Origin of the sequence: Allopusillimonas ginsengisoli (assembly GCF_004153455.1) — a bacterium.
Classification (GTDB): domain Bacteria; phylum Pseudomonadota; class Gammaproteobacteria; order Burkholderiales; family Burkholderiaceae_B; genus Allopusillimonas; species Allopusillimonas ginsengisoli.
On the sequence record NZ_SDQE01000010.1, the window covers coordinates 115,344 to 171,828 of the forward strand.

Sequence of the window (56,485 nt, forward strand, 5' to 3'; positions counted from 1 at the left end):
ACTCGCGCACGACGCCTCGGCGCAGCAAGGTGCGAATCCGCAGCACAAGCTCGGTGAAGGAAAACGGCTTGATCAGATAATCATCCGCACCCAGTTGCAGACCACGGATGCGGTCATCGACCTGATCACGCGCCGTCAAGAATATGACGGGCACATCGCACTCGCGCCGCAACTCGCTCATCACTTGCCAGCCATCCTTGCCGGGCAGCATTACATCCAGAATCAAGAGGTCGTAATCCTGCTCACGAGCCATGTGAAGACCATCCACCCCGTTGCGGGCGAGATCCACCGCATACCCCGACTCCGACAAACCTTTCTTGAGGTAGTCGCCCGTTTTCTGATCATCTTCTACGACAAGAATGCTCACGCTGATTCCCTTTGCAATGGACAACACATCTTATCAACTTACACCCGATTATTCATGACAAAACTGTCATTGGAATGCCATTCAGTTGACACGAGGGGACACCTACGATGTCACAACCTGGCGCGCGTTCAGCTTATGCACAGGCCCCATTTTCATTCTTCCATTTCTGGAGCAAGCACATGCAGATCAAGAAGTCCAGCCTGTTTCACCACGCCTCGCGACAGCTAGGTGTCATCCTGTTCCTTTGTCTGGCGGGCGCATCCGCCAATGCTCACCAAGGCCATCAGCACGGACAGGCCGCCTCCGACGCAAGCCCGCCACCTGTTTTTGTGGCCAGCACCTCAAAGTCATTTGCAGCATTGATGGACGACGCGATGGCCGTGATGGACGACGGCATGCTGCGCGCACCGATGAACGGCCAAGCCAATCATGACTTCATCACCATGATGCTGCCACATCACCAGGGCGCGGTCGACATGGCCAAAGCCGTGCTGCTCTATACCGAGGATCCCGAAATCCGAAATCTTGCCCTGGGCATCATCGCCGAACAGCAAACCGACATTCAGGTCATGCAGGCATGGCTGAATCATCACGCAGACAAATCAGATAAATCAGATAAATCAGCCAAATAGGCTGCGTCCCTCTTTTTCAACCCGTAGCGCAGTCTGTCGGCTGCACTGCTTTGCCCTCCGGCGGGAACGCCGGAGCTTCTCGGAGCATCAAGATGAAAAAAACCACTGCTTTCTATGCAATCGCGGCAACCACGCTATGCGTCAATAGCGCCTGGGCATTGCCATCTTCTCACGATCGCGTCTACACCGCCGATCAGAACAGCAACACGGTATCTGTGGTAGACCCGGTATCCAATACGCTATTGGGGCAGATCAAGCTCGGCAACCAACGGCCCGACTTGCTCTCGCCGCTCTATAAGGGGCAAATCAACGTGCATGGCATGGGGTTCTCTCCAGACCACAAGACCTTGCTGGTCGTCTCGAATGGTTCGAACTCCGCCACCTTCATCGATACCGCCACCAACGAGGTGAAAGGTACGACTTATCTCGGACGCTCTCCTCACGAGGGCTTTTTTACCGCTGATGGCAAGGAAGTGTGGGTGGTTGTGCGCGGCGAAGACTATATTTCGGTGATCGATCCGAACACCTACAAGGAGACCAGCCGCATCCAGACCAACCTGGGCCCCGGCATGGTGATCTTTCATCCCGACGGCAAACTGGCCTTTGTTGTATCCAGCTTCACGCCCAAGGTCGACGTGATTGATGTCAAAACCCACAAGATCATCAAGAAGATCGATGTGGTGAGTCCGTTCTCGCCCTTCTTGCAGATCACGCCTGACAACAGCGAGATCTGGATGACGCATAAGGATGTGGGCAAGATCACGCGCATCGACACGAAAACCCTGGAAGTCGTGGGCGTGATGGATGTTGGCTTCATCACCAATCATATTTCCTTCGCCACCGTCGGCGGAAAAACCTATGCCTACGTCACGGTGGGCGGTGAAAATTCGGTGAAGGTCTACACCACAGACAAGACCGCAAAACTGGTCGAAACCATTCCGGTCGGCGCACTGCCGCATGGCATATGGACCTCTGACGACAGCAGCCGGGTCTACGTAGGCCTGGAAAACGGCGATGCGCTCGATGTCATCGACACTGCCTCGAATAAAGTCGTGGCGCGGGTTCCCGTTGGCCAGGCACCCCAGGCGCTGGCATTTTTATCGAATGCAGTCCCCGAAGGTAAAGGCGATGCAAATCTGGTTCCCCGCGTCAACGTAGATCCAGTCAATATTTCGCTCAAGCCAGTCAAAGCAGATGGCCGTGGTTTTGTCGTCCTGCGCAACCTGGGTGTAGTCGATGCGCTTGAAGTAAACCTGTTCAAGCTGAAACCTGACACTGTCTACACCGTATACCTGAATGGCGTGGAGGCGCCGGCGGCCAGCTTCAAGACCGACCCGACCGGCAAGGCGGCCGGTACGATGATCGCTCCCTTGCGTCAGCCAGCAAAGCCCGACGCAAAAACGGAAGCCGTCAGCAACAACATCATCGTCATGGAAGGCGATACACCGGTTAACGCCAAGCAGGCGGCGTTGGCCAGCGTGTAAGGCTTGTTGAAAAAGCGTGCCGACCAAAAAACTCTTGGTCAGCACGCTTTTTTTTGTTTCAAGAATGATTTGTATGCGATCACACTTGCTTTAGCGTTAGCCTTTGCCTGCCAGCCCCCCTTCCAGGCGGCGCTGCGTTGTCAGGCAACATGACTGATTACCCACGGGTGTGACTGCGATGACGAAGCCGATAGAAGAGCCGTATGAGCAGCAATACCGCCAGTATGCCCCCGTACACGTATGGTTCAAGAAAATCGTTCTTGCCTGACCTTACAAGCCAGAAATGCAAAACAGACAATGCAGCAATAACGTAAACGCTGCGATGCAGCGTCTGCCAGCCGCGCCCGAGACGCCGCATCCAACCTTGGGTCGATGTCAGCGCCAAGGCCAGCATGGGTACGAAGGCCAGCATCCCGACCGTAATGAACGTACGTTGAACGACATCTTCCCACATGAGTGCGAATGAGCCGCTGCGTTCCCAGAAGGCCCAGCCCAGCAAATGCAAAAAGGTGTAGAAGAAGGCGAACAAGCCGAGCATGCGGCGTAGCCGCACCAAGGCGGGTTGCGCGATCAAGCGACGCAGCGGTGTTACGGCCAGCGTGACACCCAGGGCCACCAGAGCCCAGATACCGGACGATCTGATGAGAAACTCCGGTGGATTGGCGCCAAGCCCATCCGAGAACCCCAGCCATATCCAGCGCAACAGCGGGTACAGCCCCAATAGAAACACTAGCGGCTTGGCCCGCGCGACATCCTGCGCCGTCCAGTTGCGCCGACTTGCCATCTGCTTCGCTGCCGAGAACATGCTAATAGTTCCTTCGTAAATCCATGCCCGCGTAGAGGCTGGCCACCTGCTCGCCATAGCCGTTGTACATGAGCGTATCGACACGCGGCGCAAAAAAACCATCTCCTATCCTGCGCTCTGTCGCCTGGCTCCAGCGCGGGTGAGGCACGGCAGGATTCACGTTAGCATAGAAGCCATATTCGTTAGGCGCGATTTTCACCCAGCTTGTCTCTGGCAAGTTTTCCAGCAAACGAATCTTGACAATCGACTTTCCCGACTTGAAGCCATATTTCCAGGGCACGGCCACACGCATAGGCGCGCCATTCTGATTTGGCAACAGCTTGCCGTACACGCCAAATACCAGCATCACCAAAGGATGCATGGCCTCGTCCATGCGCAATGCTTCCACATAAGGCCAGTCTATGATGCGCGACCTGAGCCCGGGCATGTTATCTGGTTGCGTGGCAGACACAAACTGGACGTACTTTGCCTTGCTGGTCGGTTGAACCTGCTTGAGCAATGTGGAGAGCGAATACCCGCTCCAGGGAATGACCATGGACCAGGCCTCAACGCAGCGCAGGCGGTACACGCGCTCTTCAATGCTGGCCAGTTTCAGCAGATCGTCAATATCGAAACTGCGAGGTTTTTCGACTTCGCCTTCGATCTCCACCACCCATGGTCGCGTCCGCATTTTGTGTGCGTACCCGACAGGATCGGTTTTACCGGTTCCGAACTCATAAAAATTATTGTAGCCGCTCACATCCTCTTCGGAGGTCAGTTTATTCTTTAGCCAATAGTCGGGGTTGGGTGTGCCCGCCAGACGGCCTGAGGGCTGAGCGCTCATCGCTGCGCCGCCGCTCAATAGACTGCCGCCCAGCATGCCGCCGGCGCCAAGGGTAAGGGCGCCGGCGCCGGCCCGCCGTAACCAAGTGCGCCGTGATTGCCAGACAGCTTCGGCGGTGATTTCGGATGGTGGAATGTAAGGCTGTTTTATGCGTGCCATGTTCTGAGACTCCTGTATGGGAAGCGACGCTTTGCAAACGGGAGGTAAGCGGTTGGCGGCGATCGCCAGCCCAGCTAGCCAAGTATCCACTTTAAGGATAGCGGTCTGACAGCTTGGTGACGAAAGGATGACAAATTTGTCGTTAAACCGCCATCCAGCCTATGGCACTCAGTCAATGCATTAAATCAAGCCGGCACGAGGATGATTAATGGCCAGAAAATGGCGAACAAGGGGTTTTTCGCTACCTTCATGGAAATGTAGCGCCTCGTTCTGAATATCAGCATCTGCCCGCGAAACACGGCGGTGCTGGCGAAGATGCTCGGCCCACGACTCAACCGTAAACCATTCGAGCAGCATATCGGGGTTGGCAGCGTCTTCAGAGACCCCCCAACTGTAGGCGCCATCGCGACGTCGCTCTTCAGAGAGCTTTGCCAGTATCTTCAGGAACGCGGCACGGTTTACGGGCAGCACACGGTACTCAACCAAGATCATGACGGGTCCACGGTCATGTTCGATCGGCGTGGTTGTGAGCGGCTCGGGCCAATGATTGGATGGCACGAGGTCGGCCTCGCCCCGCGGCAGCTTGAGACGATGGCTGATCAGCCCAACCACGACAAGCCCGCCAGCACCCGCCAGCAGGGTGAAGGGCACGCCTATCAGTTCGGCGATGGCGCCCCAGGTCAGGCTGCCTGCTGTCATGGCGCCATTGAAGACGGTCAGATAGACCGCCAATGAGCGGCCACGAACCCAGTTGGGCAAGATAGACTGCGCGACGCCGTTCAATGTCGTCAATGCTGTGATCCAGGAAGCGCCCAGGAACAACAGCGCGATAACCGCCGCCCACTGCGGCGGGGCAAAGGAAAGAAACGCCATGACCGCAGCGGACAGCAATGCAGCCCCCAGCAACAGACCATCCGCGCTCAGCGTCTCGCGTAGTCGAGGCAGAAGAATCGCCCCCACGATCGCCCCCAGGCCAACCGACCCGAGCAATATCCCGTAAAAGCCTGCCCCGCCGCCGAGCACATTGCGTGCAACCAATGGCAGCAGCGCCCACACCGAACTGGCCAATGCAAAAAAGAGAAACGCGCGCACCAGTACAACATGCAGTTCACGGCTGGCACGCGCGTACCGCAAACCTGCGCGGAAGGCACCCAGAAAGCGCTCTGACAGCGCATCTTCGGTGGTTGCCGGCCGCCGCCACCAGAGCAGCGCGCAAATCACGAACACATAGCTGATGACATCGACACCATAGGTGACTGATGCCCCTAGGCTGGCCAGAATCAGGCCGCCAAGCGCGGGACCAATGGCGCGTGCAATATTGACCCCCAATGAGTTGAGCGCAACCGCGTTCTTGAGATCCTGTTTCTCGACCAGTTCGGGCACAATGGCCTGCCAGGTTGGGCCCATCAGCGCTGCGCCTATGCCGCCAAAGAACGTGAGCGCGATAAGCGAGGTAACGGACTGCAATCCTGTTGCCGAAAGCAGCATCAGGCAGATGCTGACCGTGCCCAACAGCAACTGGATGCCAATCAAGAACTTGCGGCGATCAAGGATATCGGACAGCACACCCGCGGGAATGGCCAGCAGAAAAATAGGTAAGGTTGCGGCTGCCTGAACCAGTGCCACAGCGGTGGGCGAAGTGGAGAGGTCAGTCATCAGCCAGGCGCTGGCCACATCACGAATGAAGCTGCCGGTATTGCCAACAATGGTGGCGACCCACAGAACCGCGAACAATGTTTGCCGCAACGGCGCAAAACCACTTGATGGGGTGCTTGCTGCAGGAGCTTGTTCCGTCATGCCCGTTTCCCTTGTAGGTCTAACCATGCGATCAACAGAAAACCGCCAACCAAACCGAGATGCTCAAAAAATGCGTTGGCGGCCAAAAAGCGTTCCTGCCCACCGGGCAGTTCCCAGAATCGAAGCGCAATGAAGTTAGCTGCCATTGTAAATCCCGCCAACGCCAACGCGCCGAGCCATCGGCCACGACCCAAAAGTATCATCAGGGAAGCGGACAGCTCAAGCGCGATGGTGAGTACGGCAAAGAGTGGTGCAGGCGACAGTCCAAAGTGCTGCATTTCAGCGATGGCGCCAGGAAAATCGGTGAGTTTGACCAGCCCCCCTTGCAAGTATGCGGCGCAAAGCCCGAGGTAAGCGACCCAGCGAATCACTGGCGTGCCGAACCACCGCCTGGCCAGCGGCGCCTGGCGCCGCTCAACAGAACATCTCGTGATCATTGTGCAAACTATCCTAGACTGCCCAGCACGAGCAGCCCAGGGCGCCAAAGAATCCCTTGAAATCCTGCACCGGCACATTGGCGCCCCACGCACGCGCGTGATGGTGCCCATGCAGACTGCACGCATGCGCGCAGCCGCACGCAGCAACCGCATTGAGGCTCAGCGACTGCTTGCCTGCGCCTTCTGGCTCGCCCCATGCCGCATACCCCTTGAAACTGCGGGCTGGCGACCAGTCTGGCATGGCGGGGGGCACAGGGTTGTCGTCAAATGGCGCAAAATCGCCCGCCCCATAAACCACGCGTCCGCCTACCACTGTCAGGTCCGAGGTAAGAAAGGAGATTTCGTCTTCGGCACAGGCAAAATAATCTTTGCTTGGCACGATAAAGTCAGCAAACTGGCCTTTTTCAATGCGGCCACGCTCATTCTCCTGATTGGAGAACCAGGCCACTTTTTCTGTCCACATGCGTAATGCAGTTTCGCGATCCAGACAATTGCGCTGCGGATAAATGCGCAATCCGCCTACCGTCTTGCCGGTGATCATCCACGCCAGCGACACCCAAGGGTTATAGGACGCCACGCGCGTGGCATCGGTGCCGGCAGACACCTTGACGCCTTTATCAAGCATGCGTGCAATGGGCGGCGTGGCCTCCGCGGCCGCCACGCCATAACGTTCAACAAAGTACTCTCCCTGGTAAGCCATGCGGTGCTGTACCGCGATACCTCCACCCAACGCGGCAATGCGGTCAATGGACCTATCTGAAATGGTTTCCGCGTGATCAAAGAACCAGTTCAGGCCTTCCAGGGGAATATCCTGATTCACCTTCTCAAAGACATCCAGCGCACGTGAAATGGTTTCGTCATAGGTTGCATGCAGCCGCCAGGGCCATCGGTTCTGTGCGAGTATGCGAACCACCTCTTCCAGCTCGCCCTCCATTTCCGGGGGCATATCTGGCCGCGGCTGCCGGAAATCCTCGAAGTCTGCGGCTGAAAACACCAGCATTTCCCCTGCCCCGTTGTGCCGAAAATAATCCGTACCCTGCTTGTATTTCACCGAGGACGTCCATTTCAGGAAGTCTTCCTTTTCTTCTTTGGGTTTCTGAGTGAAAAGGTTATAGGCCAGACGAACCGTCATCTGGCCTTCGTCCGCCAGTTGCCGCACGACGGCATAATCTTCCGGATAGTTCTGAAAACCGCCTCCGGCATCAATCACGCCCGTAACACCCAAGCGATTCAGTTCACGCATAAAGTGCCGCGTGGAGTTGATCTGGTATTCCAATGGCAGCTTGGGCCCTTTGGCCAGCGTTGCGTACAGAATCATCGCATTAGGCTTCGCAAGCAGCAGGCCAGTTGGATTGCCCTGTCCGTCGCGCGTGATCTCGCCCCCCGGCGGTTCGGGGGTTTCTTTGGTGTATCCCACTGCGCGCAAAGCCGCGCGATTCAACAACGCCCTATCGTATAAATGCAGCAGGAACACGGGCGTGTCGGGTGCCACGGCGTTGATCTCATCGATGGTGGGCAAGCGCTTTTCGGTGAACTGATGTTCAGTAAAGCCGCCAACGACGCGCACCCACTGCGGCGCAGGAGTCACCGCCACCTGGCGCTTGAGCATGTCCATCGCGTCGGCCAGAGACCTGACCCCATCCCAACGCAGTTCCAGGTTGTAGTTGAGCCCGCCTCGCACCACGTGCGTGTGATTGTCGAACAGCCCGGGAAGAGCGCTCCTGCGACATAGATCAATGGTTCTGGTATCTGATCCAGCAAGCGCCAGTATCTCCTGATCCGCACCAACAGCAACAAACTTGCCATCCTTGATGGCTACGGCCGTAGCCTGTGGATTTGACGGATCCAGCGTGGTTATCTGACCATTGAAAAAAATAACATCAGGCAATGATGCGGCCATGGCAGTTGCTCCTTTCTGGTTGGTATCGATGTGGGCAGCCCATTGTGCTAACTATGGTCTTTCTTGACCACTTTGGACGCAACAGTTCGCCCGGGAAGCTCACCAAACACATGACTGACCGCATGCTCCTGATCGCACGCGGCAACAAACGCGGTGCCTTTCAACAATTGCTTGCCAACGGGGATAACTTGCTCGCCAATGAGCATGCCAAGCAAGCCAATCAAGGCGATGACGGGCGGGGCTGGAGAACGCACATGGATCAAACTATATATGACACCAACCAGCAAGCCCGCCGCCAATGAAAACAGATAGGGTTTCATTGGCGTATTCCCTTAGCCTTCGTGGGCATTGAACATAGACTTGGCGTACACCAGACCAAGTCCGTAGCCACCGCCCAGCTTTTTGGCGATGCCTGTCGTCAACTCGTAGGTATCGGTGCGTGCCCAGTCGCGCTGCAGTTCCAGCAAGTACTGAAGCGACGTCATGGGCCGCGCGCCTGCCTGAATCATCCGCTCCATCGCGCGCTCGTGCGCTTCGTGGGAGACATCGCCGCAGGCATCCGCAATCACATAGACCTCAAAACCTTGTGACAGCGCAGACAGTGCAGGGCCAACAATGCACACACTGGTCCACAGCCCGCCAAACACGACGCGCTGCTTACCGATCTGGTTGATCTCGTCGATCACCGCCGCATCTTCCCACGTGTTCATGGACGTGCGATCCAGCAAAGCCTGCCCCGGAAAGGGCGAAGTAACCTCTTCAAACATCGGGCCCGAAAAACTCTTTTCGGCCACCGTCGTTAATATGGTTGACACGCCAAATCCAGCAGCGGCGCTGGCGATCAGCCCAGCGTTGTTGCGCAAGGTGGGAATATCGATGGAGTGCGTCGCAAAAGCCATCTGGGACTGATAATCGATCAGAATCAGCGTGTGATCGCTGGGGGTCAGCAACGCGGGGCTAGGGGTGGGGCTTGCTTGAGTTGTCATGGCAACTTTCTCCTGGGAGTCGGTGAACAGATAAAAGCGTCGGGGCGGCCCGCCGGGCCGTGAAGGACGTCAAGGCTGTCTTTCACAACCCGGCTAGGCCGAGGCATCGACCAAGACCAGTTCGGAATCCTCGCTGGCGGTGACACGAATAACTTCTTGATCACGGATTGCTCCGCCATCGCGTGCGTTCAGTTCCACCCCATCAACCGTGACACGGCCGGTGGCTGGCACGAGGTAGCCGAAGCGGTGCTTGTCCGAAAAACGGTACTCCACCGTTTCACCTTTTTTCAGAGTGGCGCCCAGAACGCGGGCATCCGCGCGGATGGGCAGCGCATCACCGTCGCCCTCCATCCCGCTGGCCAGGGCGATGAACTGCCCCGACCGATCAGACTTGGGAAACGGCTTCGCACCCCAAGCGGGAAGATCTCCACGGCTGTCCGGGATGATCCAGATCTGAAAAATGCGCGTTATGCCCGGCTCCATGTTGTATTCAGAATGACGTATGCCCGTACCTGCGCTCATCACCTGAACATCGCCCGCCTGCGTGCGGCCGCTGTTGCCCTGGTCGTCCTTGTGCGTAATCGCTCCCTCGCGCACATAGGTGATAATCTCCATATCTGCATGCGGATGAGGCGGAAACCCTGTGCCTGCGGCAATCGTGTCATCATTCCATACGCGCAAGGATCCCCAGTTCAGGCGCGCCGGGTCGTGATACCCGGCAAACGAGAAGTGATGCTTGGCATCAAGCCAACCGTGGTTCGCTCCGCCAAGGCTGGCAAAGGGGCGGCGTTCGATCATGCTGCTCTCCATGTTCATCGGTTGAAAAAACACTGTATAAAGAGTCTAGATCGCTTCATGAGCGATAGAAATAGAAGAAATGGAATTGGATACTTTCCATTCCTGATGTCTGGATTAGACTGGAGGCTGCGCACGGCAATGGCATACTTCGAATCAATGCAGCCAAGAAACTGACAAGAACATGAAGAAACTACCTGACCTGGAGGCATGGGCAATCTTTGCCAAGGTGGCTGAAACGGGCTCTTTCGCCCGCGCGGCGACAGAGTTATCCTTGTCTCAAGCGACCGTGTCCAAGGCCATCAGCCGGCTTGAGGCACGCACCAAAACCATGCTGTTTCACCGAACGTCACGGCGCATCTCGCTGACTGAAAGCGGACGGTCCTCGCTTGAACGCGCCACGCGCATTCTCGAAGAAGGCGAAGCGATCGAAGCTGAGGTCGTTGAACAGGCCACCAGCCTGCGAGGGCCCATACGTCTGGCCGCACCGATGTCTTTTGGGCTATCGCATCTGGCTCCCATGTTGCCGGAGTTCATGCAGCGTCATCCCGACGTCACGCTCGAGGTGGACTACAACGATGAGCTGCTGGACCTGGTAACCAGCCGGTTCGATCTTTCCCTGCGCATCTCCGACCTGGTGGATTCGAGCCTGCTGGCACGATGCCTATGCACTGTAAAGCTCATGCTGGTGGGTTCACCCGAATACTTCCAGCGACATGGCCATCCGCACCATCCGCGCGAGCTGACCAACCACCGCATACTGCAGTACGTCTACTCAAGGAGTGGTCCGAGCTGGCGCTTCAAACACGAAAGGCATGGTGATTTTTCACAAGTGGTGCCAGCCATCATGAAGGTCAACAATGCCGAAGCACTCGGGCCCGCCCTGCGCGCCGGACTCGGGATGGCGTTGCAGCCAGAGTTTCTTGTCTGGCAGGACCTGCAGGATGGGATACTCGAAACGGCCATGAGCGACTGGAGCATTTCTCCCATATCCCTGCATATCGTCACGCCGCCAGGACGACGACGCCCTGTTCGCGTAAGGACGCTGATCGAGTTTCTGACTGAGCGCTTTCGGCGCGAACCGTGGGCGCAAACACCACCGCTTTGGTAACACACTAGCTCGACAGCTAACAACCGCTCTAACAGAGCGATTGATCGAGACACGGCATCTCCGGTGGCACGCCTTGCTGTCTCAAGCCTCGCGCCGAACTATCGCGAGTTCATTTTCCGAAAGGCGGCGGGGGTCATGCCGACGCGCTTTTTGAAAGCCGTCGAAAAATTGGCGCCGTCCGAAAAGCCGACCTCATAAGCGATCTCAGAGATGCGCAAAGAGGTTTTAGCCAACAGGAACTGTGCCTTTATCAAACGCTCTATTCTGATGAACTGGGAGTACGAGATGCCCAGACATCGCCTGAGCGCCTGCAGAAGCCGCCTTTCAGCAATGCCCAAACTGTCGGCAAGTTCTTCAACCGTCGGAGGATCTGCCAGACTGCTTCCGAGCGCGGCCCGTGCAGACCTGACCAAAGACTCATCCTCTGAAATATCAAACTCCTGAGGCTCTTCCAGCTGCGCCAGTTTACTCAGACGACTTAACTGCAAGTGAATTCGGATACGCTCTATGACTTCTTCAATGGCGAAAGGCTGTGAAATATAATCGACAGCGCCTGCCTTTAATCCTGACAGCCTGTCCTGAGGCGAGGCCGAAAACGAAATCAAGAACACAGGCATATAACTTGTCAAAGGATGGGACTTCAGCATGCGCACCATGGCGTGCCCATCAACATTGCAGCCATCGGTCTGGAGCAAGGCCAGATCCGGCGAGGTTGCGAGCGCTCTGTTGTACCCCTGAGTTCCATCACGGACAATGCTCAGCCTGAAACCCTTGTTGGTCAAGGTTTCTATCAAGATGCGCATCTCCGCTGGATTGCGACTCACTATCAGGATGTAGGGCGTGGGCGCCTCGATATTCGACCTCATACATCCGCCTCCCGTTTGCGTTCATCTGTACAGGCTCAGGCACGTTGAGCCACCCGTTGCCGCAGGGGCGTAACCGCCACGATAGGTATGGCACGAACCGATGATTGGGTGCCAGGCATTTCGACTGCGGCAATCGTCCCTCCTTCATCGTGATGAATAACCATAACCTGATCGGCCGATGCGTCCGACATCTGATACGCAAACGCCCCAAAGGTGCGCGCCATGTCATCCCGCAGCAAAGGCATGGCTGCGCGCCGACGCTGCCTGCCACGGAATCGCCACAAGTTGTAGCTCGCCCACGTCATCAACAACAAGCCGTTGGCCAAGGCAATCATCAAATAAATCAACAAGGTATCACTCAACAGCAAAAAGTGTTCCCCGATGAAAGCGTCATGGCTGAAATACGCTGCCGCACTGGATACAAGCAAGTAAAGAAACGCCCCCCAGGCAATGCAGCTGATCGCCATATCAAACATGGCAAATGTCTTGGACGTGCGGGTCTTGATAATGAGTGTCATGGTTTTCTCTCTTTTACTTGATGCCTCGGTCGGGACTCGTCCAGCGCGCACGCTTGCGGCGCACCTTGAGCATGACCTTCGGGAAACTGCACAATGTGGTGGCGACGCCCATCATCCAGTACGCGATCGGATACCAGATCACCCAGAACAGCGTGCCTCCCAATCCTTTCTCGTATCGACGATCAATGAATACACTTACCCCGAACTGGAGCAGGCATACTGCCGTCAACAATAATCCGGTGAACGAAGCCATGGACAGTGTCTCCGCATGCAGCACAGCGGGCAGCTTGACATAGTGGCCCAATCCCCACAGCACAGTCGTTAACAGCAGCGCAAACGCCCATGCGGTAGACAGGGCATACTCGATCACCAGCGGCCACATCCGGCGATGCTCCCACGCCCAAATGGAGCCTACGTTCTTCAGGAACACTTCTGCGCCCCCCTGCGCCCACCTCAATCGCTGCTTCCACAGCCCCTTCAGTGTCTCAGGCATCAGAATCCAGCACAGTGCGCGGGGCTCATAGAATATCGACCAATGATCGCGTTGCAGTTGCCAGGTGATGTCGATGTCTTCCGTCGCCATATCGATGTCCCAATAGCCCACGCGATGCAAGGCGACACGCCGGAAGGCTGCGATGACGCCCGATACCGTGAATACCTGTCCGTAGGCGCGTTGAGTCCGCTTGATCAAGCCGATAATGGAAGAGAACTCTCCCACCTGGATGCGACCCACCAGCGTGGATCGCGTCCTGACGCGCGGGTTTCCGGTTACCGCCCCAACCCTGGGATGTTCCAGCATCGGCGCCACGAGATAACTGACCGCATTCGGATCCAGCAAGGCATCGCCATCAATGCAGACCAGGTAATCGCTGCGCGCCGCCAGCGCGCCCATGCGAAGGGCCATGGCTTTTCCCTGGTTGGCAGCAAGGTGCACGATGCGCAGCTGCTCATGCTGCGCCGCCAACCGGTTCAGCAGGCTGGCCGTGTCATCGCTGGATCCGTCATTGATGGCGATCACCTCAATATTCGTGTGGTTCTGATTCAGCGCAGCCAATAGTGTTGACTCCGCATTGTCAATTTCGTTGAAGCAAGGAACCAGAACGGAAACGAGAGGATTGCCGGACAGGGGCGGAGCCGGCTTGCCGGCTTCCCACGGCCAATGGCGCTCCCAGTGCATCCAGAAATAAATGCCTCCGAATATCCATAGGCTGGACATGAACAGCGGATAGAAGAATACAAAGCTCAACACGAGCTCCATCGTCCAGAGGCTCGCCACACCGAAAGGCGCACCAAGGACGACGCTGAGCAGAAACAGGGCGACAAGACGATCAATCATTTTTGTAGGGATACCATGACCCGGAGATGGCAGGCCGTATGGCATCCAGTTCCGGTTGATTGTTACTGAAGTCATCGGGGTAGTAGCCAAAACTGCGCGCGCCGTGCAGGCGCAGTTTCTCTATCCACTTGGTGAGTATGGCGCCATCTATGGGCGGCGCCCCAGGTTTGCTCCAGTCGCGGCTTTGCAACTCGAACACGGTCTTGTCCATAGCGCCGGAACGTTGGGCAACCGTATCGACCAACTTGCCCAGCCACGGCAAGGACTGCGCCAGAGGCACGTTCTCCATCAAAGGCATCGCCATAGGCGCTGTCCAGTCATACGTAGACAGAAAATCATCCAGATTCTGAGCAAACCATGCCTCGCTTGCGGGATTCAACACAGGTTCCGCAAAAATGTTTCGCGCCGTCTTGATCTGCGGCCCGCTGATCGCCCGTACATGCTGCGTGAGCAATTTCGTAAAGTCGATCAAGTACTGACTCTTGAATCGTGTCCATGCCTGCATGACGTCCGGGTTGGCCCTCAGCTCGGGAATGGTGCCTGGCAAACCAGCTGCCCGATAGGCAGCAAGAGCATGCGGCCCGGCATCCTCGAAATCACTCAGCAGCGCATCATCGTGATAGAGAATGCCATCGAAGGTGCCATAGCGCGCGAGATCCTCATACAGTCCAACAATCAAGTCCCTGGCCTTGGGGTCAAAGGGCGAAAGGCGACGATACTGCCGCGGATCCACGGTGGCCGCCTGATTCGACTGCTGTGGATCCCATCGTTTCACGCGATCAACCGACGCATCCGCCTCATAACTGAGTACCGGCATCCAGGCATACACCCTGACGCCCGCCCGCGACTTCAACTGCCACGCCACGCGGTTGAACAGATCGGCACGCATCGGCAGCCATCGATTCGGAAAATAGACATCGCGCACCAAGCCATCCCCTTCCGGATCCGCGAAGGCCTGCAGGAAAACTGTTGATACCTTCATCGTTGCAATACGTTCCACCAACACACCAAGATTTCGTTCAACCTGCACGGGGTCGGGATCGTAGACATAATCGAGATCAACGTGAACCACCTGGATAGGGCTCTTGGCCTCGGCGGATCTGACGGCATTCGCATAGCCAGACACAGCCGGATCATCCGAGACAAGCACCCTGGGGAAACTCATCAGCTGGTCAACGGTTCCCAGACCGTCTTCCAGCGTAAGTGCCATCGAATATCCGTCTTCCGAAATAATCCGAATGGCCGAGCCGCTTGCTGCGCCATACGGCCAAACCCAAACCCGTGGCGGCTTGCCAGTTGCTGCGGCGATCTTCGCGGAAATCAGCTGCGCATCGTTACGGATGCGCGCATCAAAGGCTGCTTCGGATTCGTATGTTCCGGTTTTCGGGTCAAAGCGACGGGTGGCCTCAGCAGGCTCAGAATTGCCCTGGGGATTGGCCAGTATTCCCTTGTGCTGGTCATAGGTATGAGATGCAATCTCCACCAACCCGGACCGAGACATCTCCCCGATCTCGTCCCAGTTCAGAAAATGCGCGCGCGGCTCAATGGCGTCGCCATACTTTACGGGCTCACCAAGCGGCGTGCTCACCCAGGCGCCCACCGGCGCAAGAATCGCCGGCCAACGGTAGGCCTTAAGAATCGGATAAACGCGCGTGTAGAAGCTGCTGTACCCGTCGTCAAACGTCAATAGAACAGCCTTGGGCGGCAAAGGCTTGCCCCCATTTTTTGCTTCTAGGATCTGGTCCACCGAGACCGCTTCATAGCCACTGTGGCGCAACCATGCCAGCTGTTCGATCAGCTTGTCGGTACGCACGGCCAGATAGGTCTGATCAGGATCGCGGTCCGCGACGTCGTGATAGGCAATTGTCAACACGTGCGACTCCCGCCACGCCTGATCAACAGCCGGCTGTGGCCTTTGATCAGGCGGCACGAAAGCGGGTATATCCTTGGCACAGGCACATAACAGCAAGGCAATGCAGCCAGTGGCAAACAGTGCACGAAAACGCATGAGTCGAAACAGCATAGTGCGCCCCCTTCCTTAAAACCGGTAGTTCATATCAAAGGACACGCGAACCTCTCTATCCCGATCTCCGTCATACGGCCGTGATATACCCGTCACTTGAACACCTGCATCGAACACCTTTCTCAGTCGTAGTCGCTGACCATAAGTAAGCACGTAGACCGCGCCATTTCCGTATCCGTGCTGGCTGTACATACCGGCCCCTACCGACGCGTTCTGACTCCATACGGTGTCGTAGCGTCGATAGATGACGTGATTCATATCCAGAGACGGAACGATTGCCAGATCACGCTCCGGGTTGAAGTAATACGTGCCAGCTTCGGTATTGCGCGAAGCGGAAATCTCCATCCGGGCATCCGCATAGAAATGCGGCAAGGTGTAGAGACGCTGCTTGCCGGTCAAGCCGATTTCATAGCGATCATTGCCGTCACTGAAATGCGTGGTGTTCGCAGCAAGCCGCCACTCGCGGCGCTCGTCTCCACGCCACTGAACATAAGTGCCCGCCGTATTGGATTTGACGTCCTGGTTCAATGCGCGCAAAGGGGTACTCCGGGTCTGCCATCCGGCCGTTCCGCCCACCTGCCAGTGATCATCGACGTCATAGGCAACAGACATGTCCAGCCCTGGCTTTGTGCCATGACCAAATCGGTTCGCGGAGACTTCCAGGCTGCTGGTGAAATCCCGCGCACGCCACTCAACACCCGCCAAATTCCAGGTATAGGACGCGTCGCCCTCTTCGTAGCTGGCATCTGCGTGGCCTATGCCGGCATACAGGCGCCAGTTATATCCCAACGGCGGAGAATAAGCCGTCATCTCCACGCCGCGCTCTTTCCCGCCCACTGCGACGTTCTGGGATGAATGACTTCGATAGGCGCTGATTTTGACTTCTGCCTTGTTATGAATGGCCAAGTCCTGTGCAAACTCCTGAGCAGCATTATCGTCAGGGAATCGCCCGATCGTATCTTTGCTCAACAGCGTTGCCTGTTCCCATTCGTTCAAGTCCAACGCAACTGACCCCTGGGCCAGTTCAACGGACAGAGAACGGGGCTCGTCCGTTTCCGCAATTTTCAGTTCCCGTTCGGCGGCGCGCGGCAAGCCCCTGGCCTCATACACAGACGCCTTCGCCATCCGCAGGCTGGTGCTTTTGGGCGCACTGGCCACCATCTGGTCAACGGTCCGCTGCGCTTCAGGCAGATCATCGCGATAGAGAAGCAGCATCGCCCGGGCTAGGCTGGTGTCCAGCTTGCGGTCATTGGGCAAGCGGCGCTTGTTACCCGGCGCATAGCGCCAGATGGGCTGCGCCTCGTCGGCCTTTGTGATGACGTCGCCAGCCTCGTCGAATGACTCCAGCGACACCAGTGCGTAGAAAAGGCCCATGCTGTATCCCAGCTTGTCGGCAGAGTCCTCCCTGCCAGGCTCTTCCTTCAGCTTTCTGAACAATTCCGCCGCCTTCCGAGGCTGCCTTAACTCCAGGTAAGACCAGGCGGCATCCTCCATGCCATAGCCGGGCACCGTAACACCATCGGCGAGCAGTTTTTCATACTCCGTCACAACGTCATTCAGGCGCTTACGCACATACAAGGCATGCAAACGATCTATCCTGGCGCGCGTTATATCCTTTTTGGCGCTTTCTCCCTGTTTCGACCAGCTCGAAATAAGCGCGTCATACTCTGCAAGCGCGCGATCGGCGATCATGAAGCGTTCCGATTCGCTGCGGGCCCCAATCTGCGCTTCTCTGGTCAGTTGCGCTGCGGCGTCGCCTTGCAGTATCCGCAAGTCGGACGCGCTGACCGTATCCGGCGATTCCTTGGCCAACTCGAGCGCTACATCCGCGATGCCAGCATTCTGAAGCGCAACGATGTATTCCCGCTTCACATACGTCTTGTCCGGATTCAACGCGTATGCTTTGGTGACCTCGTTAAGCGCGGCATACGGCTCCCCCTTCTTCCTGTAGGCGTAGGCCAGCGCCAGATGGCCATCAAGATAGCCAGGCTTTTCGCCGACCAGCACTTCCCCGCTTTTAATCGCATCGTCCGTTCGCCCAGCATCCACCAGCGTCATCACATATCCGGTCCGGAAGGCCAGCTCCGCGGGATAGCGGCGATTGCCCTCGGAAAAAACATGCAAAGCCCGATCCCATTGCCTGGCGTCACGATAGGCGTGCCCGACGACGACCAGCGCACCGGCAGGGAGATCCTGCGGAGATCCGCTGGCCTCATAGGCGCCCGTCACTGGACTCACATCTCCGGCCCAACTCGATATCAAGGCAAAATCAGACAGCGCCCGGGCGTCGCCCGGATCCTGACGCAGGCGATGTCTCAGCATGTTCAGAGCCGGCTGGTAATCGCCCGTGCGGGCCCTGATGATCAACGCATCGTACTGGCTCGTCGCCACCGCAGCATGAGCAGGAGCGGTGAGCTGCACACAGGCACATGCAACCGCCGTGACGATCCCCAGTGTTATTCCGCGGGCCTTCTCCTTGAACACGCTTGCCTGGTCATGGCTCATGGGAAATATATTGTTCAAAGTCAGTATCCTTATTTCTTATTGGGTATAGGCCATAACCTATGCATTCAGCGAGATTGCCTGACCAATCCATCAACAGCGGGTCGTTCTGTTCTCCCATGACGCAATTGCGACCGTGCGCCTTGGCCAGGTACAGCACGGCGTCCGCACGCATCGTCACTGCGTGAAGCGACTCGCACGGAACCAGCTCCACGACACCAAAGCTCGCGGTAACGCAAGCGGGCAAGGCCTTGTCGTTATGGACAAACACACTGCACGCCAGACGCCCTCGCAACCCTCTGGCAAAGTCCAGCGCTTCTTCCCTGGTCCTGCCAGGCAACAAAAGAATGAACTCGTCGCCGCCGAATCTGCCTACGATGTCGCACTTGCGCGAATATCCTTTGAGTATTTCCGCGAATTTTTTCAGCACCGCATCGCCCGCGAGATGGCCATAGCTATCATTGATAGACTTGAAGTTGTCGACATCACACATCACCAAACAGGCTGGAGCGCTGTGCTTTAACGACGAAACACATCTGGCGAACAGGCGCCCGAACCCGCGGCGGTTGTGCAACTGCGTAAGGTCGTCCACGGCATCGTTGCGCAACCATGCAAAAGCAATCTGTTGAAACACCGTAATGACCAGCAGAAAGGGCAACAGTACAAATATCAACACTTCGCCAGCCAGTGTCAGCGCTGTATAAATCCTGAGCAGCAAGGAATTTTCACCTTCGATGGCCAGGGCATTCCTGCTAAAGCCAAGCATTGCAGCCATATAAATAATGATCAGCAGCACCAGACAGGAAACCAATACCGTGCCTTTGAACCCTTTCCCCTCCCCTGGACGGCGGATGCGTATACGTGTGCATAAAAGCAGGCCTGCGCTCCTCAAACCAAGTGCTAGAGCGCCAACAGACTGCCAGCACGCCTTAAGTATGCTTTCTATCATTGCTTTTTCTCGTCCCAAAAAAGCGCATATATTCAGAATTACTATTTCGCTTTATTCGTTCTAGATACGGTCGCTCACGTTTCAAAGCGCCGTCGGTCTTGTAATGTTGAATCTGACCGTTCCATCAATATCTCGCAAATCGCAGCCCGGATATTTTGATTCCTGCCATTTAGATTTTCCGCTTCAGTAACTTTTGGCTTGTAGATGTACCAATTGATGATTAGGTCGGGAAATCCCGCCCCGATCGGTCAGGCGCCGATCGTCCAGTCAGTATTGATGTTGCAAAAATTAGAACAAAAAGAGCTATGTAGTGCCCTTTCTCGTGCTCTGACGCACAGGTACCGTTCTTTCTGGCGTGTCATCACTACAGGTAAAAGAATGAAACTGACGGACGAAATCATTGACGATATGAAGGGCTGGCGGCATCACTTGCATGCGCATCCTGAACTCGCATTCGAGGAGTTTTCAACAGCGAAGATGGTTGCAACAGTGCTCAGGTCCTATGGCATACAGGTATACGAAGCGGTAGGCCGAACAGGGGTGGTCGGCACTCTGACGCGCGGCAAAGGGCGCTGCATTGGCCTGCGCGCCGACATGGATGCGCTTCCCATGGATGAGCGCAATCAGTTTGCGCACAAGTCAGTTCATCCAGGAAAAATGCACGGCTGCGGGCACGACGGCCATACGGCCATGCTGTTGGGTGCGGCTGCGACGCTAAGCCGCAGCGAGGATTGGCAAGGTACAGTGAACTTCATCTTTCAACCCGCTGAAGAGGCCGAGGGTGGCGGGCGAGCGATGATAGAAGATGACTTGTTCGAGCGATTTCCCTGCGACATGGTGTTCGGGATGCATAACTGGCCTGGGCTGCCGTTGGGGCAGTTTGCGATCAACGCCGGGCCAATGATGGCATCTTTTGACACCTTTGAAATCGATTTGCGCGGCAAGGGAGGACACGCTGCCATGCCGGAAACCGCGCAAGACATATTGCTTTGTGCAAGCAATCTTGTGGTTGCGCTACAGGCGATCGTGAGTCGCAGAATCAGTCCGCTCGGAACGGCTGTGCTCAGTGTCACGCAGATTCACGGCGGGGCATCCTGGAACGTTCTGCCCGATCAGGCCGTTGTACGCGGCACTGTCCGCTGCTATTCCCCTGAGACACAAAACCATATCCGCAATCTCCTGCAGGAGATCAGCCAGAGCGTCGCGATCACCTATGGTGCGACTGCGCACGTGGACTACCGTCTTGGCTACCCTGCCACCATCAACGCCCCCGATGCCACGGCGATCGCCGCCAAAGCGGCTGCGCGTGTCGTCGGCAACGACAATGTGCAGACCGATTGCAGACCATCCATGGCGTCGGAAGATTTCGCCTTCATGTTGAATGCCCGGCCCGGCGCCTATATCTGGCTCGGCGTGGATGCGGGCGCCACCGTGCCTCTGCACAATCCGCACTATGACTTCAACGACAAGGCGCTGGCAATCGGTACCCAGTATTGGGTCGCCCTGGTCCACGCTTTGCAGTCAGATGGCGCGTAGACAGGTCAGGCCTGACGACATGTATTGCATCATGCGGTTGGCCGCCATGGAAAGCTTACGTCCTGTGCGCGTAATCAGATGTACCTCGGCGGCCTGAAGAACGGGATGATTAACCGGAATCGACACCAGCTCGCCAGTCTGCAATTCAGTATGCGCAACGAAATCGGGCAAGAAGGTGATGCCCAACCCCTGACTGACGAACGCTCGCAGCCCGTAGAAAGAATTGGTGGTCAACTTGGGCTGCAAGCGTACGTGCTCGGTTTGCTCCACCAGATGCAGAAGCTGTCTCATGCCATAGGTATCATGGTTAAGCGCGACAGGGAACTTCAGGCATTCCGCGAAAGCAATGGGGTTGGATCGACCCAATAGCGGAAACGCGGGCCCCACAATCGCATTGACAGGCTGTCGGCTTGACGCGCGAGAAACTACCTTGGCGTCCGGCGGCGGATTGAACACCAGGCCGATATCGGATTCATCCTCGGTGATGCGGCGCATGACCTCATTCGTGCCGCCCACGTCCAGCATCACCGATATCCCGGGAAATTCCGACGCATACCTGTGCATCGGGCCCGTCATCAAATCGGCAATGAACCCTTCTCCCAGCGCAATCCGCACGGTACCACGGTGCAGGCCACGCATCTCCTGCAATTGCATGAGCAAATCTCTCTTGTGCGCAAGCTGTTCGCGGAAGTAACTCAGTACAAGTTGCCCCGCCTCGGTCGCTTTGACGCCTCGGGTATGCCGCTCGATCAGCGGCAGCGCGAGCTCGCGCTCCAGCAGCGCAATCTGCCGGCTCACCGCGGACGGCGCAACATTGAGCGCATCGGCCGCCGCGCGCATGGTGCCCCGCTGTATGGATTCGAAAAGGTAAATCAGCCTGGTTTCCTGAATATCTTCTGGCATTGAACGGACTCCGTATTCGTGACCAGGAACATGATTCGCTGCGGTCCTGTAATACGGATTGTATTGCCACGCCGTCGCCAACCAAGTGTTGCGCAAATTAGAACGAAAGTACGCATCCTATGTTATTGGCAGGCAGTCCGCCGGCATGCATCATTGTTCTTCGGCGCACGGCTACACCGTGCAAACAGAAAAACATCCCCTCAGGGTGACGGAGGCAGAACAATGAAGGAAGCGCATCTGCGCGACATGGTCGCGCACGTACGTTCGGGCGGGTTGTCCCGCCGGACTTTCATACAGAGAATGGGTGCGCTGGGCCTTGCCGCGCCCATCGCGGGACAGTTGCTATCCTGGCACGGCGTTTCCATGGCGGCGCCATCGACTCCGCCACTGCCTCCGGATGCGGTTCGCGGCGGCGCATTGCGCCTGCTGTTCTGGCAAGGCCCCACATTGCTCAATCCGCATTTTGCGGTAGGCACCAAAGACCAGGAGGGTTCACGGGTTTTCTATGAACCTCTGGCCGGCTGGGATCCCGAGGGTCGCCTGATGCCCGTGCTGGCCGCGGAAGTGCCCTCAGTTGAAAACGGTGGCGTCTCGCCAGATGCCAAGTCAGTGACCTGGAAGCTCAAGCCAGGCGTCAAGTGGCATGACGGCAAGCCATTTACTGCCGACGACGTGCTGTTCAACTGGCAGTATGCGTCGGATCCGGCATCCGCGACGGTGACTATCGGGTCATACAAAGATGCGCATGTCGAGAAGGTAGACGACCTGACGATTCGGGTGACCTTCGATCAACCGACCCCGTTCTGGGCCGATGCTTTCGTGGGCGTCGTGGGCATGATCATCCCCAAACATCATTTTGAGCACTATGTGGGCGCAAAATCGCGGGAGGCGCCGGCCAACCTCAAACCCGTCGGCACGGGTCCGTACCGGTATGTGGATTTTCGCCCGGGCGACATCCTCAAGGCCGAGCGCAACCCCGATTACCACCTGCCCGGTCGCCCTTACTTCGACACGCTCGAGATCAAAGGCGGCGGAGACGCCGTCTCAGCGGCGCGTGCGGTTCTGCAGACTGGCGAATACGACTATGCCTGGAACACGCTGGTCGAAGATGTGCTGCTCAAGCGCATGGAAGCCGCGGGCCGGGGCGTACTGGAAATCACATACGGCGGCAATATCGAGTTCATTCAGCTCAACCCAACCGATCCGAACAAAGAAGTGGACGGGGAGCGCTCCAGTATCAAGACCGAGCACCCGCTGTTCAGCGACCCGGCCGTTCGCGAAGCCGTGAGCATTCTGATAGACCGCAAGTCAATCCAGCAACACATTTATGGCCGGCTGGGCAAGCCGGTGCGCAACTTCATCAATGCGCCCGACCGTTTCGTCTCCCCTCATACCTCTTATGAATACAGTGTCGAGAAGGCCAATGACATTCTCGATCAGGCAGGCTGGAAGCGTGGTGCAGACAACGTGCGCGCGAAAGACGGGAAGCGCCTTTCGATGATCTTTCAGACCTCCATCAATGCGCCGCGCCAGAAAACACAGGCTATCGTCAAGCAGGCCTGTCGCGAGGCGGGTATCGAGCTCGAACTCAAGTCCGTCAATGCCTCGGTGTACTTTTCCGCAGACCTGGCCAACCCCGAAAGCAACACCAAGTTCTATGCCGACATGCAGATGTATACCCAGAGCATGACAGAGCCCGATCCGCAGAAGTTCATGACGCAGTTCGTGTCTTGGGAAGTGGCAAGCAAAGCCAATGGCTGGCAGGGGCGCAACGTGCTGCGCTGGCGCAATGAGGAATTTGACACGCTGTTCAAAGTCGCCGCCGAGGAAACCGACCCTGTCAAACGCGCGGAGATCTACATCAAGATGAACGATCTGATCGTGGGCGGCAACAATCTGCAGCCCTTGCTGCATCGCGCAGTTGTCGCTGCACGCAGCAAAAAGCTCACGCCCTTTCTGAGCGGCTGGGACAGCACATTGTGGCGGCTGCCCGACTGGTATCGCACCGCCTGACGCATCTGCCGTCTTCATCCTTGTTCAGGACAGGAACACTTCATCAATGGTTTCATACTTACTTCGGCGATTGCTGATCGCCCTGCCCAGCCTGCTGGCAATCAGTCTCATCTTGTTCGCGGTACTCGCCCTGGCGCCCGGCGATCCATTCGGCGAGCTTGCGCAAAATCCCGTCATACCGCCCGAGGTACGGGCTGCGCTGCGCGCCCAGTTCGGGCTCGATGATCCGCTGCTGGTACGCTACTTTCACTGGCTAAGCGCCATGGCACAAGGCGATTGGGGGTTCTCGTTCGCCAACCGCATCAATGTCGACGAACTCATTCTGCAACGTCTGCCCACTACACTGTATGTCATCGGCTCAGCGCAAGTCCTTGCACTGCTGGTCGCCCTGCCCGTCGGCATTCTGGCCGCCATCCGGCCATACTCCATCTTCGATCAACTGGCCAACACCTTCGCCTTCGTCGGATTCTCCCTGCCGACGTTTTTTACCGGCCTGTTGCTCATTATGGTGTTCTCCATCAATCTGGACTGGCTGCCTTTCGTGTATCGATCGGACCTCTCGTCAACGGGCTGGCAGTGGGCCTGGGATCAGTTCAAGCAGAGCATCATGCCCATTGCCGTGCTGGGGCTGTTCCAGGGAGCCTCGTATACACGGTACGTACGCTCGGCCATGTTGGACGTAGTAGGTCTGGATTACGTGACCACGGCAAGAGCCAAGGGCTTGCACGAGCGTACCGTGATCATCGGTCACGCGGCGCGCAACGCAATGATTCCGGTGGTGACCATGGTCGCGCTGCAGATGCCCATGGTATTCGGCGGCGCCATCGTCACCGAGGAAATCTTCCGCGTACCAGGCATCGGGTCCTTGCTGATCAACGCCATTCTTGCCAGCGACACGCCTGTTGTCATGGCCATCACGTTCGTGTTTGCCTGCCTCGTCATTTTCTTCAACCTCATTGCAGACTTACTCTATGGCTTCCTCGATCCCCGCATCAGTTTCAGTTGAAACACCCCCGCCCCTGGACACCACGGCGCCGGTATCCGCTGCGCGGGATCTGGCCCGGCGTTTCACACAACACAAGCTGGCGACACTGAGCGTCGGTATTCTGCTGCTGCTGGTGCTGAGCGTTGTGATCGGGCCCTGGTTCTGGCCTATCAGCATCAGCGATATCGACCTGGCAGCCAGCCTGCAACCGCCCTCCTGGCAACACCCCCTGGGCACGGATGACCTGGGGCAGGACCTGCTGGCGCGCATGATGTACGGCGGCCGTATTTCGTTGGCAGTGGGCGTGACGGCCATGCTGGTGTCGGCAGTGATAGGCATTCTGGTGGGTGCGGTATCCGGCATTTCGCGAGGCCGAACCGGGCCGTTCCTGATGTGGGTAACCGACGTCTTTCTGTCCCTGCCCCAGCTACCGCTGCTGCTGCTGATTCTTTACCTGTTTCGCGACAATCTCAAGCAGATGTTCGGCGTGGAAGGCGGTGTGTTCGTGCTTGTGGTGGTGGTCATTGGCGGACTGCGCTGGATGCCGATCGCCCGTCTCGTACGCGCTCAGTTTCTGTCATTGCGCGAAAAAGAGTTCGTGGAGGCCGCCCAGGCCGCAGGCGCTACGCGCTGGCGTCAGATCTGGCGACACATCCTGCCGAATGCCCTCGGGCCGGTCATCGTAGCCAGCACCATCGAGGTGTCGGTAGCCATCATTGCAGAGTCGACGCTCTCTTTTCTTGGGCTTGGGTTCCCTCCCGATGTCCCTACCTGGGGTCGCCTGCTGTTCGACGCCAAGGATTATCTGAGCATCGTACCTTATGCGGCGATGATTCCGGGCGCGGCCATTTTCCTTACCGTGCTGTCCATCAACTTCATCGGCGATGGATTGCGCGATGCGCTCGATCCTCGTCGTGTTTTCTGACCACAGGCCTTTCGCATGCGTATTCAACCTGTTCTTTCTGTCGATAATCTGATCACCGAACTGTACGCAGACGGGCAATGGCGGCCTGTTGTTTCAGGCGTTTCTTTCGAGCTGGCGCCACGCGACACCGTAGCGCTGGTGGGCGAATCCGGATCAGGCAAAAGTATGACTGCCCTCTCCCTGATGGGGCTTGCGCCCCGCCGGATCAGCCGGGTAAAAGGAAGCGCTCGCCTGCAGGACGTGGAATTACTGTCGTTATCGGCACCTCAGTATGCCCAGCACCGCGGTAACGACATGGCCATGATCTTCCAGGAGCCGATGACCAGCCTGAACCCCGTGCTGAAGATAGGTTTCCAGATATCAGAAGCCTTGTGCCGGCATCGTGGATTGTCACGCGCAGCGGCCCGCGCCGAGGCCATCCGGCTACTCGACCGCGTACAGATCCCCGCCGCGGCATCACGCGTCGATGAGTATCCCCATAAGTTTTCCGGCGGTATGCGGCAGCGGGTCATGATCGCAATGGCGCTCGCCTGCCAGCCCAAACTGCTCATTGCCGACGAGCCAACCACTGCGCTGGACGTGACCATCCAGGCTCAAATCCTTGAACTCATCCGCACCATTCAGCAGGAAGACGGCATGGCAGTGCTGTTCATCACTCATGACATGGGCGTGGTGGCAGAGATCGCGGATCGCACGCTGGTCATGTACCACGGCAAGGTCGTAGAACAAGGCGCCACATCGGAAATTTTTTGTCGTCCCACACATCCTTATACACGCATGTTGCTGGCTTCCGTTCCACGTTTGGGTTCCATGGTGGGCAGCCGGCATCCACGCCCTTTTACCATCGCGAGCGTGGACGGCGTGGCCGGCCAGGATCCTGAAGAACATGTCACCGTACAGGCGGCCGCCTCCCCGGTACTGGAGGTCAAGGGGCTCACGACGCGCTTTGACATTCGCGCCGGCATGTTCAAGGCGCTCAAGGGCCGCGTGCATGCCGTCGAAAACATCAGCTTTACGCTGCAGCCCGGAGAAACCCTATCGCTGGTCGGAGAATCCGGATCGGGAAAATCAACCACCGGCCGGTCCATTCTTCGCCTTAACGAGCCCACCACAGGTTCCATAAAACTGTGCGGCGAAGACCTTATGCAACTGGATGCCAATGCGCTGCGCGAGCGCCGCAGCCGGATTCAGATGATTTTCCAGGATCCCTTTGCCAGTCTGAACCCACGCATGCAGGTAGGCGCGTCGATTGCGGAACCACTGCTCATCAATGGCACGGTGCCGCGCGAACAAATACGCGACACCGTCGCCAGGCTGCTGAAGCGCGTGGGGCTGTCGCCCAATGCCGCGCACCGCTATCCACACGAATTTTCGGGCGGTCAGCGACAGCGCATCTGCATCGCGCGCGCGCTGTCGGTGAACCCGCACGTTATCGTGGCTGACGAAGCCGTGTCTGCGCTGGATGTCTCCATCAAGGCGCAAGTGGTGAACCTGCTCATGGAGTTGCAGGCTGAGCATGGCATCGCCTATCTTTTCATTTCGCATGATATGGCTGTCGTGGAAAGGGTAAGCCATCGCGTGGCGGTGATGTATCTGGGCGAAATCGTGGAAATCGGCCCCCGGGAATCCATATTTCGCAACCCGCAGCACCCCTATACCAAGCGCCTGATCGACGCTGTGCCCATAGCCGATCCGTCCCAGCGAGGTCGGGCGCGCAGCGTTTCAGGCCAGGAGCCCGCAAGTGCGATACGCGGCCTGGATTTCATTCCTCAACAGCGCATCATGCGCAAAGTAGACGAAGGTCATTATGTCCATAGCTGATCCCTTTGACACCGGCTGGCTCGACGTTGGCGATGGCCATCGCCTGTACTATGAACAATCCGGCAACCCCGAAGGCATTCCTGCCGTACTGCTTCATGGCGGCCCGGGAGACGGATCACGCCCTGGCAATCGCCGCTTCTTTGACAAAGACGTATACAGACTGGTGATGTTTGACCAGCGCGGCGCTGGGCAATCTACACCCGCAGCCGGCCTGAGCGCCAACACGACACAGCATCTGCTGGACGATATCGAGCGTCTGCGCGCACACTTGGGCGTGTCGCGATGGCTGGTCAGCGGCGGCTCATGGGGCAGCTTCCTTGCCATGGCATATGCCATTGCCTGTCCACAGCATGTGCGCGGTCTGGTGCTGCGCGGCATTGTCCTGGGCGGACAGGATCAGGTGGACTGGTGGTTTAATGGTCGCGACATCATGTTTCCCGACCTGCATGAGCGGCTGCGCACCTATGTACCGCAAGAGGAGCAAGACGATCTCCTGCACGCCTATTACCAACGGCTGACAAACCCCGATCCAGCGATTCATATGCCTGCGGCCATGCGGCTGCGCGAATACATGGCGCCGATGACGCGGCTTGTTCCCGACGAAACAGCAGCGCCTGTGATCGACCCACAACATGCACTCAAGATAGGGCGGCTTTGGACACACTACTGCGTAAATCGCTTTTTCATGCCCGACAACCACATACTGGACCACATCGGAACACTGCAGCGCATACCGGCCATTATTGTTCAGGGCCGCTATGATGTGGTCACACCCTTTCGCGCCGCGCATCGGCTAAGCCAGGCCTGGCCACAGGCACAGCTGATGGGCATACAGCAAGGAGGCCATTCCGCCGACGATCCGGCAATCTCGGCAGCCTTGGTGGCGGCACACAGCAGCATCGCTGCGATGCTGCTGCCCTGAACCGAGCCTAGGCCGACGCCTGCACCGGCGTATCCTCAACGCTCGCCGTTCGCATCGATTTCGCCATGGCGCTGAACCCGCGCTCCAGATCTGCGATGAGGTCCGCCGTATCTTCCAGACCGATATGGATGCGTACACCCGGGCCGGCATAAGGCCATTGCGTGCTGGTGCGTCCGGCAGGCACGAAAGGCAATGCCAGGCTTTCGTAGCCGCCCCATGACACACCCAGGCCAAACATCTCGAGGTTATCGATAAACGCATGCAGGGCGTGCTCGGGCACCGGCTTGAGTGCTATGGCAAACAAACCGCAGGCGCCCAGAAAATCGCGTTTCCACAAGGCATGGCCAGGATGGCTGGGCAGTGCAGGGTGCAGCACTTTTTCAACCTCGGGCCGTGCTTCGAGCCATTGAGCAATCTGCAGGCCCGATACCCAATGCTGCCGCAAGCGAACACCCATCGTACGCAAGCCACGCAGCGCGAGAAATGCATCGTCGGGACTGCAGGTTTGCCCCAGGCTCTGCGACGTTTTGCTTACCGCGCCCCATGTCTGCTCGTTGCAACTTGCAATGCCCAGCATGGCGTCCGAATGCCCAACAATATATTTTGTGGCTGCCTGAACCGAGACGTCCACCCCATGCTCAAAGGCCTTGAAGTACAGCGGCGTGCCCCAGGTGTTGTCCATGACCACATAGGCGCCCTGCGCATGGGCCGCAGCGGCGATGGCGGGAATGTCCTGGATTTCAAAAGTCTCGGATCCAGGCGACTCTACAAATACAACCTTGGTGTTGGGCTGAATAAACTCGGCAATGTTCGCGCCCAACCTGGGATCGTAACGGGTCACTTGTACGCCAAACCTGCCCAGCGTGTTATTGATGAACTCCGATGTCCAGTGATAGCCGCTGTCCGTGAGCAATATATGATCGCCAGCGGAAACCAATGCTGTCAGCACACTGGAGATGGCCGCCAGCCCCGACGGATACAGCTGCGCGCGATAACCGCCACCAATTTCAATAATGGCTTCCTGCAAGGCATGATGTGTCGCCGTGCCAAAACGGCCATACGTGCTGACGCCAAACTCATCGACCCCCTGCCTCTGCTTTCTGTCCAACCAGTGGGCCATGTTTGGACTCACCAGAGTAGAACCGCGCACAACAGGTGTATTGACTGCGCCTTGAAAGCGCTCAGGATGGCGGCCCGCGCATACGAGCCGGGAGTCTTCTCTCATTATTGGTACCCTGTATGATTTTTCGCCGCGAACCCGGCGTGTGTGTAAGATGAGTATAGAAGGAGTACCGTATAAGAAATTATCAATTTTCCCGGGTTTAACAGCGCAAAAGAGAATATTTTTCTATCAGACCATGCACGCCGAAGATCTCGAACTTCTTGTTTCCCGCACCATGCCTTTCGGCAAATACAAAGGCAGGCTGATTGCCGATCTGCCCGGCCACTATCTGAACTGGTTTGCACGCACTGGTTTTCCAAAAGGCGAGATCGGACGCCTCCTCGCATTGATGCAGGAATTGGATCACAATGGATTGAAACCGCTGCTGGCTCCCTTACGCAAGGACTGAACATGCCACTTCCGTTCTTTACGATCGGGCATTCAAATCGTAGCCTGGACGCGTTTGCTGATCTGCTGAAAGAGGCCGGCATCGAAGTACTGGTGGATATCAGAACCGTGCCGCGCTCACGCGCAAACCCACAATTCAATCAGGACACCCTGCCGCAATCCCTCCTGCTGTTTGACATCGCCTATGAGCGTATCGCCGAACTTGGCGGCTTGCGCGGCAAATCAAAATCCGTGCCCCGAGACGTTAACGGTTTCTGGGAGAACGACAGCTTTCACAACTATGCGGACTATGCGCTGTCCGATCAGTTTCGGCTGGGCTTGGATCAACTGATTGCGCTAGGGCACACACGACGCAGCGCCATCATGTGCTCAGAAGCAGTGTGGTGGCGCTGCCATCGACGCATCGTCACCGATTACCTTCTCGCGCGCCACGAAGAAGTACGTCACATTATGGGAAATGGCCGCCTTGAGCTGGCCAAACTGACGACGGGCGCGGTTATTCAGCCGGATGGAACGGTACGCTACCCAGGCGCTTGAGGATCGAGAATGGCGTTCCGCCGTACCCATCTCGCAGGATGACCCGACTGATCGGTTCAAAATCTGCGATCAGGGCATGTCATCAAAATGAATGAAACATGTCATATTTGTCACGCTGCCGTCACGCAACGGTCAGCGCGCAGGCAATAAAGTGGAGTCCTGGCCAGCAAGCCTGGCATCAAGCTCACGCATAGCGACAACGCTACGTGAACATTTTTCTCAAAAGGAAACCATTATGTCTGTTCGTTCCAAAACACTGTTCGCCCTCTTCGCCCTTGCCGTAGCGGCGCCCGTTACCAGCTTCGCTCAATGGGTTCCCGACAACACTGAACAAGGCGGCACCGAAGTCTACGATTGGCCCAGCGTAAAGACTCGTGCGCAGGTGCTTGAAGAGCTTGAGCAGGCCAAGGCGGACCCGGCGTGGGCGACCCGACAGGGAGAGGCCACCGGCCGTTTGCCTCAGGAAGCCACCGAGTCGCAACTGACAAGAGCGCAAGTCAAACAGGAACTCGAGACACAAACAGCTAAGGAAGTAGCGTATCTGGAAAGTTTGTATACCGGCGCGTGAAGCTGACTAACTGATTTAAAAATACTCGCTCAAACCGCATTGACGTACACTTGTCGGTAAACGACCTTGAATCGATATGCATGAGCACATCCAAATCAGTCAAAACGCGGCGCCGAGGCGCTGAACTTGAACAGGCGATCATCGAAGTCGCCTGGTCCTTGCTGCTCAAGCACGGCTACAGCGGACTGACCATGGAAGCTGTTGCGAGTGCTGCGCATACCAGCCGTTCGGTGCTTGCCCGACGGTGGCGCAATAAAGCCGACTTGGCCGTTGCTGCGATTCAGCAGCAACTGGTCAAGCATTCGGTCGAACCCGCCGATCGCGGCGACGTCCGGGCGGAGCTTCTGGATTACCTCGATCATCTCGGCTCGTACGCGCCTACCCTCCTCACGGTGTTCTCTTTGCTTTCGAGCGACGCGTTCCGTGAAACGTACGCCTCCGCAAACGATTTGCGCCGGGCGCTCACAACAGGTAAAACGAGCCAGCTGGCATTGATTCTACGCCGCGCCGTGGATCGCCAGGAAATAGATCCCGCCAAACTCGTTGCTCCGGTTGACACGCTGCTGATCGATTTGATTCGGCATCATGTCTTGATGAACAGAAAAGCGCCACCCAAAAAGCTGTGCGCGGCCTGGGTCGATACGATTTTCCTGCCGCTTGTCAGACAGCATTAAGGTTGGCGAACCTTCACGACCGATTGCGTGGAAAGCCCCCGGCCACCGCTAATAGCCATTAATCAAAAGGTATAGGCAACCCCTAGAATGCCGCTTACCTGCGTTTTCCGCTTGACCAGCGGACTGTCTACCGCATCGCCCACCAGGCGGCTGGCGCCGACTGCACCGACGACGCTCCAATGCTTGGACACATTGTAATTAGCGGCAACACGCAGCGAAAAGTCCTTGAATCCTGCCGAGGGACTGTATCGCGCCAAGCCGGAGTTGGCGGATTGCTCCGCACTGATGCCGAAGTAGCTGTCCATGTATTTGTCGCTGGCCCAATTCGCAGCCACGCTGGGGATGATTTTCAAACGTTCATTGACTGAATAAGGATAAGACACCCGCAGATTGGCAAGCAGGCCTCGCTCACTCTTGGTAATCGCCTGCGTTGCGGAAAGCGTGATGATCGAACCCGCGAGTCTGGTTGACACAAACAGGCGGCCTCCCAGCGCATTCGACAGCTTGCCGATACCGTCGGGAACGTCGCTGTCATCATAGCCTTTCATCCAATTGACGCCCGCGCCCACCGTGAAACGAGGCGTTTCAATAATATTCACACCCAGGCCATCGCCGGAACTGGCGAAAAAGCGGCCCTTACGCACATCCACCACAGGCGCAGGTTCCACGTGATTCTCATCGGAGCCCTGGTAGCGAGGACTGACTACCGCACCTACCCCGATTTTCACATGATCGTTTTCTGCGGCATGTACAGTACCTAACGGGGCTAGACATAACACGGCAAGGGCAAGGCCCCGTGGCAAATACCACCCTGAACGATCGAGGGCGGGGACAAGTTGATTCATACAAGGCTCCAGAATATTTAAGATACGTTACCGTATCTTAAAGTCTGTTTCAGTTCGCCGTCAAGATACATTTATGTATCTTGTTTGTGACAGTTATATAGGGATTGAAAGCGAGTCCGTGCCGCGATTCAGCACGCTTTCGGTTTCTTGCTCACACTGCCGGGCCCGGCGAGTTTCCGGGGCCCCGCTCAATATTCGTGAGCGTCTGAACGTTGTGGGCTATCATGTTTTTCTACGGTACGGTCGCTGACGATCAACGCCCGGTTCTGGCGATTCCTCAACAGAAAAAACGCATGTTGTGTTGACATGCGCGCAACATCCCACGGCCAGTATCGTCTACAAGAGCGAGACGGATTCCGTTCTCTCCTGCTCTTAATCCTGCCATTTCCTAGGAGACCGCTTTGAACAGAACGCTCAAAACGCAAGACGAAACAACCCTATCCGCCTACCATGCCGGCGACGCGGACGCACCTCGTGCGCTGGTCGTACTCCAGGAAATATTTGGCGTAAACGGTCACATCCGTGAAGTATGTGATCGTTTTGCGGCGGAAGGATACGAAGTGATCGCGCCCGCGCTATTCGACCGGATCGCGCCCAACATAGAACTGGGCTATGGGCCGGATGACATTCAGGAGGGGCGGGCGCTGCGTAATAAACTAGCCCTGGAAGCATCGCTTTCAGATATCCAGGCGGCGATCGACGCGCTAGGCGACAAACCCATCGGGATCATCGGCTATTGCTGGGGTGGGGCCCTGGCATGGCAAGCGGCGTGCAAGCTGGATAAGCTCAAAGCGGCGGTCTGCTGGTACGGCGGCGGCATTGCCGACGCTCGCTCCCTGACACCCAAGGTCCCTGTGCAAATGCACTTTGGTGATCAAGACAAGTCCATTCCGATGAGCGACGTCAACGCCATCAAAACCGCGCAACCTGATGTGCAAATCATCGTCTACGAAGGCGCTGATCACGGCTTCGGCTGCGACCATCGCGGCAGTTACGATGAAGCCGCTTACATGCTGGCGCAGGAACGCTCACTCGCGTTTTTTGATCGCTATTTGAGATAAGGGTAAAGGCCGCTTTCGTTGTCACGGCGCGGCAATATCAGGCACGCTGCGCAACGGGCAGCGTGCCCAGCTGAATGCGGCGGCCCCCGCGTTTCTGGACGCTATTCGAACTGTGGCAAAAGAGTACCGGAATCAGAAGGGGTTGCCCATGCCCAACTCCTCCACCCGTTGCAACAAAAGCGCCCGGAACCTGCGCACCTGAGGCGGGGGTGTCAATACGCTATTCCAGACCATGACAACTGGCTCCACGTAGCTGTTCAATTCAAAATCTAGCGTTTTCGCGATTTTGGCCCTCTCTAGCTGCTTTGCCACCTGCTCGGGGCATACTGTCAAGAACTGCCCCGCTTGCATGAGGTTTGACAAGTACGCCATGTCCGCAATACATATCCCCGACAAGGGCGGTGCCGATCCCAGCGCGTGAAAGGCCGCATGCAACAAATACAACATACGTGATCCTGCCGGGGGAATACACCATTGCAATAGCGCCAATTGCTGGGCGCTAAAGCTGTGAGCAGTATGTATAGGATGACCAACGCTCGCCACGATGACAACCCTTTGCGCGGCAAGTACTGATGCCCTCTCAAACTCGGGCCCCGACAATCGCGGATCATCATAGGCAAACAGCAAGTCCAACAACCCCGATCGCAGATTCTCCAACATCTCGTTGATCGCGCCATCAAGCATGCTGATCTGAACGAGTGGATGATCTCGATAAAAATCACTGGTGACTTGTGCAAGAAGCCATTGAACTGATGCGGTTCGCGAGGCGATACGAAGCTTTCCTTTGTTTCCCTCTCGCACGGCTTGCAGCGAATCTGCCAGCCTGCTCAGCTGTGCAAGCAGCACACTGGCATGCTCGATCAGATCGCGTCCCGCTTCTGTAGGCAGCAACCCACGTGCACCCCTTTCGAAAAGCGGCATCCCAACGATGCCTTCGATCTCTGCCAGCGTCTTGGAAATGGCTGCAGGGCTCACATGAAAGCGCGACGCCACGGCCACAGCAGTACCCATCTCATGCAGAGCAAGTACGACGCGCAGGTGTCGCAGCTTCAGGCGATTAAGCAAGGCTTGAGAGGAATTAAACGTTGGCATCAAAAGCCTCTTCTCCAGACAATTCAATCTCAAGTTAACCAGTTTCTCAACCCATGACAACATTAATTCGCTTGTTCCCGCGCCGTAGCTTTCTTATATTCATGGAAGCCAAACAAACATTAGATAGATGAGCCCGCCGGGAAAATTCGAAGCTGCTCATGGAATTGGTCACCAGAACCGTAGCACGGAACACAAGCGTGAGCTTGGAATCCGACAGAAGGAGGCATCAATGCGTTTTGTCATTGCGCAAATGAGACATGAAACGAATACGTTCTCTCCGCGCCCCACCCCGCTCTCTGCCTTCAATCGTGCAAGCAAGACCGACGAGCCGCTGCAAGGCGAGGAAGCCATCAAGGTATGCCTTGGCTCCAAGAGTGCGGCGGCGGCATTCATCGATATTGCAACCGCACAGGGCGACGAGGTGGTGATGCCGTTACTGGCCAGCGCCGTACCTAGCGGAATCGTCACTGCGGCAGCGTTCGAGAAAATGGCCACGACCATTGTCGACGCGGTTCGCGCCGGCTGCGATGCCGTGATGCTTGATCTTCACGGCGCCATGGTGACAGAAGACTATGTTGACGCAGAAGGTGAATTGCTGACTCGTATCCGGCTTGCTGCACCAGGTATCCCAATTGCCGTCGCGCTGGATTTTCACGCGAACTTCAGTCGCTCACTGATTGATCACGCGACAGTGATCACCGGGTATCGCACCTATCCGCATATTGATGTGTATGAAACCGGCGTCAGGGCAGCCAATACTTTGATGAAAACGCTGCAGGGGACGACCCAACCGGTAATTTACTGGCGCACCCTGCCCATGCTCACCCATATGTTGCGACAAACACCGAGTGCGCAGCCGATGAAGGACATTATGGATCTCGCCATCGCCGCCGAACGTTCCGGCGCCGTGCTGAACGCCTCGGTATTCGGTGGGTTTCCTCTGTCCGATATCCCTGATGCGGGACTGACTGTGGTGATCGTTGCCGATAACCTGCAAGGACCGGCAGCACAGCAGTTGCTCAGGGAACTTTGCCAAATGGCATGGGCGAGGCGCGCAGATTTCGTTTTCCCTGTCGAACCGTTGGCAGTGTCCGTCTCCCGCGCCAAACATGCCACGAACGGGCCGGTTCTGCTGGTGGATCACGGCGACAACTGCGGGGCCGGTGGAACGACAGACGACATGACCGTGCTGTCAGAAGTGCTGCAACAAAAGTTGCAGAACCTTGTCGCCGGCCCTTTCTGGGATCCTCACGCCGTTGCCGTCCTGATTTCAGCTGGCATCGGGGAAACCGTTACCGTCGATGTAGGAGGAAAGACGGATATACCCGCACTAGGCATGAAAGGCCGCCCATTAACCCTGACAGGCTGTGTGCGATGCATCACTGACGGGAATTACCAAGTCAGAGGACCCATGTATACGGGCATGATGTTGAGCCTGGGCAGGACGGTGGTGTTTGATGTTCAAGGAGCATTAATCGTTATCTGCGAGAAACCACAAGAACCTTTCGATACGGGCGTGTTTACACACGCTGGCATTGACCCCTCGCATCATGACTACATCCTGATCAAATCCCGCCAGCATTTTCGTGCAGGATTCGAGCCCATCGTCAACGAAGTCATACTGGTTGCCGGCCCAGGCGTATGTAGCTCCGACTATAGTCAGTTTCCGTTTCAGAGCCTGAAACGCCCCATCTACCCCCTTGATACCCACACGGCTTTTGCCAATACCTGAACAAAACCGTCAGAACAATCATTAAGGAGACGACATGATTAAACGAAACCGTACACGCCTGCTGATACCTCTTCTCGCGCTAGCGCTCGGTACCAGCGCAATCTCACCAACGGCAACCGCGGCAAGTTCCAACGCACCAATGCGCATCGTCATCGGCTTCGCGCCGGGCGGCGCGCTCGACATCCTCGCTCGCACACTGGCAGAAAAGTTGCGAATATCACTGGGGAAGACCGTCATTGTTGAGAACCGGCCTGGCGCATCATCGCGGGTTGCACTGGAGCATGTCGTACGTGCGCCTGCTGACGGCAACACTGTGCTTATCTCATCATCGTCGCCATTAATTATCTTCCCCTTGACCTATAAGCGGCTTTCGTACGATGCTGATGCGGATCTTCAGCCGATTGCCCGGATTGCCAATGTTCCGGCGGTTGCGTCTGCCGGTGTGCAGCAACCATACCGCACCATGGAAGAGTATCTGGCATGGGTTAAGCAGAATCCCAGCCAGGGCAGCGTGGGGCTTTCCGCACTCGGAGGCGTGCTCCATTTCGGGCTGCTTACGCTCAGCGAGGCCATTGACATCCCATTGGTCCCCATCCCCTATCGAGGGGCAGCCATGATGCTCACCGATGAAATAGGCGGAACGCTACCGCTCGGTATCGATGCTGTCGCCGGCCAGGTCGAGCTATACCGCTCAGGGAAGATCCGCTTTCTCGGAGTGACGGGCACGGAGCGCTCGACACTGCTTCCGGAGGTACCCACTTTTCAAGAAGCCGGCGCTCCCGGATTTGAGGCAGCCTCGGGCTGGTATGGCGCCTTCGTTCCCAAAGGTGTCCCTGCGGCGACTGTTGCCAAGATCGAAAAGGCGCTGCTGGATGCGGCAGCGGACCCCGAGGTTGTCGAGAAAATCGCGCCATTAGGCCTTGAGATGAGTGGCAAGCCCGGCGCGGAGCTGCGTCAACAAATATTGGAAGAGCGCGCCAAATGGAAGCCGATCGTCGAGGCTTCCGGATTTACCGCCGATAGCTGATCGCGCCTCAGACGCGCTATCTCCCAGTGCCCCCGCGCAGAACAGCTTGGATAACCCTCTCCCAGGCACCAGATACAGGAGTTACCAATGAGTCATCCCACCACGGTGTTCGTGGCCCGAAGAATCATCACCATGAACCCCATGCAGCCGACCGCTACCCATGTTGCCGTTCGTGACGGAAAAGTGCTTGCCGTGGGCGATGCGGCTTCTGTGGCGGCATGGGGGCCAGCGCATCTGAACAAGACTTTCGCCGATAAGATCCTGATGCCCGGCATGATTGAAGGGCATTCCCACCTCCTGGAGGGCGGCATGTGGAAGTTCGTCTATGTTGGTTATCATAGCCACCGGGATCCAAATGGCCGCGTATGGCCTGGCCTCGAGACGATAGAAGAAGTCGTTACCCGACTGCGGGAAGCCGAAACCGAGCTCGGGGACAAGGCACAACCGCTACTGGCCTGGGGGTTCGATCCCATTTATTTTGGTGGGGAGCGTATGGCGGTAGGTCATCTGGATCGTGTCTCCACCGAGCGGCCAGTGATTGTGCTTCACGCGAGTGGACACCTGATGAATGTCAACAGCACGCTGCTGCAGCGCGCGGGCATAAACAGCGGCACACCCGTTGAAGGTATCCCCAAGGATAGCCACGGCAACCCCACCGGGGAACTTCAAGAGTTCGCTGCGCAGTTCCTGGTATTCAAGCTCATCGGAAACCCCTATTACAGCGCAGGTCAATCCGAGGAAGGCATGTGGAGCTTTGGTCGTCTCGCCCAGCAGGCTGGCGTAACCACAGCCACCGATCTCGTCAACAGCCTGCAAGATGAAGTGGTGGATAGTCTGGTGCGCGTTACCGCCGATCCCGAGTACCCATTGCGCCTGGTGCCCGCCTATGCACCTACACGCGATCTGGAAGGCATAGGCCTGGCGCGGGTCACACGAGCACGTGCGCACAATACAGACAAACTGCATTTCGGCCTGGTCAAACTGATTATTGATGGCTCCATCCAAGGCTTCACCGCACGCATGCGCTGGCCCGGCTACCACAACGGTGCGCCCAACGGGTTATGGCTGGTACCTCCGCAACAATTGGCTGAGCTCCTCGCCACCTACCATAATGCCGGGCTGACGGTCCATATCCACACCAACGGCGACGAAGCCACTGACGTCGCGATCGACGCTGTAGAAGTCGTGTTGCGAGACCAGCCGCGCTGGGACCATCGTCATACGCTGCAGCATTGCCAGCTCGCTGACGCCAGTCAGTTTAAACGCATGGCGGCGCTTGGAATATGTGTAAACCTTTTCTCCAACCATTTGTACTATTGGGGCGAGGCGCACTACGCGGCGACGGTCGGGCCAGACCGCGCAAACCGCATGAATGCAGCCAATACGGCACGTCAGTGCGGCGTAGTGTACTCAATGCATGCCGACGCTCCCGTCACGCCCATCGGGCCATTATTTACCGCTTGGTGTGCCGTCAACCGTTATACGGACAAGGGCCGCGTTATGGGTGAGTCAGAACGTATCCCTGTCTACGATGCGCTGCGAGCCATGACCTTGGGGGCGGCCCATACACTCAAGCTCGATCATGTTGCCGGCAGTATCGAAGTCGGTAAGTATGCCGATTTCGCTGTGCTCGAACAGGATCCGCTTGAGGTAGCGCCCGACGCGCTTCGTGACGTCGTGATCTGGGGAACCGTATTGGGCGGCCGCATCTTCCCGGCCGGAAAACAAACGTGATGAGCAAGCATATTGCATTGACCGTGCTGGGCGGGTTTCTCGGCTCGGGCAAGACGACACTCCTTAACCATTTGCTGCGAACCCATAGCGGTGAACGTGTGTTGGTGATGGTCAATGACTTTGGCGCAATCAATATCGACGCCAAACTGATTGCGCGCGAGCAGCCGGAACACGATGGCGTTGCTGGCGGCATTCTCGAACTCACCAATGGCTGCGCGTGCTGCTCGGTGGGAGGTGACTTGATGCAGGCTTTCCTCAACGTACTGGCATTACCCAACCCGCCGGACCGCATCGTCATAGAGGCCAGCGGCGTAGGTGATCCGAGTAAAATTGCTCAGATCGGTCACGGCGGTGTGGGATTCTCCAGCGAAGGGATCATCACGATGGTTGATGCCGAAGCAGTGCGCCACCACGCTGCTGACCGATACGTAGGCGACATCGTTCACGCCCAACTGCGGGCCGCGGACTTGTTACTCGTCAATAAAACCGATCTGATTGATGCCCTCGATCTGAAGAATTTACAGAATTGGCTGGGTGCGCATGCCCCCAATGCCAAGATGTTGACTTGCGTTCACGGCCAAGTCGACCCTGCTCTGGTATTTGGCGTCGCACTACAGCCCCACCAAAAAATGAGCAGTCATCGCAACTTCGATAACGGAAAATTCCATCTCGGCCATAGTGCTCATTCATCGGAGCAATTTGTCAGTAGCCACTTTGAAAGTCATAGGCGCTTTTCAAGGCCAGCTTTGGAGCACGCCCTCAATGCTCTGCCGCCTCAAGTGATTAGGGCCAAGGGCATCGTGTGGCTGTTCAACGAGAACACTCCTTGGCTGGTGCAATTCTGCGGCAAGCGCTGGAGGCTGGAACAGCTCGCTGAGCAGGGGGCCGCAGTGGACGAAATCTCACAACTGGTATTTATTTCCGCTCGCACCGAACACACGTTTGACCCGCTCTGCGTGTTAACCCATGCCCTGGTGAATGATGACCGAAACTCGGCCTCAAGCCAGCAACAGCACTTACTTGGAAAGCACGATGCGTAAACCGCAGTGTCGCTGAAAATCGAGTATACGTGCAGCAGCGATCCTCTCTTTCGCGTGATCTGCCTGCACTAGGTCAGTGTATCGTCAGCCCGCCGGTCGGACTGACGGCTGCGCCAGTAAGATAGGCCGAGTCATCGGACGCAAGAAAAGCCGCGATATTGCCTATCGCCAAAGGGTCGGCCACCCCCAGCGGGCTTCGGCTCACAATAGTTTCGTACTGCTTGCGGTGCATCTCCGACACCACGCTTTGCGCGCCAAAAGCGGCATTCCAGGACGGTGTGTCGCGAACCACGGTAACGCATACGCAATTCACGCGGATTCTGTCCTTAATCAACTCCTTGGCAAGTACCTTGCTGCCTGCGATCAAGCCGCCTGAAAATGTGGCAATGGCAGTCTGGCCCCGCGTGGGGCTTCGCCCCCCTTCGGATGTGATAAACACCACGCTGCCGCCACCGCGCTGACGCATGCTCGGCACAGCCGCCTGCACGATCATCAGCTTAGCTGCCATTGCCTTCCCTACGAAGGCTGTGACGCGCTCAAGATCAATGGACTCGAACGGCCCTCGAACCTGGGGCGTACGAGCTTCGTCATCATTGCCGCCCGCATTGGCGACCACTATATCAACCCCACCATACTGCCGCTCCGCTTCAGCAACGACTGAGTCCATGTCAGTCTTGGAACATACATCACCCGCCGCAAAACAGGCCCGCCCTCCGAGATCGCGAATCTCCTGCAGCACAGCCTGCGCTCTGGCCCGACTCCTGCCATTAATGACCACATGTGCGCCACGCGCCGCCAATTGCAAGGCTACACCTCTTCCAATACCACCGGACCCACCGGTCACGATGGCGACTTTGTCTTTCAATGTGTCGATCGAGCTGATCTTTTCCATGCCGCCCTGCTCCGTTGATAGTCAAGTATTCAGGCTGGCCACCTGCGTAGCGATGGTCAAGCATAGATTGCATATCCTGATGATCCAAGTGCAAATAGTCGAACCCGCATTTCGGCAAGAGGAAACTGCCTTGCGATCTACCGAGCGGATAAAGCCGCTATACCCATGGAGCAATCGGAATGTACCAAAGCACGGAACAAGGCCAAGAAAAAATTGACGGACTGACGGCAAGCACGCATGCTGATTATTATGTCTTCAGGATAGCTTGCGATATGCGTTCTGCATCAGCGCCCAACCTCGCACAGTTCATTCGGCCTGGCGATACACTCACATTCGGTCAAGCGGATGCTCAACCACTAACGCTTCTTCGCGCGCTTGCGGCCCAACGCCATCAGTTTGGCAGAATTCGGCTTTTTCTCGGAATAGGACACGGCCTCCAGGATATTCTTCGGCCTGAGTATGCCGATACGTTCGACTATCTGGCTTACTGCGGCAGCGGTTCAAACCGCACGCTCGCCAAGGCAGGCGTGCTGGATATTATCGTGGATCATTATTCCGAGTTGCCTTTCTTGCTCGGCCAAGGCGCACTGAAAACAGATGTCGTCCTGCTTCAGCTGTCGCCACCTGATGAACAGGGGCGATACAGCCTTGGAATGGCGCGGGAGTATCTCGTTCCCGCTTTACAAAGCGCCCGGATGATTCTGGCGGAGGTCAATCCCTTGGTGCCATGGACCTATGGCGGTCCTTACCTGCGAGAACATGAGATTGACTTACTCATTGAAAGCGATATCGAGCCTGACGGCACCAGTCTTGACATGGCGGAACCCGAACCGGAACCCATAGCACAGGCAATCGGACGCCATGTGGCATCTCTGGTGCAGGATGGCGCAACACTGCAAACGGGTATTGGCGCTGTGCCGGACGCCATTCTGGCGGCTTTGATCAGCCACCGGGATCTTGGCTTGCACTCTGGCAGCCTCGGAGAAGGCATCGTCAGGATTGCCGAATCAGGCGCGCTGACGAATGCTCGCAAAGGCGTCGACACGGGCACAACAATCGGAGGCATTCTGATGGGCGGTCCACGACTCAGACGTTTTGCGCATAACAATTCACAGTTGGCCTTGCGCAGTACGGCGTATACGCACAATGCGCAAGTACTTGCCAGCCTCAACCGTTTCACCGCAATCAACTCGGCGATAGAGGTGGACGTCACCGGACAGGTAAACTCGGAGATGGCTGGAAGCATGTATCTGGGTGCAGTCGGGGGTATCGTTGATTTTCTGCGTGGCGCCAACGCGAGCAAGGGAGGCCTGCCCGTCGTCGCGCTGCCCTCCATGGCGCGTGGCAAAAGCCGTATCGTCGCCGCATTGAGTGGTCCAGTTACCGTACCACGAAGCTGCTCTTGTGTGATTGTCACTGAGCACGGGGTTGTCGACCTTAGGGGACTGACACTCTCGCAGCGTATCGATCGCATGATAGGAATTGCCCATCCTACACAACGAAGTGAGCTGGAAAAGGCGATGAGTACGCAACACACCCAGGGTTGGAAAACGCGATAGGAAGCAGGCCTCGTTCAGGAACACCTGGCTGAACGGACAACGAAATTACTGCGTTAACCCCCTCAGGGAACACCTGCATCAGCCTATTTTAAGCTGGCGCTGATCTTGTCCCCTTGTTAATCTATTGCCTAACAATCAAGTGATAGCTAAACTAACTTATATTAGTTAGATTAGCGCCACCTACACTCCACCATCAGGCAAATAGCGCACACTATGAGCAAAAAGCAAATAGCCCCGCCACCGGACACTCGAGAAAAACTGTTGCAACTAGCAGCACGCTCATTCAGTACACAGGGATATAAAGCGACGACTATACGCGCCATTGCGGATCAAGTTGGCATTGAGCCGGCCAGCATCTACTATCACTTTGCGTCAAAAGAAGAACTCGTGGAAGCCGTCATGTCACATGGCGCAGAGAGCATTCTTCAGCATCAGCAAGAGCATCTTGACGCCCTGCCACCCAACGCGAGCGCAGAACAGCGGTTCCGCGCCGCGGTATTGGGCCAGATGCATGCGATTATCAAATATGGCGACTACGCCCTCGCTCACGGCCGCCTGTTGGCGCAACTACCTGATCAAGCTCGAGCGCGACAAATCGAGCGGCGCAAACAACACCAGCTGCTATGGAGTGCGTTGGTCGCAGATCTGAAGAAAGAAGGATTGCTTCGGCCCGATGTAGATTTAGCGCTATGCCGCGTGTTCATTCTGAGCTCAATCAATTCCATACAGACTTGGTTCAATCCGCGGAAAGGCTCACTCGATGCCGTGGCCGATCAATTATGCACGCTGTTTTTCGAAGGCGCAGGTAAAAAATAGGCTGATGCAGCACACTCACAGCTCACCATCAAAATCGGCCAGCAGGTTCTGGAATCGTTCGGCGGCCTTGAGCAGCACAGGGGCAATCAACTTGCTCTCCGCCGCAAGATCCGGCTGAATTCGCGCCCTACCGCAGCTCATGCTCATAACAATGTTTTTGCGGCCAACGACGACCGGCAGCGCGATGCCATAAGCGTCGCGCTGAAAACCAGCAAGCACAGAACATATTCCTGTCTGCTTCAGCTCGTTGAAACTAGCCTGGATGTCCTGCATCAGCGAGTCAGCCGAGGCCCCGGCATTGCGGCGCAACATTTCAAGCAGGTCTTCGCGCTCCTGTGCGGGCAGCCCCCACATATAGGCTCGGCCAATGGAGGTGGTGCCCAATGGCAGCAGCGAACCGACGCCCAGCCGCAGCGTTCCTACCTTGTGACTGGCCCGGTAGCCCACATAGAGCATCTCAAACCCATCGCGGATGCTCAAGGCTACCGAAACGTCAAGCTCGTCTGCGAGCTCCTGCAAAAAGGGATTAGCGATGTGCAGCAGTTCGCATCCAGCGATATAGGCATGCCCGATACCGGCGGGCGCCGGGCCCAATTCGAACTCCCGTCCGCCAGGAACATGGCGGATGAAACCCTGAGTAAGCAGTGTCGTGGTCAGCCGCGATATCGTCGACTTGGGCAATCCCGTTCGCCGCACAAGCTCCGCATTGGACAGGGGCGCGCGATCAGAGCGAAACGCGCGCAGCACCTGCATGCCACGCTGTACGGTCAAGACGTTTGCGCTGCCTGAATCCGCCCTATTCCCTGTCATGGAGACACCTTTTTGTGAATGGCCGATACCATCGCAAGCAGGTGCGGACCAATCTCGCGTTCGACTCTGGCCCGCGTCATCGTCTGGCTCGATCCTATACAGGTCAGCACTAACGGGGCATGTTCCTCCACCAACAATGGCGCTGCCACGATACCAATCTCTCTATCCCATTCTCCGAGCGAGGTGCAGAACCCGGCCCGACTTACTTGCTCAAGCCCTTCAAGCGCCCTGCGCCGCAATCGTGGCCAATCTCGAGGCATACGACGTTCGATGTTCTCCAGCAGATAATAACGCTCCAGCTCCGGCAAAGCCGCCAGCAGTGCCCACCCTGTCGGGGAAGACGCCACGCTCAGACGGACACCAACATGCAAGTTGAATGCAAGCGTCGATTCCACGCTTCTGTAATTCTCAAGCACGATCATGTCCAGCCGATCGCGAGAGCTCAGATTCACATGGACTTTGTGGCGCTCCGCAAAGGATTGCATGCACGCGTAAGCCACTTGCTGCACGGCGGAATTCGCAGTAGCGCCATACCCGAGCGTCAGCGCGGTCGGCATCAGTCGATATTTGCGACGCTCTGCATCATGGGCAAGGTAACCGAGCGTCACCAGGGTTTGAACAATGCGCGTTACTGTCGACGCAGGCAAGCTGGTTCGGGTGACCAAATCGCGATTTCCAAGCCACTTATCGCCAGGTGTGAACGCTGCCAATAATCCCAGCGCACGGGCGAACGGCACGACGACGTTTCGTGTCGATTCTGCTTTAGGCGACGTGCTTTGTGACATAGTCCACTCTACTGATGTGCCGACGTGTCTGCGCAGAGCACGGTCGTCGAACATGCTTTAGTTCAAGTCTGGCCGCCCACTGATCGAATTTCTTTGATAGAGGACGGGTTATCCAGTGACGACAGATCACCAGGCGGCAGACCACAGTATGCACTACGAATAACGCGCCGCATGATTTTGGAGCTGCGCGTCTTGGGCAACTGCGACACCATATGCACCGCACTGGGGCGAAAGGGTCGCCCCAGACGCTTGTCTACGTGTTGCATCACGTGGTCGGCTAAGTCCGTTGCGCTTTGTGTCAGGTCTGATACACCGACCACAAACACCACCAGTTTCTGCCCTTTTTGAGCATCGTCAACGCCAATGGCAGCGGCTTCGACAATCTCGGGCAATTCAAGAATAACCTCTTCAACCTCTGCCGGACCAAGGCGCTTTCCCGCCACCTTTAGCGTGTCGTCAGATCGGCCCATCATGAAGAAATTGCCGTCACGGCGACGCAAGGCAAGATCGCCGTGCATCCAGATACCAGGTATAGTGCGCCAATAGCTTTCTAGATAGCGCTCGTCGTCCTGCCAGAAGGAGCTCGTCATCCCGACGAAGGGTTCACGCACGGCGAGTTCACCGACCAGCCCAGTAATGGGCTTGCCCTGCGGATCCACCACGTCGATGGCCACGCCTGGCGAAGGCGTGTTGAATCCACCGGGAGGAATGGCGCGCATCACGACGCTGGACAGTAGTGCGCCCGAAACTTCCGTTCCACCGGTGTAGTTGATCACGGGTTGAGTGCCGCGCCCAAATGTGCGCTGAAACCATGCAAAATGCTCGGGATCTATGCCCTCTCCTGCAGTAATGAGCAGACGCACCGTTGAAACATCTCCCTTAAGCGCCAAAGCTTCATTGCTTGCAAGCCCCCGGATCAACGTTGGCGCGGACCCATAATGCGTAACCCTGTGCCGCTCGATCAAGCTTGACATACGCGACCAGTCTGGATAATCGGGTGCACCGTCGTAACATACCAAGGTAGCGCCCCGCAGCAGTGCGCTACTCAAGACCAGCGTACCTGCGATCCAGCCCATATCCGCCGGCCAGCAGAATACGTCTCCGCGATGAACGTCGAAATGCACAAGGGAATCATGCGCTATCTTCAAGGGAAAGCTGCCGTGCGTATGCACAACGCCTTTGGGTTTGCCGGTGGTTCCCGACGTATAAATAACCATGAATGGATCATTCGGATCCATAGAGACAGGAACCATGGGCTGAGCAGGCCCGGACGCCATCACCTGGTTCCAGTCGCGATCTCGCGGATCGGTCAGTGTTTCGCCTTCTTCGCACTTCCAGATAACATGCTTGAGCGCTGGCAACTGTTCCCATGCTTCGCGTAATGTCGCCTGGACGTTGATGCGCTTGTTGCGGCGACTGAACCCTGTCGAGGCAATCGTCCAACCGGCCTGCGCCGCGGATAAGCGTGCCACGATGGCATCTACGCCAAAGCCGCTGAACAGCGGCACTGCGATCGCGCCCATGGCGGCGATTGCGAGCAGCGAGACGGTAGCTTCCAGCCCATTTTCAATCAGCAAGCCTACACGATCGCCCCGGACTATCCCCAAAGCGTTCAGTGATGAGGCCAGCTTGCGCACCTGAGCCGACAATTCCGCGTAGCTGACCGTCGTTACGTGACCATCTTCGCGTTCGGCTACCACAGCACGCTGATCCCTGGTTTCGGGGCGTTCCCCCCAGGCCAGCACCGTATTCACCCAGTTCAGCTTCCCCCCGGGAAACCAACGCGGAAACTCCTTGCCGCGACTATCGTCAAGGTACCCGTGAGGCGCCTCGTCCCATACGATCTCGCATTCCTGCAGCACGACTTTCCAGTAGCGCTCGCATTCCTGTGTCGATATTGCGAGCAGTTCATCGTAGCGCTGTACGCCCAGCGATTTCATCAGGCGTGCAACGCCGGATTCCTGCCAATCATCGGGATTGGGTTCCCATGTGTTTGCAATCGCATTCATCTGTTATACCTTGAAGTTTATATTCTGCTTCGGCCTGCGGATCACAGGCCCATATATGCCTTGCGTACCTCATCATTGCTTGCGAGCTCCTTCGCCGGCGCGTGCGCCACGACGGCGCCACTCTCAAGCACATAAGCTATGTCGGCAACACCCAGTGCGATCTCTGCATTCTGCTCCACCAATAAGACGTCCACCCCATTTTTACAGACTTCCCGAACGACATTGGCGATCTGATCGACCACAGCAGGCGCCAGCCCGATGGTTGGTTCATCCAGCAGCAGTATTCTGGGCTTAGCCATCAGCGCCCGGGCCACCGCGACCATCTGCTGCTGACCGCCGCTGAGCGAGCCAGCCGGCACATCCAGTTTGGCTTTCAGATCTGGAAACAAGGTCAGGCAATACGCGACACCTTCCTCAATAACGGATTTTCCCTCACACAGATAGGCACCCATCTCCAGGTTCTCGCGCACCGACATCGCGCCGAACAGCCGACGGCCCTCGGGCACCAAAGCAAGGCCCTGCGCCACCAACTCATTAGGGGGCAACCCACCCACCGGCTTGCCGAACAGGCGTACCGAATCGCGCAGAGCGGGAAGCAATCCGCTAACACATTTCAAGACAGTGGACTTGCCGGCACCGTTTGCACCGATAAGGGTCACAACCTGTCCCCGCATGACTCGGATATTCACACCGTGCAGAGCGGGTACGGCGCCGTATGATGCATACAGGTCAACGATCTCAAGCGTTGCAGTGTCAGTGGACATTTGCGTTTCCCAGGTAAGCCGACAGAACCTGCTGATTCTTGCTTATTTCGGCGGGGGTTCCAGTTGCCAGAAGCTTGCCGTGATGAAGCACATAAAGACGATCGCAGGTCTGCATGACAGCTTTCATATTGTGCTCGACCAACAGAATGGACGACCCATAGTTGTCACGGATGTGCCTGAACATGGCGAGTACTGAAGCGACTTCAGTCTGATTCAGACCGGTAAGCGGCTCATCCAGACATAAGAGGCGGGGATGTGAAGCGAAGGCGATAGCGATACTGACCAGCCGCTGCATGCCATGAGGCAGGTTACCCGCTGTCTCTTGCAGCACTTGCTGCAATCCTACAAGCTCGGCCATTTCCTGAACGCGCAGCCTCCTGCTCGTTTGAGTGGCGCCAGGCATGCCGCCGATCGCACCGATCAGGATATTGTCTTCCACGGTCATGCTGCGCATCAGGCTTCCATGCTGAAAGGTTCGCACCAAGCCGAGACGGCTGATGGATTCGGGCTGCCGACCAGTAACGTCTTTGCCGTCTATAAACAGCCGCCCTCCGGTCGGCGGCAGGAACCCGCTGAGAAGATTGAAGGTCGTACTCTTGCCGGCGCCGTTCGGCCCGATCAGACCGACGATCTCCCTATCCCGGATCTCCATGCTCATGTCCGCAACCGCCAGCAATCCACCGAACTGTTTGGACAAGTGCTTTGCCACGAGCGGCGTGTTGGCTTCTATTTTCGTCATCGTGTTTCTCCGGCAGACATGGCGGCGGCCTTTCCGCGGCCTGTGCGGAGCCTCGAAACCAACCCCATCAAACCGTCGGGTATGAACAGCACGCTAATGAGGATCGCAGCACCGTAAAAAATATGCTCTGCTCCGCCAAATCCCTGAGCAACGCTTGCCAGCAGGACGAGCACAACAGCGCCTAGAACTGGGCCGCCAGGATGGCCCTCGCCGCCCACTTTCAAGTAGGCCAGCGCGAAGGTCGACAACAGAAAGCCAAAATCAAGCGGGCTAATCACGTTGTTGGAGAAAGCCTGCAACGCACCGGCAACACCTGTCATGAACGACGCAATGCTGAAGCAGAGCACCTTGATCAGATGCACTGGTATACCCACCGACCGTACGACATTGTCGTTGTCGCGAATCGCGTTAAAGATGCGCCCCAGGTACGATCGCTCTATCCATGCCAGAACAAAAACCATCAAACCCGCCATCAGGACAACAAAAGCGGGAAACCTTTCGTACAAGATCTCGGGCGGAAAAATTCCGACCATGCCGGAGTTTCCCCCAAGCCAATCGGAACGGGTATAGAGAATGCGCATGGCTTCCGTGAAGGCGAAGCCGATCAGCAGAAAATAGGGCCCTTTGACGCGAAGCGTAATGTAGCCAAAAACGATGCTTACAACCAGCGCCATGGCACCACTGGCAAGCAACGCGAGCCAAAACGGCAATTCCCAGATTGTCGTCATGACTCCCGCGGTATACGCCCCCAGGCCAAAAAAGGCGGCGACCGAAAAATTCAGCTCGCCGATAAGCAGGACAAATCGCAAGCTGCTCGCCAGTGCCGCGGCGATGGCAACCCAGATCAATAAATTACCCGCATAACCTGAAGTAAAGAATGTACTGGCCAATACGACAACCAGGAGGCTGAGTAGCCCATTACGCATGAATCGGTCAGTCATAGCCAAGTAGTCCTTTGGGTCGTACCAACAAGAATGCCATTACCAGAATGAAGATGGCCAGATTCGCCACCGAAGGATCAAAGTAGAAGCCAGCAAAGCTTTCAACAAAGGCGATGAACAGACTCCCCAGAATCGCCCCCGGGACACTGCCCATGCCCCCGATGACGACTGCGATGAACCCCTTGACCAGATATGAATCGCCCAATGTTGGCGTCACAGCGGAAACCGGCGCAATCAACGACCCCGCCACGGCGCCGACCGCTGTCGCGGCCAGAAAACCGAGAAACGCAATCCTGCGGTAGGGGATGCCTTGCAACATGGCCGCTTGATGATCAATCGATACCGCGCGCAGCGCCTTGCCAAACCGGGTGGAACCTAAAGCACGGGTGAAGAGTATGGTCAGGCCGACCGCCACTACGCACAACACGAGCCGCTGGCTGGCCATGCTGACACCCAGAAAATCAATATTCCCTTCCACCAGCGGCGGGACGGGCCGAACGCCGCCCCCAAACATCTTGAGCAGCACGCCTTCAATCACAAGAACCAGGCCGACCGACAGAATGAACGATCCAATCATGTCTCGCTCAACACGTTTGAACCCCAGCTCGTACACGATGGCGCCAAACACTGAGGTGAGTGTGACGCCAACAAGGCAAGCAATCGTATAGGCTGCCCATACGGGAAGACCATACGCGGCCAGCCATGGCACAGCGACAGAAGTGATCAATGCCGACAGGGTGAAAAACTGCCCGTGCGCAAAATTGACGATACGCAGCACGCCGAAAATCAGGGTCAGCCCTAAAGAGAACAAGATGTACACCGCGCCAATCTGAAGCGCGGTCAACGAAAGTTGAAGTAGATTATGCATATGACCTTCTGTCACGAAGCACTTAATTGCCGGTTAACTAAGGCTGACTTTCAGCGGAAAGACGGGTAATTTCAATCAGCTTTCCATCCCTCAACTGAGTGACAATCACGGGCAGCAACATCTGCTGGGGAGAGCCGTACACTTTCTCACCGCCAAAGCCGGATTCACCATAGAACGATTGGAACCGTACCGTTGGCAGCGCCTTGGCAACGTCCTTGGGATCAATACTTTGAGCTTTCTCCATTCCTGCCTTGAGCGCATAAACTGCGTCATAGGTGCCTATCTGCACGGCGTTGATGGAGTCGCCTGTGGCCTTGCGTACACCTGCATCCAAAGCACGCTGGTGGTCGTTTGAATTGGGCCCTTCCATACTGATCGCAGCGCCCAAATAGACACCTTCCACGGATTTGCCGCCAGTGGCAAGCAGGCCATCAGCTCCTGTGCCCACTTCCACGACCTTTACGCCATCCCACCCCATGCCAGCCAGTTCCTTGAATACCAACCCCGAATCAGCCGGCGGGGTCGAACACAGGTCGACCGCATCAGGCTTGAGCGCGCTGACCTTAGCCGCGACGGGCTGGAACTCGCTGTTGCCGCGCTCGTACCAATCGCTGGACACGACTTTCACTCCTGCGTCTTCCCACGCTTGTCGCGCGATTTTTTCCGCCTCTTGTCCCGTTGCATCGTTGGGATTGAGCAGCGCAACGGTTTTGATAGGGTACTTGCCGGCCACGTACTTCGTCATTGGGCCGGAAATTTCATTGGTCGTGCTCATCTGCGTAAACGTCAGCGGGAACTTTGGCCCTTTGATGCTCGCGCCCCAGGCGCTCGTAAACAGCAGCACACCTCTACGTTCGGTCAGCGATTGCAACGCGCGAACGGGTGCGGTCCCGATGCTGCCGGCAATGAACTTGATCCCATCCTTGCTGACCAACGCTTGGGCAACTTTGGCGCCATCGGCAGCGTTGTATTTATTGTCGTAGCTGACGCATTCGAAGTTATAGGTTTTATCCTTGACCTTCACCCCCCCGGCTTCCGCAATCTCGGCAGCCGCCTTTTTGCAAAGCCAGTCGGCGCCGATTCCCCAGGGTGCGCCGGCCCCTGAAAGCGGCAACGATAGTCCGAGTTTTATTTTTTCCTGCGCCATTGCAGACGTACTAACTAACGAACAGGCTGCCAGGATTGAAAGTGCGAGAAGGTAATGCTTATTGCGCTGAATCATGTTTGTCTCCTTGAATTGCTTTAATCGAATAGGCTACTACGGCAGAACGCTTCGGTCGGGTCTCAGGGTCGCTCGAAGATCGCAGCGATTCCCTGCCCCCCGCCGATGCACATGGTTTCGAGCCCATAGCGCGCTTCGCGACGTTTGAGCTCGTGCAGTAGTGTCGTCATGATGCGAACGCCCGTTGCGCCCACTGGATGCCCAAGCGATATTCCAGAACCATGGACATTGAGGCGGTCTTCCAACTCATCCATTGAGCTGCCCCAGCCCTTGACACACGCAAGCGCCTGACATGCAAACGCTTCATTGAGTTCGATCAGATCCATCTGGTCGAACTTCATTCCTGTACGGGCCAGCAGCTTCTGGACAGCCGGCACCGGGCCTATCCCCATGTGCGACGGTTCGCACCCCGCTGCCGCCCATCCGACCAACCACGCAGAGGGCTCCAGCCCAAGCTCATGCAACTTGTCTTCGGCAACGACCAGGCACGCTGACGCGGCGTCGTTTTGCTGACACGCGTTCGCCGCAGTCACTACTCCATCCCGCATGATTGACTTGAAGCCTGCAAAACCCTCAACAGTGGCGTCTGCGCGTACGCCCTCGTCCCGGTCCACAACAACGGGAACTCCTCGACGCTGGGGCACCTCGACGGCCACGACCTCTTCAGAGAACACACCGCCTTCCCAAGCCTGAGCAGCCCGCAAATGGCTGCGCACTGCAAACGCATCCGATGCCTCGCGGGTGATGCCGTAGTCTCGCGCCAGATTTTCCGCTGTTTCGATCATGCCGCTGATGTGGCCAAACCGGGACGTCGGCTGCGAACGCTCCCTGCCCCTGTCCAGCCGGTCATACAGATTTGCCGACCCAGCGCGCGTACCCCACCGCATTCCGGTGGTGTAGTACTCAACATTGCTCATGCTTTCGACCCCGCCAACCATGACAACATCGGCGGCGCCTGTCTGCACCATCATTGCAGCAGTGGCCACGGCCTGCAGTCCGCCGCCACAGCGTCGGTCAAGCTGCATACCGGGCACTTCTATCGGAAAGCCAGCCTGCAGTGCCACCCATCGGCCTGTGCAAGGCGTTTCGCCATTCATGTAGCTCTGCGCGAATATGACGTCGTCAATGCGTCCGGGATCCAGCCGCGCATGCTCAACCACCGCTCGCGCGACGATGGCCCCCAGTTCCTCGACAGGTATACTCTTCAACCCACCCCCAAACTTGCCTACCGGCGTTCTCAAGGGGGAAACTATAGCGGCTCGCTTCATCAGAACTTCCTTGGCGGCTCACACCGCCTTTATATGATCAGGTAATACTTAGTTATCTGGGCCTGTCCGGATCAGCCGTAACGGCCGCCAGTCACATGCAGTACTTCACCGCTAATGAACGCGGCACATTCGCTGGCGAGGAACGCCACAGCATTGGCTACATCATCCGGATGCCCAGCCCGCTTGACGGGTTGCGATTGAATGGCGCGCTCCTTGATGGTTTCGTAGGTGGGCAGCGCCTGCACCATTTCAGTATCCATGAAACCAGGCGCAACGCAATTGGCGGTGATGCCGTAACGGCCTTCCTCAAGGGACAACGCCTTGGCCATACCAATCAATCCTGCCTTAGCGGCCGAATAGTTTGTCTGCGTGGGGTTGCCGAAATGGGCACGTGAACTAATGTTGATGATGCGTCCCCAACCCTGCTTTATCATTCCTGGCATTACCGCGCGTGTAGCAAGAAACGCCCCTTTAAGCATGACGCTCATGACCTGGTCCCAATCGTCCTCGGACATCTTGACCAGATACTTGTCACGTGGAAAGCCGGCGTTATTCACAAGAATATGAACACTACCGAATGTGCTCGCCGTTTCGTCGACCAACCGCTGGACATCCTGCGCCTGCGTGATATCACCCACTACGCAGTGAGCACTCAAGCCTTCGTCCCGCAACGACGCTGCGACCGCCTGTGCCGAGTCTTCGACAATGTCTGTGATCACCACGCTTGCGCCTTCTCGCGCCAACCGACGGGCGGTCGCCGCGCCGAGGCCGCGCGCCGATCCGGTGACAATCGCTACTTTTCCTTCCAGTCCTAGATTCATGATTTTTTCCGTATGTCAGTATGGGCTGAGTTCGATATGACAATTATTGAGAACAACGGCCTGCCGTTCGAGCGCGATGGTTCGAAGCGAAATATGATTGCCATCCTTCCAGATTTCGGTGCGCAACGTGTCGCCCGGGTACACCACAGCCGTGAACCGAACGCGCATTCTTGTGATACGTGCTGCGTCATAGTCCAGCAACTGCCTGATCACTGCGTGCGCCGCGATCCCCATGGTGGCCATGCCATGCAGAATGGGCCGATCAAACCCTGCTGCGCTTGCAACCTGCGGATCAGCATGTAGCGGATTCAGATCCCCACTAAGGCGATAGACCAGCGCAGCTTGCGACAAGGTTGGCAGATCGCACACCGCATCAGGCGCACGCTCGGGGATAGGATGAGCGACGGGCGGCGCGCCCTCGCTGCCACCTGGCCCAAAATTGCCATCGCCACGCAGCAGGCTCAATTGGGTAACCGTAGCCAGTAAGCTGTTGTTCCCGGCATCCCGGATTTTCCGCTCCTGTTGCAGCAACGCTCCCTTTTTTTCGCCCCTATCCCACAGACCGGATACCCGATTCTGGCCAACGACCGAGCCACAAGCAGGTAGTGGTGCATGCAATATGATTTCCTGCTCGGCATGAACCAGGCGCTTCCAGTCTATGCCGGTGTCGGGATCGCGAGCCCAGAACCCTGGATATGCCAGAACATTCGCCATGGTCGGCATCGCGCTCAGTGACTGCCCGTCGATCCCTTCATAGACATACCGCAGTTGTCTCTGGTCGACAGGATCGGCCCCCAAGCCCAGCCCGAGCGCATACAGCGCCGTATCTCGCCGCGTGTAGCTGTGTTCGATCGCTGGAAACTGCCTCGACAACAATCGTTCAGGTTTGAGATGTGTGGCCATCAGATCAAATCGTTCCGAATAATGTTGGACGCATGATTTGCCATAGGAATGGAATCGGTCAATGATCCAAACGAAATAGTTCCGTACATTGGAATTACGATTGACCCCTACCATTTGGATACTGCTCTGCTTGCCCAGTCCGTACTGGCCTTTATAGCAATTCCAATGTACGGAACAATGAAAATTTCAATATTGACGGGCGACAAGCGCCGACGGCAGTATTGGCCATTAGCAATTCTGGCTGCCGTCATGATCCGAGACCAAGAAACCCTAAATATTCTTCTTAGCAACATCTCCCGCTTTGTGCGGGAACGGCTGATACCCAATGAAGAGATCGTCTCGGAAACCGATGAGATTCCTGCCGATATCGTTCAGGACATGAAAACGATGGGGCTCTTCGGCTTGACCATTCCCGAGGAGTACGGCGGCCTCCAACTGACCATGGAAGAAGAAGTACTGTCCATGCTGGAGCTTGGGCGCGCGTCGCCAGCCTTCAGATCGCTGCTGGGAACCACTGTGGGAATAGGCTCGCAAGGCATCCTGTTCGACGGCACCGAGCAGCAGAAAGAAGAGTATCTTCCACGCATGGCAACAGGTGAAGTGATCGCCTCATTTGCGCTGACCGAACCGGGCGCCGGCTCCGACGCTGCTTCCCTGAAGACCACGGCGATCCGAGATGGCGACCATTATTTCGTCAACGGCACAAAACGATTCATCACCAATGCGCCACAAGCGGGCATTTTTACTTTGATGGCGAGAACAGACCCCGCCAAGAAAGGCGCCTCGGGCATCTCTGCCTTCATCGTCGAAACGGATACCCCGGGCATTACATTGGGCAAGCGCGACAAGAAGATGGGGCAACGGGGCGCACATACTTGCGACGTCATCTTTGAGAACTGCCGGGTTCCCGCCAAGAACTTGATCGGTGGCGTAGAGGGGCGAGGTTTCAAGACCGCGATGAAGGTGCTGGACAAGGGCCGCATTCATATTGCATCCATTTGTGTGGCAGTTGCCGAGCGCATGCTGGACGACGCCTTGCGTTATGCCTCGGAGCGGCGCCAATTCGGTCAGGCCATTGGCGAGTTTCAACTTGTTCAGGCCATGCTGGCCGACAGCAAGTCGGAGATCTACGCCGCCCGCAGTATGGTGATCGACGCCGCGCGACGCCGAGATGACGGGTTGCCGGTCAGCACCGAAGCATCGTGCGCGAAATTGTTCGCATCGGAAATGTGCGGCAGGGTTGCCGACCGCGCCGTACAGATTTTTGGTGGCGCGGGATACATGAGCGAGTACGGAATTGAACGCTTTTACCGAGATGTTCGTTTGTTCCGCATCTACGAAGGAACCACGCAAGTCCAGCAACTGGTTATTGCGCGGAATATGTTGCGGGAACTTCAATAAGTACGAAGAGGATTACGGTTCCTTTTATTCCCAACCTGACACTTGAAAACGTTTACCCCATACGGGAGGACAACAACAGATGAAGATTCTAGTACCCGTCAAGCGCGTCGTAGACTACAACGTCAAAGTACGCGTGAAATCCGACCAAAGCGGCGTGGACATCGCCAATGTCAAAATGTCCATGAACCCCTTTGACGAAATTGCGGTGGAAG

At 56.9% G+C, this 56,485-nt stretch carries 52 protein-coding genes and 1 pseudogene (1 of these 53 running past the window's edge); 22 read left to right on the forward strand and 31 right to left on the reverse strand.

The genetic code is table 11. The features are described 5' to 3' along the window. On the reverse strand, window positions 1-367 hold the 5' portion of the coding sequence (locus ERE07_RS16285; protein ID WP_130010093.1) for a heavy metal response regulator transcription factor. Its footprint begins 305 nt before the window's first position; only the first 367 of its 672 coding nucleotides appear in the window; its start codon is at window positions 365-367; the stop codon falls past the left edge of the window. Between the two features lie 179 nt (window positions 368-546). Here ERE07_RS16285 and ERE07_RS16290 point away from each other — a divergent pair, with 179 nt between their 5' ends. Further along, window positions 547-999 (forward strand): DUF305 domain-containing protein, encoded by a 453-nt coding sequence (locus ERE07_RS16290; RefSeq protein ID WP_130010094.1) that lies wholly within the window; start codon window positions 547-549, stop codon window positions 997-999. 92 nt (window positions 1,000-1,091) lie between these two features. Beyond that, entirely contained in the window at window positions 1,092-2,483 is a 1,392-nt protein-coding gene (locus tag ERE07_RS16295) for a YVTN family beta-propeller repeat protein (protein ID WP_130010095.1), read from the forward strand. Between the two features lie 157 nt (window positions 2,484-2,640). Here ERE07_RS16295 and ERE07_RS16300 read toward each other — a convergent pair whose 3' ends face one another. From ERE07_RS16300 to ERE07_RS16335, 8 genes are all read right to left on the reverse strand, one after another. Beyond that, a complete protein-coding gene (locus ERE07_RS16300; RefSeq protein WP_130010096.1) occupies window positions 2,641-3,288 on the reverse strand; it encodes a protein-methionine-sulfoxide reductase heme-binding subunit MsrQ in 648 nt (215 codons plus the stop codon). Window position 3,289: 1 nt separating this feature from the next. Beyond that, on the reverse strand, window positions 3,290-4,270 hold the full coding sequence (gene msrP / locus ERE07_RS16305) for a protein-methionine-sulfoxide reductase catalytic subunit MsrP (protein WP_130010097.1): 981 nt from the start codon (window positions 4,268-4,270) through the stop codon (window positions 3,290-3,292). Between the two features lie 180 nt (window positions 4,271-4,450). Further along, window positions 4,451-6,067: an MFS transporter gene (locus ERE07_RS16310; RefSeq protein ID WP_130010098.1), complete on the reverse strand. Its 1,617-nt coding sequence runs from the start codon at window positions 6,065-6,067 to the stop codon at window positions 4,451-4,453. Then, the gene (locus ERE07_RS16315; protein WP_130010099.1) at window positions 6,064-6,504 is read right to left on the reverse strand and encodes a DoxX family protein; all 441 of its coding nucleotides are present in this window, start codon (window positions 6,502-6,504) and stop codon (window positions 6,064-6,066) included. Before ERE07_RS16315 ends, ERE07_RS16310 begins: the two co-directional genes overlap by 4 nt. A 13-nt stretch (window positions 6,505-6,517) precedes the next feature. Continuing rightward, complete coding sequence (locus ERE07_RS16320) at window positions 6,518-8,404, reverse strand: amidohydrolase (RefSeq protein WP_130010100.1); 1,887 nt, start codon at window positions 8,402-8,404, stop codon at window positions 6,518-6,520. Window positions 8,405-8,451: 47 nt separating this feature from the next. Next, a complete protein-coding gene (locus tag ERE07_RS16325) occupies window positions 8,452-8,724 on the reverse strand; it encodes a XapX domain-containing protein (RefSeq protein ID WP_130010101.1) in 273 nt (90 codons plus the stop codon). A 12-nt stretch (window positions 8,725-8,736) separates the two neighbouring features. After that, a complete protein-coding gene (locus ERE07_RS16330; RefSeq protein WP_130010102.1) occupies window positions 8,737-9,390 on the reverse strand; it encodes a hydrolase in 654 nt (217 codons plus the stop codon). A gap of 93 nt (window positions 9,391-9,483) precedes the next feature. Further along, on the reverse strand, window positions 9,484-10,188 hold the full coding sequence (locus ERE07_RS16335; protein WP_130010103.1) for a pirin family protein: 705 nt from the start codon (window positions 10,186-10,188) through the stop codon (window positions 9,484-9,486). Between the two features lie 181 nt (window positions 10,189-10,369). Here ERE07_RS16335 and ERE07_RS16340 point away from each other — a divergent pair, with 181 nt between their 5' ends. Then, window positions 10,370-11,296, forward strand: a complete 927-nt coding sequence (locus ERE07_RS16340) for a LysR family transcriptional regulator (protein ID WP_130010104.1) — start codon at window positions 10,370-10,372, stop codon at window positions 11,294-11,296. A gap of 98 nt (window positions 11,297-11,394) precedes the next feature. On the opposite strand, the gene ERE07_RS16345 is transcribed toward ERE07_RS16340, so the two are convergent. Genes ERE07_RS16345 through ERE07_RS16370 form a run of 6 tightly spaced genes read right to left on the reverse strand, consistent with a single transcriptional unit; the run spans window position 11,395 to window position 19,352 of the window. Beyond that, window positions 11,395-12,162 (reverse strand): response regulator transcription factor, encoded by a 768-nt coding sequence (locus tag ERE07_RS16345; RefSeq protein WP_130010105.1) that lies wholly within the window; start codon window positions 12,160-12,162, stop codon window positions 11,395-11,397. A 35-nt stretch (window positions 12,163-12,197) separates the two neighbouring features. Then, complete coding sequence (gene pgaD, locus ERE07_RS16350) at window positions 12,198-12,680, reverse strand: poly-beta-1,6-N-acetyl-D-glucosamine biosynthesis protein PgaD (protein ID WP_130010106.1); 483 nt, start codon at window positions 12,678-12,680, stop codon at window positions 12,198-12,200. A 13-nt stretch (window positions 12,681-12,693) separates the two neighbouring features. Then, a complete protein-coding gene (gene pgaC, locus ERE07_RS16355; RefSeq protein ID WP_130010107.1) occupies window positions 12,694-14,016 on the reverse strand; it encodes a poly-beta-1,6-N-acetyl-D-glucosamine synthase in 1,323 nt (440 codons plus the stop codon). Then, entirely contained in the window at window positions 14,009-16,039 is a 2,031-nt protein-coding gene (pgaB, locus tag ERE07_RS16360; RefSeq protein WP_209021166.1) for a poly-beta-1,6-N-acetyl-D-glucosamine N-deacetylase PgaB, read from the reverse strand. The genes pgaC and pgaB overlap by 8 nt, the downstream gene beginning before the upstream one ends. Window positions 16,040-16,054: 15 nt before the next feature. Then, on the reverse strand, window positions 16,055-18,562 hold the full coding sequence (gene pgaA / locus ERE07_RS16365; protein ID WP_130010108.1) for a poly-beta-1,6 N-acetyl-D-glucosamine export porin PgaA: 2,508 nt from the start codon (window positions 18,560-18,562) through the stop codon (window positions 16,055-16,057). After that, window positions 18,534-19,352 carry a GGDEF domain-containing protein gene (locus ERE07_RS16370; protein WP_167670946.1) on the reverse strand — a complete coding sequence of 273 codons (819 nt, stop codon included), beginning with the start codon at window positions 19,350-19,352 and terminating at the stop codon, window positions 18,534-18,536. Before ERE07_RS16370 ends, pgaA begins: the two co-directional genes overlap by 29 nt. A 516-nt stretch (window positions 19,353-19,868) precedes the next feature. Here ERE07_RS16370 and ERE07_RS16375 point away from each other — a divergent pair. Continuing rightward, window positions 19,869-21,026 carry a M20 aminoacylase family protein gene (locus ERE07_RS16375; RefSeq protein ID WP_130010110.1) on the forward strand — a complete coding sequence of 386 codons (1,158 nt, stop codon included), beginning with the start codon at window positions 19,869-19,871 and terminating at the stop codon, window positions 21,024-21,026. On the opposite strand, the gene ERE07_RS16380 is transcribed toward ERE07_RS16375, so the two are convergent. Then, the gene (locus tag ERE07_RS16380; protein ID WP_130010111.1) at window positions 21,012-21,929 is read right to left on the reverse strand and encodes a LysR family transcriptional regulator; all 918 of its coding nucleotides are present in this window, start codon (window positions 21,927-21,929) and stop codon (window positions 21,012-21,014) included. The two genes, ERE07_RS16375 and ERE07_RS16380, sit on opposite strands and share 15 nt — an antisense overlap. Window positions 21,930-22,151: 222 nt before the next feature. On the opposite strand from ERE07_RS16380, the gene ERE07_RS16385 reads away from it, so the two are divergent. The 5 genes from ERE07_RS16385 to pip are packed head-to-tail and all read left to right on the forward strand — an operon-like array spanning window position 22,152 to window position 28,595. Continuing rightward, complete coding sequence (locus ERE07_RS16385) at window positions 22,152-23,942, forward strand: peptide ABC transporter substrate-binding protein (protein WP_130010112.1); 1,791 nt, start codon at window positions 22,152-22,154, stop codon at window positions 23,940-23,942. 46 nt (window positions 23,943-23,988) lie between these two features. Next, the gene (locus tag ERE07_RS16390; protein ID WP_130010113.1) at window positions 23,989-24,948 is read left to right on the forward strand and encodes an ABC transporter permease; all 960 of its coding nucleotides are present in this window, start codon (window positions 23,989-23,991) and stop codon (window positions 24,946-24,948) included. Beyond that, a complete protein-coding gene (locus ERE07_RS16395; protein ID WP_130010114.1) occupies window positions 24,914-25,852 on the forward strand; it encodes an ABC transporter permease in 939 nt (312 codons plus the stop codon). The genes ERE07_RS16390 and ERE07_RS16395 overlap by 35 nt, the downstream gene beginning before the upstream one ends. Before the next feature lie 15 nt (window positions 25,853-25,867). Further along, on the forward strand, window positions 25,868-27,673 hold the full coding sequence (locus tag ERE07_RS16400) for an ABC transporter ATP-binding protein (protein ID WP_130010115.1): 1,806 nt from the start codon (window positions 25,868-25,870) through the stop codon (window positions 27,671-27,673). Further along, window positions 27,660-28,595: a prolyl aminopeptidase gene (gene pip / locus ERE07_RS16405; RefSeq protein WP_130010116.1), complete on the forward strand. Its 936-nt coding sequence runs from the start codon at window positions 27,660-27,662 to the stop codon at window positions 28,593-28,595. The genes ERE07_RS16400 and pip overlap by 14 nt, the downstream gene beginning before the upstream one ends. A 7-nt stretch (window positions 28,596-28,602) precedes the next feature. Here the strand turns inward: pip and metC are convergent, their stop codons facing one another. Then, complete coding sequence (gene metC / locus ERE07_RS16410; protein ID WP_130010117.1) at window positions 28,603-29,820, reverse strand: cystathionine beta-lyase; 1,218 nt, start codon at window positions 29,818-29,820, stop codon at window positions 28,603-28,605. 133 nt (window positions 29,821-29,953) lie between these two features. On the opposite strand from metC, the gene ERE07_RS16415 reads away from it, so the two are divergent. From ERE07_RS16415 to ERE07_RS16430, 4 genes are all read left to right on the forward strand, one after another. After that, the gene (locus ERE07_RS16415) at window positions 29,954-30,166 is read left to right on the forward strand and encodes a DUF3820 family protein (RefSeq protein ID WP_130010159.1); all 213 of its coding nucleotides are present in this window, start codon (window positions 29,954-29,956) and stop codon (window positions 30,164-30,166) included. Window positions 30,167-30,168: 2 nt separating this feature from the next. Beyond that, window positions 30,169-30,702 (forward strand): DUF488 domain-containing protein, encoded by a 534-nt coding sequence (locus ERE07_RS16420; RefSeq protein ID WP_130010118.1) that lies wholly within the window; start codon window positions 30,169-30,171, stop codon window positions 30,700-30,702. 235 nt (window positions 30,703-30,937) lie between these two features. Beyond that, the gene (locus tag ERE07_RS16425; RefSeq protein WP_167670948.1) at window positions 30,938-31,270 is read left to right on the forward strand and encodes a DUF4148 domain-containing protein; all 333 of its coding nucleotides are present in this window, start codon (window positions 30,938-30,940) and stop codon (window positions 31,268-31,270) included. Window positions 31,271-31,350: 80 nt separating this feature from the next. Then, complete coding sequence (locus tag ERE07_RS16430) at window positions 31,351-31,944, forward strand: TetR/AcrR family transcriptional regulator (protein ID WP_130010120.1); 594 nt, start codon at window positions 31,351-31,353, stop codon at window positions 31,942-31,944. Between the two features lie 62 nt (window positions 31,945-32,006). Here ERE07_RS16430 and ERE07_RS16435 read toward each other — a convergent pair whose 3' ends face one another. Further along, window positions 32,007-32,789, reverse strand: a complete 783-nt coding sequence (locus ERE07_RS16435) for a MipA/OmpV family protein (RefSeq protein WP_130010121.1) — start codon at window positions 32,787-32,789, stop codon at window positions 32,007-32,009. Between the two features lie 401 nt (window positions 32,790-33,190). Here ERE07_RS16435 and ERE07_RS16440 point away from each other — a divergent pair, with 401 nt between their 5' ends. After that, window positions 33,191-33,850 carry a dienelactone hydrolase family protein gene (locus ERE07_RS16440; RefSeq protein WP_130010122.1) on the forward strand — a complete coding sequence of 220 codons (660 nt, stop codon included), beginning with the start codon at window positions 33,191-33,193 and terminating at the stop codon, window positions 33,848-33,850. Between the two features lie 132 nt (window positions 33,851-33,982). On the opposite strand, the gene ERE07_RS16445 is transcribed toward ERE07_RS16440, so the two are convergent. Further along, window positions 33,983-34,942: a LysR family transcriptional regulator gene (locus ERE07_RS16445; RefSeq protein WP_130010123.1), complete on the reverse strand. Its 960-nt coding sequence runs from the start codon at window positions 34,940-34,942 to the stop codon at window positions 33,983-33,985. A 229-nt stretch (window positions 34,943-35,171) separates the two neighbouring features. On the opposite strand from ERE07_RS16445, the gene ERE07_RS16450 reads away from it, so the two are divergent. The 4 genes from ERE07_RS16450 to ERE07_RS16465 all read left to right on the forward strand — a co-directional run bounded on the left by ERE07_RS16450 (window position 35,172) and on the right by ERE07_RS16465 (window position 40,475). Then, on the forward strand, window positions 35,172-36,674 hold the full coding sequence (locus ERE07_RS16450; protein ID WP_130010124.1) for a M81 family metallopeptidase: 1,503 nt from the start codon (window positions 35,172-35,174) through the stop codon (window positions 36,672-36,674). A 34-nt stretch (window positions 36,675-36,708) separates the two neighbouring features. After that, on the forward strand, window positions 36,709-37,701 hold the full coding sequence (locus tag ERE07_RS16455; RefSeq protein ID WP_130010125.1) for a tripartite tricarboxylate transporter substrate-binding protein: 993 nt from the start codon (window positions 36,709-36,711) through the stop codon (window positions 37,699-37,701). 87 nt (window positions 37,702-37,788) lie between these two features. Further along, window positions 37,789-39,435 (forward strand): amidohydrolase, encoded by a 1,647-nt coding sequence (locus ERE07_RS16460; RefSeq protein WP_130010126.1) that lies wholly within the window; start codon window positions 37,789-37,791, stop codon window positions 39,433-39,435. Then, window positions 39,435-40,475 (forward strand): CobW family GTP-binding protein, encoded by a 1,041-nt coding sequence (locus ERE07_RS16465; RefSeq protein WP_130010127.1) that lies wholly within the window; start codon window positions 39,435-39,437, stop codon window positions 40,473-40,475. The genes ERE07_RS16460 and ERE07_RS16465 overlap by 1 nt, the downstream gene beginning before the upstream one ends. Window positions 40,476-40,548: 73 nt before the next feature. Here the strand turns inward: ERE07_RS16465 and ERE07_RS16470 are convergent, their stop codons facing one another. Next, window positions 40,549-41,367 carry an SDR family NAD(P)-dependent oxidoreductase gene (locus ERE07_RS16470; protein WP_130010128.1) on the reverse strand — a complete coding sequence of 273 codons (819 nt, stop codon included), beginning with the start codon at window positions 41,365-41,367 and terminating at the stop codon, window positions 40,549-40,551. A gap of 272 nt (window positions 41,368-41,639) precedes the next feature. Here ERE07_RS16470 and ERE07_RS16475 point away from each other — a divergent pair, with 272 nt between their 5' ends. Both ERE07_RS16475 and ERE07_RS16480 read left to right on the forward strand, forming a co-directional pair. Further along, window positions 41,640-42,926, forward strand: coding sequence for an acetyl-CoA hydrolase/transferase family protein (locus tag ERE07_RS16475; RefSeq protein WP_130010129.1), 1,287 nt, complete (start codon window positions 41,640-41,642; stop codon window positions 42,924-42,926). 213 nt (window positions 42,927-43,139) lie between these two features. Then, on the forward strand, window positions 43,140-43,742 hold the full coding sequence (locus ERE07_RS16480; protein WP_130010130.1) for a TetR/AcrR family transcriptional regulator: 603 nt from the start codon (window positions 43,140-43,142) through the stop codon (window positions 43,740-43,742). A 15-nt stretch (window positions 43,743-43,757) separates the two neighbouring features. On the opposite strand, the gene ERE07_RS16485 is transcribed toward ERE07_RS16480, so the two are convergent. From ERE07_RS16485 to ERE07_RS16535, 11 genes are all read right to left on the reverse strand, one after another. Beyond that, on the reverse strand, window positions 43,758-44,552 hold the full coding sequence (locus tag ERE07_RS16485) for an IclR family transcriptional regulator (protein WP_130010131.1): 795 nt from the start codon (window positions 44,550-44,552) through the stop codon (window positions 43,758-43,760). Next, window positions 44,549-45,337 (reverse strand): IclR family transcriptional regulator, encoded by a 789-nt coding sequence (locus ERE07_RS16490; RefSeq protein ID WP_130010132.1) that lies wholly within the window; start codon window positions 45,335-45,337, stop codon window positions 44,549-44,551. Before ERE07_RS16490 ends, ERE07_RS16485 begins: the two co-directional genes overlap by 4 nt. A gap of 62 nt (window positions 45,338-45,399) precedes the next feature. Further along, complete coding sequence (locus ERE07_RS16495; protein ID WP_130010133.1) at window positions 45,400-47,346, reverse strand: AMP-binding protein; 1,947 nt, start codon at window positions 47,344-47,346, stop codon at window positions 45,400-45,402. Window positions 47,347-47,387: 41 nt separating this feature from the next. Beyond that, window positions 47,388-48,110, reverse strand: a complete 723-nt coding sequence (locus ERE07_RS16500; protein ID WP_130010134.1) for an ABC transporter ATP-binding protein — start codon at window positions 48,108-48,110, stop codon at window positions 47,388-47,390. Further along, window positions 48,100-48,849, reverse strand: coding sequence for an ABC transporter ATP-binding protein (locus tag ERE07_RS16505; protein ID WP_130010135.1), 750 nt, complete (start codon window positions 48,847-48,849; stop codon window positions 48,100-48,102). Before ERE07_RS16505 ends, ERE07_RS16500 begins: the two co-directional genes overlap by 11 nt. Continuing rightward, entirely contained in the window at window positions 48,846-49,790 is a 945-nt protein-coding gene (locus ERE07_RS16510; RefSeq protein ID WP_130010136.1) for a branched-chain amino acid ABC transporter permease, read from the reverse strand. Before ERE07_RS16510 ends, ERE07_RS16505 begins: the two co-directional genes overlap by 4 nt. After that, window positions 49,783-50,658, reverse strand: coding sequence for a branched-chain amino acid ABC transporter permease (locus ERE07_RS16515; protein ID WP_130010137.1), 876 nt, complete (start codon window positions 50,656-50,658; stop codon window positions 49,783-49,785). Before ERE07_RS16515 ends, ERE07_RS16510 begins: the two co-directional genes overlap by 8 nt. Window positions 50,659-50,695: 37 nt before the next feature. After that, window positions 50,696-51,880, reverse strand: coding sequence for an ABC transporter substrate-binding protein (locus tag ERE07_RS16520; protein WP_130010138.1), 1,185 nt, complete (start codon window positions 51,878-51,880; stop codon window positions 50,696-50,698). Window positions 51,881-51,942: 62 nt separating this feature from the next. After that, the gene (locus tag ERE07_RS16525; RefSeq protein ID WP_130010139.1) at window positions 51,943-53,148 is read right to left on the reverse strand and encodes an acetyl-CoA C-acetyltransferase; all 1,206 of its coding nucleotides are present in this window, start codon (window positions 53,146-53,148) and stop codon (window positions 51,943-51,945) included. A 71-nt stretch (window positions 53,149-53,219) separates the two neighbouring features. After that, on the reverse strand, window positions 53,220-53,969 hold the full coding sequence (locus ERE07_RS16530) for an SDR family NAD(P)-dependent oxidoreductase (RefSeq protein WP_130010140.1): 750 nt from the start codon (window positions 53,967-53,969) through the stop codon (window positions 53,220-53,222). Between the two features lie 15 nt (window positions 53,970-53,984). Further along, window positions 53,985-54,872, reverse strand: a complete 888-nt coding sequence (locus ERE07_RS16535; protein ID WP_167670950.1) for a MaoC/PaaZ C-terminal domain-containing protein — start codon at window positions 54,870-54,872, stop codon at window positions 53,985-53,987. A 249-nt stretch (window positions 54,873-55,121) separates the two neighbouring features. Between ERE07_RS16535 and ERE07_RS16540 the strand changes: the two genes are divergently transcribed. Then, window positions 55,122-56,273 (forward strand): acyl-CoA dehydrogenase family protein, encoded by a 1,152-nt coding sequence (locus ERE07_RS16540; RefSeq protein WP_130010142.1) that lies wholly within the window; start codon window positions 55,122-55,124, stop codon window positions 56,271-56,273. Window positions 56,274-56,352: 79 nt separating this feature from the next. Further along, a pseudogene (locus ERE07_RS16545) lies at window positions 56,353-56,485 on the forward strand (electron transfer flavoprotein subunit beta/FixA family protein); the annotation flags it as partial.

Bases quoted from the DNA above. Each gene is read 5' to 3' on its own strand.
- ERE07_RS16290 (WP_130010094.1), top strand. From the start codon at position 547: ATGCAGATCAAGAAGTCCAGCCTGTTTCACCACGCCTCGCGACAGCTA.
- ERE07_RS16295 (WP_130010095.1), top strand. From the start codon at position 1,092: ATGAAAAAAACCACTGCTTTCTATGCAATCGCGGCAACCACGCTATGC.
- ERE07_RS16300 (WP_130010096.1), bottom strand. From the start codon at position 3,288: ATGTTCTCGGCAGCGAAGCAGATGGCAAGTCGGCGCAACTGGACGGCG.
- msrP (WP_130010097.1), bottom strand. From the start codon at position 4,270: ATGGCACGCATAAAACAGCCTTACATTCCACCATCCGAAATCACCGCC.
- ERE07_RS16310 (WP_130010098.1), bottom strand. From the start codon at position 6,067: ATGACGGAACAAGCTCCTGCAGCAAGCACCCCATCAAGTGGTTTTGCG.
- ERE07_RS16315 (WP_130010099.1), bottom strand. From the start codon at position 6,504: ATGATCACGAGATGTTCTGTTGAGCGGCGCCAGGCGCCGCTGGCCAGG.
- ERE07_RS16320 (WP_130010100.1), bottom strand. From the start codon at position 8,404: ATGGCCGCATCATTGCCTGATGTTATTTTTTTCAATGGTCAGATAACC.
- ERE07_RS16325 (WP_130010101.1), bottom strand. From the start codon at position 8,724: ATGAAACCCTATCTGTTTTCATTGGCGGCGGGCTTGCTGGTTGGTGTC.
- ERE07_RS16330 (WP_130010102.1), bottom strand. From the start codon at position 9,390: ATGACAACTCAAGCAAGCCCCACCCCTAGCCCCGCGTTGCTGACCCCC.
- ERE07_RS16335 (WP_130010103.1), bottom strand. From the start codon at position 10,188: ATGATCGAACGCCGCCCCTTTGCCAGCCTTGGCGGAGCGAACCACGGT.
- ERE07_RS16340 (WP_130010104.1), top strand. From the start codon at position 10,370: ATGAAGAAACTACCTGACCTGGAGGCATGGGCAATCTTTGCCAAGGTG.
- ERE07_RS16345 (WP_130010105.1), bottom strand. From the start codon at position 12,162: ATGAGGTCGAATATCGAGGCGCCCACGCCCTACATCCTGATAGTGAGT.
- pgaD (WP_130010106.1), bottom strand. From the start codon at position 12,680: ATGACACTCATTATCAAGACCCGCACGTCCAAGACATTTGCCATGTTT.
- pgaC (WP_130010107.1), bottom strand. From the start codon at position 14,016: ATGATTGATCGTCTTGTCGCCCTGTTTCTGCTCAGCGTCGTCCTTGGT.
- pgaB (WP_209021166.1), bottom strand. From the start codon at position 16,039: ATGCTGTTTCGACTCATGCGTTTTCGTGCACTGTTTGCCACTGGCTGC.
- ERE07_RS16375 (WP_130010110.1), top strand. From the start codon at position 19,869: ATGAAACTGACGGACGAAATCATTGACGATATGAAGGGCTGGCGGCAT.
- ERE07_RS16380 (WP_130010111.1), bottom strand. From the start codon at position 21,929: ATGCCAGAAGATATTCAGGAAACCAGGCTGATTTACCTTTTCGAATCC.
- ERE07_RS16385 (WP_130010112.1), top strand. From the start codon at position 22,152: ATGAAGGAAGCGCATCTGCGCGACATGGTCGCGCACGTACGTTCGGGC.
- ERE07_RS16390 (WP_130010113.1), top strand. From the start codon at position 23,989: ATGGTTTCATACTTACTTCGGCGATTGCTGATCGCCCTGCCCAGCCTG.
- ERE07_RS16395 (WP_130010114.1), top strand. From the start codon at position 24,914: ATGGCTTCCTCGATCCCCGCATCAGTTTCAGTTGAAACACCCCCGCCC.
- ERE07_RS16400 (WP_130010115.1), top strand. From the start codon at position 25,868: ATGCGTATTCAACCTGTTCTTTCTGTCGATAATCTGATCACCGAACTG.
- pip (WP_130010116.1), top strand. From the start codon at position 27,660: ATGTCCATAGCTGATCCCTTTGACACCGGCTGGCTCGACGTTGGCGAT.
- metC (WP_130010117.1), bottom strand. From the start codon at position 29,820: ATGAGAGAAGACTCCCGGCTCGTATGCGCGGGCCGCCATCCTGAGCGC.
- ERE07_RS16415 (WP_130010159.1), top strand. From the start codon at position 29,954: ATGCACGCCGAAGATCTCGAACTTCTTGTTTCCCGCACCATGCCTTTC.
- ERE07_RS16420 (WP_130010118.1), top strand. From the start codon at position 30,169: ATGCCACTTCCGTTCTTTACGATCGGGCATTCAAATCGTAGCCTGGAC.
- ERE07_RS16425 (WP_167670948.1), top strand. From the start codon at position 30,938: ATGTCTGTTCGTTCCAAAACACTGTTCGCCCTCTTCGCCCTTGCCGTA.
- ERE07_RS16430 (WP_130010120.1), top strand. From the start codon at position 31,351: ATGAGCACATCCAAATCAGTCAAAACGCGGCGCCGAGGCGCTGAACTT.
- ERE07_RS16435 (WP_130010121.1), bottom strand. From the start codon at position 32,789: ATGAATCAACTTGTCCCCGCCCTCGATCGTTCAGGGTGGTATTTGCCA.
- ERE07_RS16445 (WP_130010123.1), bottom strand. From the start codon at position 34,942: ATGCCAACGTTTAATTCCTCTCAAGCCTTGCTTAATCGCCTGAAGCTG.
- ERE07_RS16450 (WP_130010124.1), top strand. From the start codon at position 35,172: ATGCGTTTTGTCATTGCGCAAATGAGACATGAAACGAATACGTTCTCT.
- ERE07_RS16455 (WP_130010125.1), top strand. From the start codon at position 36,709: ATGATTAAACGAAACCGTACACGCCTGCTGATACCTCTTCTCGCGCTA.
- ERE07_RS16460 (WP_130010126.1), top strand. From the start codon at position 37,789: ATGAGTCATCCCACCACGGTGTTCGTGGCCCGAAGAATCATCACCATG.
- ERE07_RS16465 (WP_130010127.1), top strand. From the start codon at position 39,435: ATGAGCAAGCATATTGCATTGACCGTGCTGGGCGGGTTTCTCGGCTCG.
- ERE07_RS16470 (WP_130010128.1), bottom strand. From the start codon at position 41,367: ATGGAAAAGATCAGCTCGATCGACACATTGAAAGACAAAGTCGCCATC.
- ERE07_RS16475 (WP_130010129.1), top strand. From the start codon at position 41,640: ATGCGTTCTGCATCAGCGCCCAACCTCGCACAGTTCATTCGGCCTGGC.
- ERE07_RS16480 (WP_130010130.1), top strand. From the start codon at position 43,140: ATGAGCAAAAAGCAAATAGCCCCGCCACCGGACACTCGAGAAAAACTG.
- ERE07_RS16485 (WP_130010131.1), bottom strand. From the start codon at position 44,552: ATGACAGGGAATAGGGCGGATTCAGGCAGCGCAAACGTCTTGACCGTA.
- ERE07_RS16490 (WP_130010132.1), bottom strand. From the start codon at position 45,337: ATGTCACAAAGCACGTCGCCTAAAGCAGAATCGACACGAAACGTCGTC.
- ERE07_RS16495 (WP_130010133.1), bottom strand. From the start codon at position 47,346: ATGAATGCGATTGCAAACACATGGGAACCCAATCCCGATGATTGGCAG.
- ERE07_RS16500 (WP_130010134.1), bottom strand. From the start codon at position 48,110: ATGTCCACTGACACTGCAACGCTTGAGATCGTTGACCTGTATGCATCA.
- ERE07_RS16505 (WP_130010135.1), bottom strand. From the start codon at position 48,849: ATGACGAAAATAGAAGCCAACACGCCGCTCGTGGCAAAGCACTTGTCC.
- ERE07_RS16510 (WP_130010136.1), bottom strand. From the start codon at position 49,790: ATGACTGACCGATTCATGCGTAATGGGCTACTCAGCCTCCTGGTTGTC.
- ERE07_RS16515 (WP_130010137.1), bottom strand. From the start codon at position 50,658: ATGCATAATCTACTTCAACTTTCGTTGACCGCGCTTCAGATTGGCGCG.
- ERE07_RS16520 (WP_130010138.1), bottom strand. From the start codon at position 51,880: ATGATTCAGCGCAATAAGCATTACCTTCTCGCACTTTCAATCCTGGCA.
- ERE07_RS16525 (WP_130010139.1), bottom strand. From the start codon at position 53,148: ATGAAGCGAGCCGCTATAGTTTCCCCCTTGAGAACGCCGGTAGGCAAG.
- ERE07_RS16530 (WP_130010140.1), bottom strand. From the start codon at position 53,969: ATGAATCTAGGACTGGAAGGAAAAGTAGCGATTGTCACCGGATCGGCG.
- ERE07_RS16535 (WP_167670950.1), bottom strand. From the start codon at position 54,872: ATGGCCACACATCTCAAACCTGAACGATTGTTGTCGAGGCAGTTTCCA.
- ERE07_RS16540 (WP_130010142.1), top strand. From the start codon at position 55,122: ATGATCCGAGACCAAGAAACCCTAAATATTCTTCTTAGCAACATCTCC.